Below are 56,102 nucleotides of genomic sequence, written 5' to 3'. Positions count from 1 at the left end.
CTGCCTTCCGGGCATGGGCGAACGGATCCTCGCGCAACTGGCCGCCTGCGGCCTGGTCCCGGACGCGCCGCCGGCCTGGCAGACCCGGCGCACCCCGCTCTACGCGAGCGCCCTCGACGACCTCAAGGCGGCGGGCTGGGCCTACCCCTGCAGTTGCACCCGCAAGGACATCGAACGGGCGCTGGCGGCGCGCGGCATGGCGCATGCGCGCCACGGCGAGCGCGTCTACCCCGGCACCTGCCGCGAGGGCCTGCACGGCAAGCCGGCGCGCGCCTGGCGCTTCGCCGCTGTGAAGTTCGAGGCCGCCCAGAGGTCCGGACAGCTGCAGTGGGACGACCGCCGGCTCGGCCGTCAACAGCAGGCCGTCGGCCGCGAGGTCGGCGACTTCGTGCTCCGGCGCGCCGACGGCCCGTGGGCCTACCAACTGGCGGTGGTGGTCGACGACGCCGACCAGGGCGTGACCGACGTGGTGCGCGGAGAGGACCTGGCGGACAACACGGCACGCCAGATCCTGCTGCAGCGGGCGCTCGGACTGCCGACGCCGAGCTACCTGCACACGCCGCTGGTGCTGGGCGCCGACGGCGACAAGCTGTCCAAGCAGAACGGTGCGGCAGCGCTCGCGCTGGCCACCCCCGTCGACGCGCTGGCCGCGCTGCAGGCCGCGGCGCAGGTGCTTGGTCTCGGGCCGACCGGCGCTGCCACCGCGGGCGAAGCGCTCGCGCAATGGGTGGCCCATTGGCGCGATCTCTACAATCCGCCGCCGTGACCCCAAGCTCTACCACCGACCTCCCCCACGACCCGCCGGCCGATCCGCCCGCGGGCGACAAACCCACCGGCGAGGCGCATCCGCTGCATCGCCGCCTGAAGAGCTTCGTCAAGCGCGGCGGTCGCACCACCGACGGCCAGGCGCGCGCCTACGAGCAGTTCGGACCGCAGTTCCTGCTGCCCTACCGCGCCGAGCCGCTCGATTTCGACGCCGCCTTCGGCCGCCAGGCGCCGACCGTGCTCGAGATCGGCTTCGGCATGGGCGAGGCGACCGCGCACATCGCGGCGCTGATGCCCGAGAAGAACTTCCTGTGCTGCGAAGTGCACGAGCCCGGCGTCGGCGCGCTGCTCAAGCGCATCGGCGAACAGCAGCTGCAGAACATCCGCATCTGCGCCCACGATGCGGTCGACGTCCTCGATCACATGCTGCCGCCGGGTTCGCTGGCGGGCGTGCACGTGTTCTTTCCGGACCCGTGGCACAAGACCCGGCACAACAAGCGCCGCCTGATCCAGCCGCCCTTCGTGCGCAAGCTGGCCGACCGGCTGGCGCCCGGCGGCTACCTGCACTGCGCCACCGACTGGCAGCCCTACGCCGAGCAGATGCTCGAGGTGCTGTCGGCCGAGCCGATGTTGCGCAACAGCGCCGCGGGCTATGCGCCCAAGCCGGACTACCGGCCGCTGACCAAGTTCGAGAACCGCGGCCTCAAGCTGGGCCACGGGGTGTGGGACGTGGTGTTCCTACGCACCTGACTGGCCCCCACGCTCCCCCACTTCGTGTGGGTCGCTGCCCCCCGAGGGGGCCGCAGGCCGCCTTGGGGCGGCCCGGCGCCGGCCTGGATGGCCCCCACGCTCCCCCACTTCGTGTGGGTCGCTGCCCCCCGAGGGGGAGTCAGCAGGCCGCCCGTCAGCGCGAAGCGCGGACTTCGCCGCGCTGGCGGCCCGGCGTCGGCCTGGCGCTCAATGCGCCAGCGTGGGCAGGTCGTCGGCTTGTCCCGGCGCGCGCCTCTGCGCCTGCGGCAGGTTCTGCTGGGCCGCCATGACGAGCGCCGCCCGCAAGGCCGTGCGGCTGGCGATCTTGGTATGCGTGATCAGTGCCTGCCACTCGCGCTCGAGTTCGTGATCGATCCGGTCGCCGCAGCGGTTCAGCAGCGCCTGGCTGACGTCGACCAGAGCCGCGGCCGAGCTCAGGCAGATGTTGGCCGCGGTCTGGGCGGCGCTGGCGCTGAATCGCTGCGCCTCGGTCTGCGCAGCGGTCCGCAGAGCCTCCAGCGGCAGGTTGGCGGTCGGGCCCAGGTAGACGGGGCCTTCGAGTTCGCTGTCGGCGTGGGCGAGCACCTTCTCGATGGCGACCAGCGCGCTTTCCAACAAGGCGATTTCGGTTGACGTGTGCTTCATTTCATCCAGCAGGGACTATTCCGGGTCAGCCAGGATTTGACAGCGGAAGCCGCTTTTACGCTGTGCAAAATGCCACAACCCATATACAAAAGTTAACAAATCTGGTCGCAGCCCAGCGACGTCGGGCCCCTCATTGCCACGACCTCGGCGCGTAACGTGACTTAGTACCTTCGTCTGAGGCATCGAAATCGCTACATTTTTTGTTAGTTGTAGCGAAAGGCTTCCGATGACTCTCACTCGCAGGACCTGGATGGCGAAGACCGGCGCAGCGCTGCTGCTGGGCGGCAGCGGACTGGCCGCCACCCGGCCCGGCCACGCCCAAGGGGTGGCACGCGCCCCCGCGGCGCGCACCGTGATCCTCGGTCAATCGGTGCCCCTGACCGGCGCGGCCAGCGAGATCGGGCTGGCTTTCGCGGCCGGCTGCCGGCTTTACGCGACCGAGTTCAACGAGAGCAGCGCCGCCAGCGGTCTCCAGCTGAAGCTGGTGCAGTTGGACGACGGCTACGACGCCGGCCGCGCCGCCGCCAATGCGCGCACCCTCCTGGGCACGAACAAGGCAGACATGCTGTTCGGCTTCGTCGGCACCGCCAGCAGCGAAGCCGGGGCGGCGGTCGCGGCGCAACAGGGCAGCGTGCTGTTCGCCCCCTTCGCCGCGGCGGACAACCTGCGCGGCGCCGCCTACCCCAACGTGTTCCACGTCCGGCCCAGCATGGCGGACGAGGCCTTCAAGATCGTGCGCCAGTGCGCCACGGTCGGGCAAAACCGCATCGCACTGATCGGCGACGACGATGCGATGGGCCGCGCCGGCCTGGCGTCGGTGCAGCAGGCGATGTCCGAACTCAAGCTGGCGCCGCTGGTGGCGACCGCGCTGGTGCCGCCGGCGAGCGACAAGGTGGATGCGGCGCTCGCGGCGGTGCAGAAGCAGTCGCCGCAGGCCATCGTGCTGGTGTCGCTGTCGGCCACGACGGCCGACGTGATCCGCCGGCTGCGCAAGAGCGGCTATGCCGGCAGCTTCACCGCATTCTCGATCGTCGGCATCGATCCGCTCTACGCGGAGCTCGGCAAGGACATCGGCGGCATCGTGATCTCGCAGGTCGTGCCCTCGCCGCGCCCGTCGGCGATCCCGATCGTCAAGGAGTATCTCGCCGCGGTCGAGAACTCGGACCAGACCCCCTCGTACGAAGGCCTCGAGGGCTTCATCGCCACCAAGGCCGCCGCCGAGGCGGTGCGCCGGGCCGGCAAGGGCTTCACGCCCGCCGCGCTGCAGCGCGTGATGACCGGCATGTCGGACTACGACGTCGGCGGTTTCCGCATCAACCTGCGCCCGGGCCTGCGAGACCCGGGGCGCGCCATCGACCTGATCAGCATCACGAAGGAAGGGCGGGTGCTGCGCTGAGCGGGGTTGCCCCTAGCTCGTGCTTCCCAAGCGCCATCGCGCCGCGGCGCAGGTGGATCAACTCAGCCGCCGTGAGCAGGCTGGGGCATTCGGCGCGGATTCGGGTTCGGGTTCGGGGGTTTACCAGAGCGCCCCATTGTCTTGTTTTTGACAGTTGAGCGCCCACGCGAGGTCTACAGTGGGCCGCCAATCCCACGGAGACCACCGATGAATGCAAGAGCGACCTTCGTCCGCATGCAGGACAGCACCCAGCAGGACTGGCAACTGATCGGCAGCGAATTCATGCAGTTCGCACAGGGCCTGCCCGAGCGCGTGATCAAGCACCTGCAGATCCTCGAAGGCGACTACGGCGGTTTTCCGATCGACCGCTACAGCCATTCGCTGCAGACCGCGACGCGCGCGCTGCGCGACGGCCGCGACGAGGAGTACGTGATGTGCGCATTGCTGCACGACATCGGCGACACGCTCGGCACGATGAACCATCCGGACATCGCGGCGGCGATCCTCAAGCCCTTCGTGAGCGACGAGAACCACTGGATGGTGGCGCACCACGGCATCTTCCAGGGGCACTATTTCTTCCATCACATCGGGCTGGACCGCGACCTGCGCGAGAACTTCCGCAGCCATCCGTGCTTCGATCGCACGGCCGAGTTCTGCGAGCTCTACGACAACCCGGCCTTCGACCCGAAGGCCGAGACCTTGCCGATCGGCGAATTCGAGCCGATGCTCAGGCGCCTGATGGCGCAGCCGCGGCAGAGCATCTACAAGGCCGCGAAGCAGCCCGCGCCGACCACCGCCTGAATCCCTTTTTCCAGGAGAACCCCATGAACGCCACCGCGCCCAGCGACATCCAGAAACTCGTCAGCCCCGAAGAATGGCAGTTGCGCGTCGACCTCGCGGCCTGCTACCGCCTGGTCGCACTCTACGGCTGGAGCGACCTCGTCTTCACGCACATCAGCGCCCGCGTGCCCGGCCCGGAACACCATTTCCTGATCAACCCGTACGGCCTGATGTTCGACGAGATCACGGCCTCGAGCCTGATCAAGGTCGACCAGGACTGCAACAAGGTGATCGACTCGCCCTACCCGGTGAACCCGGCCGGCTTCGTGATCCACAGCGCGGTCCATGCGGCGCGCGAAGACGTGCAGTGCGTGCTGCACACCCACACGCGCGCCGGCATCGCGGTCAGCGCGCAAAAGAACGGCGTGCTGCCGATCAGCCAGCAGTCGACCTTCGTGCTGGCCTCGCTGGCCTATCACGACTACGAAGGCGTGGCCTTCCGCGACGACGAGAAGCCGCGGCTGCAGGCCGACATGGGTCGCGCCAACTTCCTGATGCTGCGCAACCACGGCCTGCTGACCGTCGGCAAGACCGTGGCCGACGCCTTCCTCAGCATGTACACCTTCGAAAACACCTGCCAGATCCAGATCGCGGCGCAGTCCGGCGGCGGCGAGCTCACGCAGGTCGATCCGCGCATCGTCGACGGCGTGGGCCAGGCGATGAAGGTGCAGACCGGCGGCCTCGGCGGGGCCTTCGTCTGGCCCTCGCTGATCCGCAAGCTAGACCGCGTCGACGGCAGCTACAGGGACTGAGCCCATTAGCCTGCGCTCGCGCCACCACAGCACAAAGCCGCAGGCGAACACCACCAGCTGGGTCCCGATCAAGAGCGCGAAGCCGGCGAAGAAACCATGCGCCGCGCCGCCCGAAGCGCCGGGGCCGGCCGACACCGCGCTGATCACGCCGCCCATCAGCGCCGGCATGAAGCCCGCGACCAGGCTGCCGGTGCCGTTGACGACGCCGAAGGCGCTGGCCACATGCTCGGGCCGGGCGCAGTACTGCACGGTGCTCGGAATCGCCGGGCTCTGCAGGCCCCAGCAGAAATTGGCCGCAATCAGGCAGTAGGCCGCCGCGTAGGGGTCGTGCACGTTGATCGCCATCAGCACCGACAGCGCCACGCCCGCGCTCGCGGCCATGAAGATGAAGGGCACGCGCTGGCGCTCGATCCTGTCGATGAGGATGCCGCCCAGCAGCACCGCGAGCACCGTGGCGTACTGCGGCAGCGAGGCGAGCCAGCCCATCTCCTTGAGCGAGAAGCCGCGCACCTCCTTGAGGTAGGCCGGCAGCCAGTTGCTGCTGCCCCAGAGGTAGGCCAGCGTGGCCGAGGTCAGCACCGTGATCAGCACCAGGTAGCGCGTGTGCAATGCGCCCTTGACGATCTCGCCGACCCGGCCCATGGCGTCGCCGAAGGACTTGGGCTTCGCCAGACCGGCATAGGCCGCGGGCATCTTCACGAAGGCGAGCACCAGCGGGATGCCCAGCACGATGTTCAGCACCCCGAGCGCATGGAAGGACATCTGCCAGTCGAAGCTGACCAGCAGAAAGCCGATCAACGGATAGCCGAGCGCCAGTCCGAGGCCGGTGCCCATGTTGACGAAGGAGTTCGGCTTGCCGTTCTCGTGGCTCTCGAAATGCGCCTTGATGTAGGACGAAGCCAGCGAGAACAGCGGCCCTTCGGACACGCCGAGCAGAATCCGCGACGCCAGCAGCATGCCGTAGCCGTTGAACCACGGCGTGATGAAGGTGACCACGCCCCACAGCACCAGCCCGAGGATCAGGCTCCTGCGGACCCCGAACAGCGCCGCGCAGAACGGCGTCAGCACGAAAGCCGAGACGCCGTAGCCGACCATGAAGGCCGTGGCCAGCAGGCCCTGGCTGACGCGGTCGCCTGGTGCGATGCCGATGTGGTGCAGGAACGAGGCATCGGTGATCAGCACCGCGATGTTGATCCGGTCGACATAGGAGATGGCGACGATCACGAACAGCGTGATGACGCCGTACCAACGGAATGCTCTGGGGTGCATGGCTCTGTGTTCCTGTGGGGGGTAAAGGGGGGCACGGCCCCCGCCGCCGGGGCTAGACGACGTCGAACATGGTCACGCTCGATGGCGCGCGGGCCCAGGATGTGGCTGCGTATGCGGCCATGGCCCCAAGAGCTCTCTTCATGTCTTCCGCTCCCCGTCGATGAGTCTTCCTGACCTCAGATGTCGAGCACCAGCGGGCCGCGCTTGCAGCCCGAGACGCAGATCATCATGGTCTTGTTCGATGCCCGTTCCAGCTTGGTCAGGATGCCGTCGTGGTGGTCGATCTCGCCGTCGAGCACCTTGGTTTCGCAGGCGCCGCAGACGCCTTCCTTGCAGCTGTGGTCAGGGTTCAGGCCGGCGTCGATCAGGCTGTCCAGGATCGACTTGCCGGGCGGCACCTCGACCGTCTTGCCGCTCTTCGCGCACTCGACCATGTAGCTCTGGGTCGTGCTCGGCGCTTCGACGTGCAAGGCCGCGAAGCGTTCGATGTGGGCGTTCGGGTAGCCCAGCTGCTCGCAGGTCTTCTCGAAGCCGTCGAGCATCGGCGTCGGGCCGCAGCAGTAGTAGTGGCTGTCGTTTCCCTTGCCGCCGAGCAGCGCCGCGAGATCGGGCGGGCCGCCCTGCTCTTCGTCGAAATGCCAGGTCAGCGGGATCGACTTCTCGGCCGCCAGGGCCGCAATGGCCTCGCAGAAGGCGGACTCCTTGCGCGAGCGCGCGCAATAGATCAGCTCGACCGGCTGGCCGATGGCCGCGAGCCGCTGGAGCATGCACCAGATCGGCGTCACGCCGATGCCGCCCGCCACCAGTACCGAGCGGCCGGCGCTCTCTTCGAGCTTGAAGTTGTTGCGTGGGTGCGAGATCGGCAGCGTCATGCCGACGCGCAGCTGCTGGTGCACGTAGCGCGACCCGCCGCGGCTCTTGCGGTCGTTCAGCACGCCGACGACGTAGCGCTGGCGGTCGCTGGCCGGGTTGCACAGCGAGTAGCTGCGCACCAGCCCGTTGGGCAGGTGCAGGTCGATGTGGGAGCCGGCCTCGAAGGCGGGGAAGTCCACCGCCGGCGTGGCCGGGCGGAACTCGACGCTCACGATGCCGTCCGCTTCGTAGCGCATCGTGTGCACCAGGGCGTTCAGCGTGGGGGAAGACATGGCGGAACCTCGAAGAAAGGTTGTCAGTAGGCGGTGCGCAGGTCGACGTCGAGCCGCGCGAAGGCGATGCGCCGCAGCGCCGTGGCGGCCGGCGCGGTCATCAGGCGGACGTGCCTTCGAGCTGCTGCTGTGCCAGCCCGCGCATGTGGCGGCGCAGGCGCACGATGCCGAGGTCGTGCTGATAGAGCTGCTCGTGCTGGTTGGCGTCGGGCTCCATGTTCTCGATCAGCACGCGATCCTGTTCGAGCACGTGCCAGTGGCGCGCCTCGAGCCGGTTCTTGTAGAGGAAGCGCCAGGTGTCGCGCTCCCAGCCCACCGGCAGCTTGCGCACGCGCCAATGGAAGGCGCACGACAGCGTCGGCGAGATCGGCGTGTAGCTGCCGATGATGATGAAGTTGCCGCCCGGCCCGCCGGTCTTGGGGTACGGGATCTCGAGGCGCATCCAGTGCAGGCCGGTGTCGGCCCACTCGGTCCAGTCGAAGTTGACGTTGCGCTGGCCTTCCTTCTCGAACACGAAGCCGGTGTCGGTCGCGCGGATGCCGAACTTGGCGGTCGAGTCGCCTTCGGCCATCGAGTGCGACTGCTTGTGGAGGTAGGTGCCGTGCATCGGGTCCATCACGTTGTCCAGCACGTAGCGGTAGTCGCCCTTCCACTCGGCGTAGCAGAGGAAGCTGGAGTACTGCGCGTCGTCGGTCAGCTGTTCGGGCAGCACCAGCGGCGGCGGCGTCTCGACCGACTCCTTCGAGTTGTAGAGCCAGACGGCGCCGGCACGCTCCTCGACGTGGAAGAAGCGCGTGGACTGCGATCCCTCGAGCTTGCAGCCGGGGCTGCCCGGCACGCGAACGGCGACGCCGTCGCAGCGCACCTCGACCCCGTGGTAAGGGCAGGAAAGCCGGTCGCCCAGGATCACGCCCTGCGACAGCGGCGCGCCGCGGTGCGGGCAGCGGTCTTCCAGCGCGTGCAGCTTGCCGCCATGGTCGCGCCAGAACGCGAACTTGCGGCCCAGGCGGCGCAGCGAGACGGGCGATTCCTTGATGAAGCCCGAGGGGCAGATCGGATACCAGAGATCCTTCAGGCCGATCTCGAGCAGTTGATCGACCGGTTCAGCGTGGGGGGTGGTCATGATGGGTCCTTTCGAATGGGTGCTCAGGCGCCGAGCGTCGCCATCTCTTCGCGGTAGATGGCCTCGGTCCAGGCCTTGCCGCTGGGGCTGGCCAGGCCGCTGTCGTTGAGCCGCTCGACCAGGCCGGCGAGGTCATGGACGCCGGCCGCGAAGGCGCGCTCGATCGCATCGCCGAGCAGGTCCTCGTAGGTGGTGGGGGTGCGCTCGCGCGCCTGGTGGGGATCGAGATAACGGTCGGTCATGGTTCGCTCCATCGGTAGAAGAATGTGGTTCAAAAGTGGGCGCCGGAAGTCGATGCGGTGGTGGCCATGGGATCCCTCTCAGGCTTACTCGGCCACGATGTTCCGGGCCTTGATGATCTTTGCCCAGACCGCGGTCTCGTCGCGGATCGCGGCGGCGAATTCGGCCGGCTTCATCGATGCGTCGGTCATGCCCTGGGCCTTGAGGCGCTCGCGCACATCGGGTGCGGCGAGGATCTCGGCGGCGTCCCTGGCGAGCTGGTCGGCGACCGCGGGCGGCGTTCCGGCCGGTGCCAGCAGGCCGTACCAGGAGGTCACGTTCACGCCCTGGATGCCCTGCTCGGCGAGCGTCGGGATCTCGGGCGCGACCGGGCTGCGCTTGGCCTCGGTCACGCCGAGCGCGACCAGCTTGCCGCTCTTGATGAAGGGCAGCGTGGCCGGCAGGTTGCTGAACATCAGCGGCACCACGCCGCCGAGGACGTCGTTGAGCGCCGGCGCGGTGCCCTTGTAGGGGACGTGCAGCAGGTCGACACCGGCCTGCTGCTTGAACAGCTCGCCCGCCAGGTGCAGGCCGCTGCCCACGCCGGGCGACGCGTACGACAAGGTGCCGGGCCTGGCCTTGGCCTGGGCGACCACCTGCTTCGCGTCCTTGAAGCCGGATGCGGGGGCGGCCACCAGCACGTTGGGTGCGGTCGCGAGCATCGTCACCGGCACGAAGTCGCGCTCGATGCTGAACGGGAAGTTCGGCATCAGGGTCGGGTTGATCGTGAGGTTGCCGGCCGGCACCACCAGCAGCGTGTGGCCGTCGCCCTTGGCGCGCTTCACCTTGTCGATGCCGATGTTGCCGGCTGCGCCCGCGAGGTTCTCGACCACGGCCGGCTGGCCGTAGCGCTTCGCGAGTCCTTCGGAGAGCACCCGCGCCAGCGTGTCGACCGGGCCGCCCGGCGGGAACGGCGAGACGATCGTGAAGCGCTCGGCGGCCAGCTGCTTCTGGGCCTCGCTCTGCGCCTGCGCGGACGTGAGGGCCGCGAACGCCAGCAAGGCGGTGCCGAAAAGAAGGCGCGGAATGGAAGTGCGTCGTGTCATCGGGATTGCGCTCACTTCTTTTCGGTCAGGAAGGCCCCCTTGGGACCTTCGGCGTTCTTCTGCCGGCGCGTATGGCCGTCGAGGCCGCCATCGACCGCCCATTCGGCGAACACGGTCGGGCCCGGCTCGAACTCGCGCGGCTGCCATGCGGCCGTCAGCTGGTCCTCGTCGGCGTAGTACTCGATCAGGCCGCCGGCCGGGTTCTTGAAGTACCAGAAGTAGGCGGAGGAGACCGGATGGCGGCCCGGGCCGAGCTGCGTTTCCCAGCCGCGGCGCGAGAAATGCAGGCCGCCGCCGAACACCTCGTGGATGTCGCGCACGGTGAAGGCCACATGGTTGAGCCCGCGCTTGCCCGAGGGCAGCTGCAGCAGGAACAGGTCGTGGTGCCCGCCTTCCGCTGCGCAGCGCATGAAGGCGCCGCGGTTCGGGTAGCTGTCGGAAGAGACGAAGCCGAAACGGTCCGCATAGAAGGCACCGGTGGTCTTGACGTCGCCGACGAAGAACACCACGTGGCCGACCTCGATCGGCGTCGCGCGCTCGTACACCGGCGCCGGCCGGTCCACGCGCGGCTTGTCGTTCCAGGTGTTCATCGCGCCGCAGTCGATCTCGACCGCGTGCTTGCGGCTGACCTGCAGCCGCACGGCCAGGCCGTTCGGGTCGATGCAGCCGATGCGGCGCGCGCCGTCGACCGTCGCATCGACGAAGCCGGGGTCCTTGGCGATGGCCGCCGCGTAACGCTCGAGGTCGGCGTCGTTCTCGACGCCCCACACCACTTCGCGCAGGGTCGGGCCCTCTTCCATCGCCGGCGGCAGGCCCGGCTTGTCCAGGGCCGCGACGACCACCTTGCAGCCGTTGAGGCATTCGAAGACCAGTTCGTCGGCGGCCTCGGACTTCAGCGTGAGGCCCCAGTCCTGGAAGAACGTGCGGCAAGTGGCGAGGTCGTCCGCCGCATAGGTGATCTGGTCGATGCCCAATACGCTCATATCAAAATCTCCATCGCTGTCATAGGCCTGCCCAGGGCAGCGGTTGATCGTTGGTGCCCCAGTACATGCTCTTCTGCTCCATGTACTGGAAGATGCCCTCGCGGCCCTTCTCGCGGCCCAGGCCGCTGTCGCGCCAGCCGCCGAACGGGGTCGAGACCGAGAACTGCTTGTAGGTGTTGACCCAGACCGTGCCCGCCTGCACCGCGCGGCCGAGCCGCCAGGCGCGCTTGAAGTCGCGGCTCCAGACGCCCGCGGCCAGCGCGTAGACGCTGTCGTTGGCTTGCTTGATCAGTTCCTCTTCGTTGTCGAAGGGCATCGCGACCAGCACCGGGCCGAAGATCTCTTCCTGGCTGATGCGCGCGCTGTTGGTGAGGCCTTCGAGGATCGTCGGGGTGTAGAAGTAGCCGCGCTCCAGGCCGTCGCCGTGCGGCCGCACGCCGCCGGTGCGGATGCGCCCGCCCTCGGACACGCCGAGCTCCACGTAGCGCTCGATGCCCTCGCGGTGCTTGGCGGTGATCAGCGGCCCCATCTGCGTGCTCTCGGCGGCCGGGTCACCCACGCGCAGCGCGTTGGCGCCCTCGGCCAGGCGGGTCAGGAACTCGTCGTAGATCGACCGCGCGACGAACAGGCGCGAGCCCGCGATGCAGGATTCGCCCGAAGAGCTGAAGATGCCGTAGAGCACGCCATTGACCGCGTGGTCGAGGTCGGCGTCGTCGAGCACCATGGTCGGCGACTTGCCGCCGAGCTCGAGCGAGACCGGCATCATCTTGTCGGCCGCGATGTGCGCAATGTGCCGGCCCGTGGTGGTGCCGCCGGTGAAGGACACGCGCTTGACCAGCGGATGCTTGGTGATGGCGTCGCCGATCACCGAGCCCTTGCCCGGCAGCACGCTGACGATGCCCTTGGGCACGCCGGCCTCCTCGCAGATGCGGGCCAGCTCGAGCGCCATCAGGGGCGTCACCTCGGCCGGCTTGACCACCACCGCGTTGCCCGCGGCCAGCGCCGGCGCCAGCTTCTGCGCCTCGCTCGCGATCGGCGAATTCCACGGCGTGATCGCCGCCACCACGCCCATCGGCTCGTGCACGCTCATCGTGACGAAGGGGCCGCGCGACGGCGTGATGGTGTCTTCGAGCGTCTCGAGCGCAGCGGCGAAGAACTGGAAGGTGCCGGCGGCGCTGGCCACCAGGTTGCGGGTCTCGCTGATCGGCTTGCCGTTGTCCAGGCGCTGCTTCTGGGCCAGCACCTCGCCCTGCTCGCGGATCAGCTGCGCCACCCGGTGCAGCACCGTCGCGCGCTGGTGCGGCAGCATCTGCGCCCAGCCGCTGGTCAGGAAGGCGTGGTGCGCGCGCGTGATGGCTTCGTCGACGTCGGCCAGGCTCGCGGCCCTGAGGCGCGCGATCGGTTCGCCGGTGGCCGGATAGAGGCTCTCGTAGACGTCGCCGCCGCCCAGGCGCCAAACGCCTGCGATGTTGAGGGGAAGGAGTTCGGAAGAAATCATCGGGGTTCCCTGGTTTCAGATCGCCATGGCCGCGACACGGTTGCGCAGTGCACGCACGGCGCTGTAGACCGTCAACGCGGAGGTCTTGGGATTCGCTGCGAGCGGCTTGTTGCGCATCGTGAGTTCGAAGCTGCCGAAGGCGCCTTGGGCCTCGACCACGTGGACGTTGTCGGCCACCGCCGGATCGGCGATCAGGCGCACCAGGGTGCGGTCCAGCCCGAGGCCGGCGAGCGACACGGTGGCGGCCACGTTGGCGTTTTTCGGGTAGAGCGTTGCGGCTTCGCGCGCGCTGCCTTCGAAGATCACGATCTCGCTCGTCAGCGCATCGAGATCGCGGCCCTGCTCGGCCGGCGTGCCCTTCCAGGCGCGCGGCGGTTTGCGGCCGGTGTAGCGCACCTCGTCGAGGCCGCCGATGCGGGCCGCGGCCAGCGCGTCGATGGCGCCGATCGCACCGGCGATCAATTGGACCTGCGTGCCGCCCGCGAGCGCCGCGGATTCGAGCTTTTCAGCGAGGCCCGCGGCCGAGAGCGCGCCCACCGAGGCCACGATGCAAGGGGTGCCGCGCTGCAGGGCCGGCAGCACATGCGCCTCGATCGCCGCATGGCCCGCCGCTTCGACGACCAGGTCGATGCCTTCGAGCGGAACCGACGACACGAGCTGCGCGCCCGGTGCGAGCCGCTGGGCCGTGGCCTGCGCCGCAGCGAAGGCGTCGGCCGGCACGACGATGGCCTTGACCTCCAGCGCCGTGTCGGCCTGGAGCAGTTCGAGCATCGAGGCACCGATGGCGCCGCAGCCGACGAGTGCAATGCGCGTGATGGCGGACATGCGAAGGCCTCCGCTCACTTGGCCGTGCCGAGCGCAGGAATCTGCGTGATCGTGTTGGTCGGCGGACCCGCGAAGGTGCTCTTGAAGCCGCCGATGGACAGCATGTCGATCTCGAGCAGGAAGGGACCGTCGGTCGCCAGCGCCTCGTCCAGGCGGGCCGGCAGGTCGGCCAGCTTCTGCACGCGCGCATGCGGCAGGGCGATCGACCGACACAGCAGGTCGTAGTCGGGCGTATGCAGCTCGGCGTAGCACTGGCGGCCGCCGTACTGCGCGTCCTGGATGTTCTTGATGACGCCGTAGCTCTTGTCGTTCATCAGCACGATCACCATGGGGGCCTTCTCCTGCACCATGCAGGCCAGCTCGCCCAGGTTCAGGATGAAGCCGCCGTCGCCGGCCAGGCAGAAGGTCTTGCGGCCCGAACCGGTCACCACCGCGCCGATCGCCGCGCCAATGGCCATGGGCATGCCCTGGCCGATGCCGCCGCCCGTGGCGTGCACGCCGGCGCTGGGTTCGAAGATGCGCAGCTCGCGGTTGCCCCAGGTGCTGTTGGAGACAGTCACGTCGCGCACCCAGTTGAAACTGCGGCCGGCCACCGACTGGATCTGGCGAACCAGTTCGGCGTACGGGCCGAGGCCGTCGCGCAGCGTCGCGACGGCCTGGTCGTGCGCGGCGCGCAGGTCGACCAGCAGCTGGGGGTCGGCCTGGTACTTCGCGGCTTCGAGGCGATCGGCGAGGCCTTCGAGCGCCAGCGCGGAATCGCCGCAGACGAAGGCTTCGGAGGCGTAGCAGCGGCCTTCGGCGGCGGCATCGGCGTCGATGCGGTACAGCGGGCGCGGCAGCTTCAGCTCGTACTTGAGCGTCTCGTTGCCGCGCAGGCGCGAACCGACCACGAGCATTGCGTCGCAGGTCTGGTAGAGGGCCTCGACCGGCTTCTGGATGTTGTAGGCGCCGAGCGAGCCGGCATCGTCCTCGGGCACCGTGCCGCGGCCCTGGGTGGTGGTGACCACGCCGAAGCCGAGCTTCTGCAGGCGCTGGATGGCCGCACGGGCGTGGCGCGCACCGCCGCCGACCCACAGCAAGGGGCGCCTGGCCTTGGCAAGGCTCGCGGCCAGGGCGTCGAGACCGGCTTCCGACGGCACAGGGGCCTCGATCGGCAGCGGCGACAGGTCGGCCGGCATCGTGGTGAGCGCCGACTGGATGTCGATCGGAATCTCGACGCTGACGGGGCCGGTGGGCGCGGTCATCGCGACCTGCACCGCGCGCTTCAGGGTACCGAGCACGGTCTCGACGCTGCGCACGCGGAAGGCGGCCTTGGAGATGGCCTTGAGCATCGTGAGCTGGTCCGGTGCCTCGTGGATGTACGACATGCCGCGGTCGATGTAGGGCGTCTCGATCTGGCCCGTGAGGTGCAGCAGCGGCGCGCCGGCGGTCAGCGCCTCGACCATGCTGCCGGCGATGTTGCCGGCGGCGGGACCGGTGCTGGTGATGCACACGCCAAGGCTCGCGGTGGAGCGCGCATAGGCGTCGGCCATGTTGCCGGCACCCGCTTCGCCCCGCGACGAGATGAAGCGGATCGCGCCGCGCTGCGCGAAGGCATCGAGGATCGGCATGTTGTGGATCGAGATGACGCCGAACGCCGCCTTGACGCCGCATTGCTCGAGGAAGGCGGCGACGACGGCGCCGACCGTGACGGTGTTGTGTGGGTTATGCATGGCGGGAATGGCCTCCGGAAATGTCGATGTGGCTGCCCGTCGTATAGGACGCGAGCGGTGAAGCGAGGAAAAGAATCGCGCGCGCGGCTTCGATCGGAAGCCCCAGGCGACCCAGCGGGATGTGTTTGTCGTGCGCGAGCTGGCCGCTCCAGGCGGCCCAGTCGAGCTCGGTCTGCGCACGGGCCTCGAAGCGGCGGCGCCACTGGCCCGACTCGACCAGGCCGATCAGGATGCCGTTGACCCGCACGCCCTGCGGCGCGAACTCGGTGGCCATCGAGCGCACCAGGCTCAGCAGGCCGGCGCGGGCCGCCGAGGTGGCGACCATGTGCGGCTCGGGCTGGCGCGCGAGCAGCGAATTGGCGCAGACGATCGCCGCATCGCCGAGCACCGCGCGCTGCGCCGTGAGCTGCGGCAGGAAGGCGCGCGTCGGGTGGATCACCGAGAAGAACTTCAGGTGCAGCTCGTCGCTCCAGGCCTGGTCGTCGGTATCGGCGAAGGTGGACACGCGCCCCTGCCCCGCGTTGTTGATCAGCATCGAGGCCGGGCCGAGCGCGGCTTCGCTCTCGGCGGCGAAACGCTTCACCGACACCGCATCGAGCACGTCGCAGGTGCGGGCGAAGAGGCGGGCCTCGGGACGCGTGGCGCGCAGGCCGGCCACCGCGCGGTCGAGCCGCTCGACGTTGCGGCCGCACAGCGCCACCGCGGCGCCGCAGTCCAGCAGCAGCTCGACGGTCGCCAGGCCGATGCCGGAGGAGCCGCCGGTGACCACGGCCACGCGGCCGGCCAGCGCATCGGCGGCGAAGAAGTTCGAGGACAGGTGAGGCATCGTCATTTTCTTTGGTCGGCTGCGCTCAGGCGCGGTCGCTGCCGCGAAGAGGGATCACCCGGCCCGCGGGGGCCGGCGAATAGTTCAGCAGGCCGGAGATCTCGTCGGCGCTCTGGCGCACGCGCTGCACCATCTCGTCCATCCGGCTTTCTTCGATGTGGCCCGAGGTGATGGTCGCGCCCAGCGCCGCCACGATGTGGCCGCTGTGGTCGCGCACCGGCGCGGCGATGGTGGAAATGTTGGATTCGAAGAAACCTTCGCCCAGCACGTAGCCGCGCTGGCGGTCGGCCTGGACCATGTCGAACAACTGGTCGACCGAGACCGGCGTGCTCGGCGAGAAGGACTCGAGCCGGCCTTCGGGATAGAGCGCGCGCAGTTGCACCAGCGTCAGGTCTTCGAGCAGGACGCGACCGAGCACCGTGGCATGCGCGGGCAGCCGCGTGCCGACGGTCACCGAACTCGCGAACGGCGTGGGCGGAGCGACCTTCGCCACGTAGACGATCGATCGGCCGTCGCGCACCACCAGGTTGCACGGCGTGCGCAGGTCGTCGCACAGGCGCTGCAGGAGCGGCGTCCCGAGCTGCGTGAGCTCCAGCGAGGCCAGGTATTCGAAGCCCAGGCGCAGCACCGACAGCCCGAGGCGGTAGTCGCGCCCGCCTTCGGCGCGCTCGAGGAAGCCCATGTTCTCGAGCGTGGTCAGGAGCCGGAACACGGTCGAGCGCGGCAGGTCGAAGCGGCGCGCCAGCTCGGGCGCCGAGAGTGAGCGGTTCTCGCGGCTGAACTCGCACAGCAGGCGCAGCCCGCGCTCGAGCGCGGGAACGTTGTAGCGGTCCGCGCCTTCGTCGATGGGATCGATGTCGTTGGTAGCCATGGTGCCTCTGGGTTGTTGTCTGGGTCGTTTTCAGGATGCCAGAACGTCGCGCAGCAGCGCCGCGACGGCTTCCGGCCTCTCGACGTAGCTCGCATGGCCCGTATCGGCGATCAGCTCGAGCGCCACGCCGCACTTCTGCGCCACCTCGGCGCAGCCGGCGGGCGGCGTGACGATGTCGAGCGCGCCGCAGGCCACGCGCACCGGCATCGCCGGCGGCAGGTCGGCCAGCAGCTCGCCGCCGCACAGCAGCTCGACCGCCTGGCGGTAGCCGCCTTCGTTCAGGCGCGCCATGTTCCAGCGCACCCACTGGCGTGCCTGCTCGCTCGCGTTGGCGGACAGCAGCCGGGCGTCGGCTTGCGCGGCCATGCCTGCAACGCCGGCGCGCACCAGGGTGTCGAGCCGCAGGGTGCGCACGCGCTGGCGGGTTTCGGCGCGCTCGGGGGCGCCGTAGCCAGCCGCCGGGCTGATCAGCACCAGCCGCTCGATGCGCGCCGCCAGCGCCGAACCGGGCCGGGTGGCCGCGGCGGCAGTCAACGCGCCGAGCGAATGGCCGACCAGGGTGCAGCGGGCGACGCCGAGGGCATCGAGCATCGCGCCGAGCCGCTCGGCGTAGTCGGCGGCCTTCGGCGCCGAGGGTGCCAGCGGCGTCGATGCGCCGTAGCCGGGCGCGTCCCAGGCGATCACGCGCGCCTGTGGTGAGAGCAGCAGCGCGGTGTCGAGCCAGGAAGCGGCGCCCGAGCCGATGCCGTGCAGGCAGACCAGCACCGGCCCCGCGCCGCACTCGCGCACCGACATCACGCTGCCGTCACGCAGCGCGACGGGGCGCGCCGGGAAGCGCGCCTCGAGGCGCGTCAGTTCGGACGGCGGCAGGCTGGCAACGGGGTTCATCGCGGCGGTGCTCATCGGGATCGGCTCGGCGCAGCGGGGCTCAGCGCTTGATTTGGGCCAGCGGGTGATCGGCCGGATAGGTTGGCGTCACCGGCTTCTTGGCGCCCAGCATCACGCACATCAGCGCATCCTCGTCGCCGATGTTGATCTCCTCACGGTAGACGCCGGGAGGCACCGAGATCAGGTCGCGGTCGGTCATGATGGTCTCGAAGCGCTCGCCGTCCTTCTCGATGATCACCTTGAGCTTGCCGCGGATCAGGAAGAACACTTCCTCCACGTCGGTGTGCAGGTGCGGCGGGCCTTCGTGGCCGGCCGGGATCACCATGGTCGAGAAGGTGAAGTTCTCGGCCGGCACGGTGTTCACGTCCTTGGCGACGCCGGTGCCGCCGGTGCCCACGTAGCGCATCTGGGCGCGGCGGAACTTGGGATCGAAGTCGGCCTGGAACTTGAGCGCGTCCCAGTCGTACTTGCGGGTCGAATAGCGCGCGATGCGCGTTTCCATCCATTGCTGCAGGCTGCTGCCTTCAGGCTGCGCCAGGGTATTGGCGGCGGCGTCGATCTTCTGTTGTTCGGACAAATCGCTCATCGGAAAACTCCTTGGTCGGAAAAAATCAATGCATCACGAAGCCGCCGTTGACGGCGAGCAGCTGGCCGGTCACGAAGCGCGACAGGCCCGAAAGGGAAAAGAGCATCGCGCCGCAGACGTCGGCCGCCTGCTGCTCGCGCGGGATCGCGCGGCCTTCGAGGTATTTCTGGTGGCGGGCCAGCGGCACGTATTCGGTCGCCTCGACCAGCGTGAGGCCGGGCGCCACGGCGTTGACCGTGATGCCCTCGCCGCCCCACTCGCGCGCCAGCGAGCGCGTCATCGAGATCACGGCGCCCTTGCTCGAGGCGTAGGCCAGCAAGTTCGGCGCGCCCCACAGCGCGGTGTCCGACGCCAGGTTGACGATCGCGCCGCGGCCGCCAGCGGCGAGCGCGCCGCGGCAGGCCCGGCTCATGAGCCAGGTGCCGCGCACGTTGACCTGCATCACGCGGTCCCAGGTGTCGATGTCGAGCGCCAGGGCATCGCGGCCGCCCGAATTGGTGATGGCGGCGTTGTTGACCAGGCCGTCGAGACCGCCGAGCGCCGCGGTTGCCGCGGCGGCGCAGGCGTCGATCGATGCCGGGTCCGACAAGTCGACCGCCAGCGCATGGGCCGTGAAGCCGGCCTCGCGCAGCGCTGCGGCTTCGGTCTGCGCCAGGTCCGAGAGAATGTCGGCCATCACCACGCCGGCGCCGGCGGCCGCGATGCACTTGGAAAACGCGAGCCCGAGGCCGCGCGCGGCCCCCGTCACCAGGACCTTGCGGCCGGCGAGCAGGTTGGCGGGCAGTTCCGCAAGCAGGGCTTGCAGGCTCTGGTGGTCGGGGGTGACGCTGGGTTCGCTCATGGGTTCTTCTCAGTCGGCTTGGATGCCGAGGTCTTTGATGACGCGGCCGAAGCGTTCGAAATCGGCGGCGTTGGTCTTCGCAAGCGTCTCGGGCGTGCCGCCCAGGGGCAGCGCGCCCAGCGTGGCCATCTTGGAGGCGACGTCAGGCATCTTGAGGATCTCGTTGAAGTGGGCGTTGAGCGTCTTCACGATCTCGGGCGGCAGGCCCTTGGGACCGAAGATCCCGTTCCAGGCGACCACCTCGACATCCTTGTAGCCCAGCTCCTGCAGCGTCGGCACATTGGGCGCGAGCGGCGAGCGGACGCGATCGGCGACCGCCAGCGGCACCAGCTTGCCGCTCGACAGGTAGGGCGCGATCGGGCCGTACGTGACCACGGTCAGCGGCACGTGGCCGCCAAGCACATCGTTGATCGCCGGCGCCACGCCCTTGTACGGCACGTGCTTGATGTTCACGCCGGCCGTCTTGTTGAACATCTCGCCCAGGATGTGCATCGGCGAACCGCTGCCCGGGCTGGCATAGGACAGCGCCTGGCTGCTCTTCGCCGTGGCCACCACGTCCTTCAGGCTCTTCGCCCCGCTGCCCGGCCCCGAGACCAGGAACAGCGGCATCAGCGCGGTCTGGATGATGGGCGTGAAGCCGTTCACCACGTCGTAGCCGGCGCCCGCACCGGTCTTGAGCACGATCTGCGCGATCGAGAAGGTGCTCGGCGCCACCAGCAGCGTGTAGCCGTCGGCCGGCGCCTTGGCCACATAGCTGCTGCCGATCACGCCGCTGGCGCCGGGCCGGTTGTCGACCACCACCGGCTGGCCGAGTCGGGTCGAGAGCTTCTCCGCGAACAGCCGGGCCAGGGCGTCGGTATCGCCGCCGGCGGGATAGGCGACCACGAGGGTGATCGGCTTGGTCGGCCAGGTCTGGGCCCAGGTCGGGCCGGCCACGCAGGCGGCTGCGGTGCAGAGTGCGAAGGCCAGGGCGTGGCGGCGTGTCTTCTTCATCATGGGAGGCGCTTCCTTGAAGGGAGGGAGAACTCGCTCTGTTTCGCTAATAAAACACTGATTTATTAATGAAACGATGGAAGGAAGAATAGTAGGTGAAGCGCCTGCAAAATATTGGTGGTAACCCTTAGTTTGACGGCGGAGCCGGCGGTCCATACACCTGCTGCGCTGAGCAAGACCTGACGTCCAGGGGCGGGACATACCCCGAGCGCGCCGACGGCTGATCGACAGCTTGCCTTCCTACGATGGACGGACCGTGCGGCCGCGGGCCGCACATTCGCAGGAGACACCCATGAGCACAGCCACCCTCGCCAGCGGCCACCCGGCGCCCTCGACCAGCACTTCCAAACTCGGCGCCGTGCTGCGCGTCACGAGCGGCAACTTTCTCGAGCAGTTCGACTTCTTCCTGTTCGGCTTCTACGCCACCGCCATCTCCAAGGTCTTCTTCCCCGCCAGCAGCGACTTCGCCTCGCTGATGCTGACCTTCGCGGTCTTCGGCGCCGGCTTCCTGATGCGGCCCCTGGGCGCCATCGTCCTGGGCGCCTATATCGACGAGGTGGGCCGGCGCAAGGGGCTGATCGTCACGCTGGCCATCATGGCCAGCGGTACGGTGCTGATCGCCTTCGTGCCCGGCCACGCCACGATCGGCGTCGTCGCGCCGGTGCTGGTCCTGCTGGGCCGGCTGCTGCAGGGCTTCTCGGCAGGCGCCGAGCTCGGCGGCGTCTCGGTCTATCTCTCGGAGATGGCGACACCGGGCCACAAGGGCTTCTACACGGCATGGCAATCGGCCAGCCAGCAGGTCGCGATCGTGCTGGCCGCCGCGCTGGGCTTCGCGCTCAACGAGCTGATGGCGCCGGCCGCGCTGTCCGACTGGGGCTGGCGGATTCCATTCTTCGTCGGCTGCATGATCATTCCGTGCATCTTCGTGCTGCGCCGCTCGCTGCAGGAGACCGAGGCCTTCCAGGCCCGCAAGCACCATCCGACGACGCGCGAGGTGTTCCGATCGATGGCGCGCAACTGGCGCGTGGTGCTGTGCGGAATGCTGCTGGTCGCGATGACCACCACCACCTTCTACCTGATCACGGTCTACACGCCGACCTTCGGGCGCACCGTGCTGCACCTGAGCGCACGCGACAGCCTGATCGTGACCCTGCTGGTGGCGGTCACGAACTTCATCTGGCTGCCGATCGGCGGCGCGCTGTCGGACCGCATCGGCCGCAAGCCGCTGCTGCTGGCCGTCACGCTGCTGGCCATCTTCACGGCCTATCCGGCAATGCACTGGCTGGCGGCGGCGCCCAGCTTCGGCCGCATGCTCGACGTGCTGCTGTGGTTCTCGTTCCTGTTCGGCATGTACAACGGCGCCATGGTCGTGGCGCTGACCGAGGTGATGCCGGTGGAAGTCCGGGTGGTCGGCTTCTCGCTCGCCTACAGCCTGGCGACCGCGGTGTTCGGCGGCTTCACGCCGGCCATCTCGACCTGGCTGATCGAGGCGACCGGCGACAAGGCGGCGCCGGCCTTGTGGCTCAGCGTCGCCGCGGCCTGCGGGCTGGTGGCGACGCTGATTCTCTACCGCAAGGGACGCAAGGCTTCGGTCGCCTGACGCATCGAAGCGCGGACCCCGCTGCGGCAGAATCCGGTGCCATGAGCACCACCCTCCCCCCGGCCGTGGTTTCGGCCTTCACGCCCACCGGCGCGCTGCGCGCCTCCATCAATCTCGGCAACCCGATCCTCGCGAACAGGGACGCCGCCAGTGGCGAGCCGGTCGGCGTCTCGATCGATCTGGCGCGCGCCTTTGCCGATCGACTGGGCGTCAGCGTCGAGCTGGTCGTGTTCGAGAAGGCGGCCGCCTCCGTCGACGCGGTGCGCAACGACAAGGCCGACATCGGCTTCTTTGCCATCGACCCGGCACGCAGCGAAGGCCTGCGCTTCACCGCGCCCTATGTGCTGATCGAAGGCAGCTACCTGGTGCCGGCGGGCTCGGCGATCCGGGACAACGACGCGGTGGACCGGGAGGGGCAGCGCATCGCGGTCGGCAGCGGCAGCGCCTACGACCTCTTCCTCACACGCGAAATCGGGCAGGCGCAAATCGTGCGCGTGCAAGGCGCCCAGGGCGTGATGGAGTGCCTGCGTGCCGGCCAGGCCGAGGTGGCGGCGGGCATTCGCCAGGTGCTCGAAGCCGAGGCCGCCCGCGACGGCGGCCTGCGCCTGCTGCCGGGTCGCTTCATGGTGATCCAGCAGGCCATGGGCACACCCGCCTCGCGCGGTCCCGACGCCGCCGCCGCCCTGGCCGCTTTCGTCGAGGAGATGAAGGCCAGCGGCTTCGTGGCGGAGGCACTGGCCCGGCACCGGGTCCAGGGCGCCAGCGTGGCGCCGGCGGGCTAAGGCCGGCGCCGGGCCGCCCCAAGCCGGCCTGCGGCCCCCTTGGTGTTGGGAGTCACGGTTGTTGAGCCTTGGTCAAAGTTGTTGACCTGGCCCGCTCACAGTTCGTGAGCCATTCCTCTAATGGGAGGCATGTGGCATCCTAGAGTCAGGCCGCTGTCGGCCAACCCGACATTCGATCGTGCCGCTCGATCGCTCAGGCTCGGCGGACAATGAAACATGACCGCCGACCAAGAGAACCCGACAATTTGGCCCGAATTCATGAGTGCTTTGGAGCCGGAAGCATCGGAGAGCACAGTTATTGCTACCGCGCCAACAGACCTCGCCGTACTGAAACCGTCGAGCGATCTGCCGGCTTCGGTCTCAGCTTGGTCCGGGCAGTGGTCGGGATGGGCCGGCCAGGGCCGGAGTTACGACGTCAAGCTGATAGTCGAGAAACTCTCCCTGCACGATGCCACGATCGTTTGTGTGCGCGCGTCCGATGGGCAGAGTGTCTTTAGCGAACGTGTGCTCGCTCAGATTCACGGAAGCGAACTGCGAGGTCGGCTGACGAACGGCGCAAGCCTCCAGTTTCGGATGAGAAATCCGGATGTTGTTGAACTTCTTTGGTGCGAGCTCGACGGTCGCTGGATAGCTGGGGTCCTATCACAGCTGAGTGCTGAAGGACAACGCACGAGCGAACGCGTGCCCACCGGGGCATTCGAACATGGAGAGCGGATCACGCTCGAGATGGTGACGTTCAAACCGGCCGGGCTGGGTCCTTTCCCGAAGCTTGTGTTCAATCATGGTTCGACGGGTACTGGAAATGATCCGTCGCTGTTTACCAGCACGGTGACCAGCCCAGCATTGGCGAAGCACTTCAATGATCGCGGCTGGATGGTCATGTTCCCACAGCGACGCGGACGCGGAAAGTCGGGCGGTCTTTACGACGAGGGCTTCGAACCAGATCGGTCGCAGTACTCTGACGATCCCCGATACGCTCTTCCGGGCTTCGAGCACGCGCTGGTAGACGTGGCGTGTGTTGTCGAGCACTTGCTTGCGAGGGCTGACGTGGACCGTGAACACCTGCTGATCGGCGGGCATTCTCGGGGGGGCTTCCTTGCGTTGGCATTTGCCGGGGTACGACCGGATCTCTTTCGCGGTGTCCTCAATTTCGTGGGCGGCTGGGTTGATGAACATGGGCCTGCATCCGAGATGATCAATCCCGTGATCGCCAGGAGGGGAGCAAAATTTCCCGGGTCTAGCGTATGGCTGTATGCGAAAAACGATCCCTTCTATAGCGTTGCTCACAGCCGCAAGAACTTTCACGCCTTCGAAGTCGCTGGCGGTCAGGGGCATTTTCATGTGCTCGAAACATTACCGGGACAAGACGGCCATCACATCCTTTCCCTGACAGGCCTGTGGGGACCGGTCGTAGATGGCTTCCTGGAACGCGTTGACAAGCGGAATAGCAGCCGTTCCACGTCGAACTGACTGGTGAGCGCGATCACATTGGATGGCCGCTTTCGAGCAAATGGAAAGTCGGCTCGCCCATACCAATGGGATGGACGCCTTCGCTCCGAAGCTGCCGCTCACGAACCTTGACCAGCTGATGGGAATCAGCTCAGCAACTCTGAACCTTGCCGCCTACCACACGAAATGAGGGAGCGTGGGGGCTAAATCCCCAGCTGGGTCAGCAATTGCCGCGCCGGCCAGCGCTCGCGGCGTGCCGGCCAGGCCTGGACCAGTTCGACCATCCGCGCATTCAGCGGCGCCTGCATGCCGTGGCTTTGCGCCAGCCGCACCACCTCGCCGCTGAGGACATCGATCTCGGTGCGCCGGCCCCGCGCCAGGTCGTCCGCCATGCTCGATCGCGCCTTGGCGTCGATGCGCAGCATGCGCGCCGCAACCAGCCGGAACAATGGCGTCGGCAGCCGCAGGATCGGCGGGATCCGCGCCGGCGGCACCGCGCCGAGCTGGGCCGGCGCGATGCCGGCCCGCCCGAGCACGGCCAGCGCCTCGTCGATCAGCGCCGCGAAGCAGCGCCGGTAGCCGCGCTGGAGCAATTCGTCGCGCAGCGGCAGCCCCGACAGCGCATTGACCGGATTGTTGAGATTGAACAGCAGCTTGCCCCACTGCACCGGCAGCAGATCGGCATGGAGATCGATCGGGATGCCGGCACGCTCGAACACCGCCACCCAGGGCCGCAGCGCCGGGTCGTCCTGCGCCGCCAACCGGCCCTCCGTTCCCCGATGGAAGGCGCCCGGGCCGATCTCGGCGACGTTGTAGGGCACCATGGCCGGCAGCACGTGCAGGCCCGGCCCGGCCTCGGCGGCGACCCGCGCATTGGAGATGCCGTTCTGCAGCGACAGAACGGTGGTGCCGGCCGGCAGGACGGCGGCGAGCTCGGCCGCGGCTTCGGCGGTCGCGCCGCTCTTGACGGTCAGCAGCACCAGTGCGGGCCGGATGCCCGCGGGCACGACGTCGGACAGATGCAACTCGGCGGGTGGCACGCGGCCCTGAAGCCCGTCGAGATCGGTGAGCGTGAGGCCGTGCTGTGCGAGTTCGCCCAGCACGCGCGGCCGGCCCACGAAGGTCACGCGGACCTTCGCCGCCGCCAGCCGGCCGCCGATGAACGAGCCGATGGTGCCGGCGCCCATCACGAGGATGTCGACCGCCACGTCGTCCGCCACGGCTAGACGCGTTCCGCGACCCAGCCCTGCACCGACTTCAGCGCCGCCGGCACGCCGGCCGCATCGGTGCCGCCGGCCATGGCCATGTCGGCCTTGCCGCCGCCCTTGCCGCCGACCTGCTGGGCGACGAAGTTGACCAGCTCGCCGGCCTTCACGCGGCCCAGGGTGTCGGCCGTGACGCCGGCCGCGATCTGGACCTTGCCGCCCTCGATCGTCGCCAGCACGATGGCCGCGGTCTTGAGCTTGTCCTTGAGCTTGTCCATGGTGTCGCGCAGCGTCTTGGCGTCAGCGCCGTCGAGCCTGGCCGCCAGCACCTTGACGCCCTTGACGTCGACCGCCTGCGCCAGCAGTTCGTCGCCCTTGGACGAGGCCAGCTTGCCCTTGAGCGAGCCGACTTCGCGCTCCAGCGCCCTCACCTGCTCCAGCACCTGCGTGAGCCGGCCCTGCAGCTCGGAGGCGGGCGTCTTGAGCGTCGCGGCCACCGTCTGGACCGTGGATTCGAGCTGCTGCAGATAGGCCAGCGCGTTGGCGCCGGTCACGGCCTCGATGCGGCGCACGCCGGCGGCCACGCCGCCTTCGCTGGTGATCTTGAAGAGTCCGATGTCGCCGGTGCGCGCAACGTGCGTGCCGCCGCAGAGCTCGCGGCTGCTGCCGATGTCGAGCACGCGCACCGTGTCGCCGTATTTCTCGCCGAACAGCATCATCGCGCCGGTCTTCTGCGCCGACTCCATGTCCATCAGGCGCGCCTGGGTCGCCTGATTGGCCAGGATCTCGGCGTTCACGCGGCGCTCGATCTCGAGGATCTGCCCGGGCGTGACGGCCGCGTTGTGCGCGAAGTCGAAGCGCGTCTTGTCGGCATCGACCAGCGAGCCCTTCTGCTGCACGTGCTCGCCCAGCACTTCGCGCAAGGCCTTGTGCATCAGGTGGGTGACGCTGTGGTTGCGCATGGTGGCGGCGCGGCGTTCGGTGTCGACGCGGGCGGCGACGCTGTCACCGACCTTCAGCGTGCCCTGCGTCTGCGTGCCGTGGTGGCCATAAACGTCGGCCTTGATCTTCTGCGTGTCCTCGACGCCGAACTGCACGCCTTCGGCGGCAAGCACGCCCTGGTCGCCGACCTGGCCGCCGCTCTCGGCATAGAAGGGGGTGGTGTCGAGCACCACGATGCCGGGCTGGCCCTCGGCCAGCTGCTGCACCGGCGCGCCTTCGAAGTAGAGTGCGACCACCGTCGCCTTTTCCTCGAGATGCTCGTAGCCGGTGAAGGCATTGCCCGCGCCCGTGTATTCGACGGCGCGCTCCATCTTGAACTTGCCCGCGGCGCGGCCCGCGGCCTTCTGCTTCTCCATCGCGGCATGGAAGCCCGCCTCGTCGACCGCCACGCTGCGCTCGCGGCAGACGTCGGCCGACAGGTCGAGCGGGAAGCCGTAGGTGTCGTGCAGCTTGAAGGCGACCTCGCCCGACAGCACCTTGGCGTCGCCGGCCAGTGCGGCGTCGAGGATTTCCATGCCGTTGGCCAGGGTCTCGAAGAAGCGCTCTTCCTCGGCCTTCAGCGTGTCGGTGATGCGCTTCTCGTCGGCCCGCAGCTTGGGGTAGGCGTCGCCCATCAGCGCCACCAGGTCGGGCACCAGCTTGTGGAAGAACGGCTTCTTCTGGCCCAGCTTGTAGCCGTGGCGGATCGCGCGGCGCACGATGCGGCGCTGCACGTAGCCGCGCCCTTCGTTCGACGGGATCACGCCGTCGGCCACCAGGAAGGCGGTGGCGCGGATGTGATCGGCGATCACGCGCAGGCTCTTGTTGCCCAGATCCGGTTCGCCGGTCTCGCGCGATGCGGCCTTGACCAGGGCCGCGAACAGGTCGATCTCGTAGTTGCTGTGCACGTGCTGCAGGATCGCGGCCAGCCGCTCCAGGCCCATGCCGGTGTCGACGCAGGGCGCGGGCAGCGGCTTCACGCTGCCGTCGGGCTGCATGTCGAACTGCATGAACACGTTGTTCCAGATCTCGATGTAGCGGTCGCCGTCCTCGTCCGGGCTGCCGGGCGGGCCGCCCGCGATGCCGGGGCCGTGGTCGTAGAAGATCTCGCTGCACGGGCCGCAGGGACCGGTGTCCGCCATCATCCAGAAGTTGTCGGACATGTAGCGGCCGCCCTTGTTGTCGCCGATGCGCACCACGCGCTCGGGCGGCAGGCCGATGTCCTTGGTCCAGATGTCGTAGGCCTCGTTGTCCTCGATGTAGACCGTGGCCCAGAGCTTCTCGGCCGGCAGCTTGTAGACCTCGGTCAGCAGCTCGAAGGCCCACTTGAGCGACTCGCGCTTGAAGTAGTCGCCGAAGCTCCAGTTGCCCAGCATCTCGAAGAAGGTGTGGTGGCGCGCCGTGTAGCCGACGTTCTCGAGGTCGTTGTGCTTGCCGCCGGCCCTGAGGCAGGCCTGCACCGAGGCCGCGCGCACGTAGGGGCGGCGGTCGGTGCCGAGGAACACGTCCTTGAACTGCACCATCCCGGAGTTGGTGAACATCAGGGTCGGATCGTTGGCCGGCACCAGCGAGCTGGAGGGCACGACGGTGTGGCCCTTGGTCGCAAAGAAATCGAGGAACGACTTGCGGATGTCGGCGACGCTGAAGGTGGGCTGGCTCATCTTGGGTTCTTGGCTTGTGCGAAGGCGGCCGGTTGGGGGCAGCCCCTGCATCGAACCCACCGACTGCTTGATCTGCTGGAGCCTTCGATTATAGGTTTGGGGGCTGGCGGGCCGCTTCGGCACCCTCCAGTATCTCGACCGCGCGCTGGAATTGAAGCTGCTGCATCGCGCGTTCCAGCGCCGCGAAGCGCTCTGCCCCGAGGTGGGTTCGCAAGGACGGGGCGAGCGCGTCGAAGCGGGACATGGCACCCACGCTCTGCCGGCGCAGCTCGCCGATCCAGGCCGCGAGCGCTTCAGGGCCGGGCGGCGCGGTGCCGTGGGCCTGCGTCCCACCGGCGGCGGTCTCGAGGAACGGCTGCACTGCAAGCTGCAGCCGGCGCAGCGCCCCGGCCAGCGCGCTCAATGCCACCCGCACTTGCTGCGCCTGCGGGTCGCCAGCCTGCAGCCCTGCTTCGGCCTCGGCCGCGTGGCGCCCCACCGCGTCGATGCCGAGGGTGCGGGCGCTGCCTTGCAGCTTGTGCAGCCGCGCGGCCAGCGCCGCGGCCGGGTCCGCGCGGCCGGCGGCGCCCTCCTCCTGCGCCAGGTCGGCGAATTCGGCGAGCAGCCGGCGCAGCGCGCTGGCCAGCAGCCCGCGATCGCCCTGCAACCGCCGGAACGAATCCACGGTGTCGATGCCTTCGATGACCGGCCAGTCCGCGGGCATCCGCACATCGGCTGCCGGCGACACGGGCCTTTCGAGCGTCCCGCCGCCGCGCGCCCGCTCCACCCAGCGCCGTACGGTACGCAGCAGCGCCTCGGCATCGAAGGGCTTGCTCACGAAGTCGTTCATGCCGGCCTCGAAAGCCCGCTCGCGCTCGGCCACCAGGGCACTCGCGGTCAACGCGATCACCGGCAAGGCCGCGAGGCCGAGCTCGCGGCGAATCAGCCGCGTCGCTTCGTTGCCGTCGAGGACCGGCATGTGAACGTCCATCAGCACCAGGTCGAACGACCCGGGCCCTGCCCGCAGCAGGTCCACCGCCTCGCGGCCGTCGTTCGCGAGGCCGACTTGCGCGCCCGCGCGCGCAAGGATGCTCTGGCAGACCAGCAGGTTGACCGGGCTGTCGTCCACCACCAGCACCCGGATCCGCGACAAGTCCTGATCGGTGGAGGCGCCTCCCTCCGGCGGCAGCGTGTCGCCGGCGGGCACCGCCACGGCGTCGGCGGCGATCTCCAGCGGCAGCACCACCCAGAATTCGCTGCCGCTGCCCGGCGTGCTGGCGACGCCGAGTTCACCGCCCATCAGCTCGGTGAGCTGCTTGACGATCGTGAGCCCCAGCCCGGTGCCGCCGAAGCGCCGCGTGGTCGACGAATCGGCCTGGATGAAGGGCGCAAAGACGCGGCCCAGCAGCTCGGACTCGATGCCGATGCCGGTGTCGAGCACGGTGAAGCGCAGCTGCGCGTGCTGGCCTTGCCGCTTCTCGACCTTCACGCCGAGACAGACCGACCCCGCGGCCGTGAACTTGACCGCGTTGCTCATCAGGTTGACGAGGATCTGGCGCAGCCGCGCCTGGTCGCCGCGCAGCTGCCTCGGCAGCCCGTCCTCGGTTTCCTGTCGCAACGCGATCGCCTTGTCGCGGGCGTTCACGGAGGCCATGGCCATGACGCCCTCGAGCAACTCGCGCAAGTCGAATCCGGATTCGTCGAGCGCCATCTCGCCGGCTTCGATCTTCGAGATGTCGAGGATGTCGTTGATGACGCCCAGCAGCGCGTTGCTGGAGGCATCGATCTTTTGCAGGAAGTCTCGCTGCGTCTCGTCCAGCGAGGTCTGGCGCAACAGGTAGGCCAGGCCGATCACCGCATTCAGCGGCGAGCGGATCTCGTGGCTCATGTTGGCCAGGAATTCGCTTTTGGCCCGGCTCGCCGACTCCGCCTGCGCGCTGCGTTCCTTGAGCGCCAGATTCAGGGCCTCGAGCTGATCCTGCGCGCGTCGCATGTCGGTCACGTCCACGGCCACCGAGATGTAGCCCTGCACGACGCCCTGCTCGTCGCGATCGGGAATGTAGTGCAGCCAGTAGTGCGCCGTCGATCCGTCGGCCAGCACGCGGGTGCGCATCACACGCTGGCCCTTGCCGGCGAGGGCCGCGCGGATGTAGGGCTCGTTGATGCGGAACTGCTCGGGGCCCAGCAGTTCCCGCTGCGTGGTGCCGATCATCTGTTCGGGCGCAAGCCCCCGCCAGCGCCGGTAGGCACTGTTGGCGAAGGTGCAGCGCATGTCGAGCGTCCAGTAGGCGACGATCCCCGGGATGTTGTCGGTGACGATGCGCATGAAGCGCTCGTTGCTGCGCAGCTTTTCTTCGGCCAGTTTGCGCTCCGACAGGTCGGAGCCGATCGCGATGAAGCCGATCACCGCGTTCCCGGCGTCGCGCAGCGGGCTCACGCTCAGGTGCACCGCGACGCGGCTGCCGTCCTTGCGCACGTAGGTCCACTCGCCGGGATGCCCGCGGGCAGCGTCCGGCGCGCGGGCGAAGACCTCGCCGACCTCGAGCGGGCGGCCCAGCTCGGCGCCGAGCGCCTCGGCGCGGGCATGGACTTCGGCCGCGTCGTGAAAACGGATCATCTCCGCCCGGTCCACGACCTCGGCCGCCGCGTAGCCCAGCAAGGCCTCGGCGGCGGGATTGAACAGCCTGACCACGCCGTCGACATCGGTCGCGATGATGGCGCTCGCCGCATGGGCCAGGATCGCCCGCTCGCGCGTCGACAGGGCCACCAGTTGCGCCGTGCGCTCGCTCACCTGCTGCTCGAGCGTGGCGTTCAGTTCGAGGATGTGCGCCTTGGTCGCCTTCTCGTGCGTGATGTCGCGCACGGTCTGCGCCACGCCCACCACCCGGCCGTCGGCCGACCGGATCGGGGCGGCCGCCACCGAAACTGCCACCGGCGAGCCGTCGCGGTGCCGCCGGAAGGTTTCGAAGGCGGCGACCGATCGGCCTTCGGCGACGTGCCGCAGCAGCGACTCTTCCTCTTCCCGGTACTCCGGCGGCATCAGCAGGGCCTGGGTGGGGTGCGCAAGCGCCTGGTCGGCGGAGTAGCCGAAGATCTTGCCCGCCGCGTCATTCCATTCGGTGATCTTGCCGTCCAGCGCGCAGCCGATGATGGCGTCGTTGGAACTGGCCACGATCGCGGCCAGCCGCGAGCGTTGCTCGCTCTCGCGCCGCTTGCGGCGCTGGGTCATCTGCTCGATGAAGGACAGCAGCGCCAAGAGCGTCGCCAGCGTCGCGCCGATCAGGAACACCGCCCAGGGACTGCGAAGGTTGAGCTGCTTCAGGAACAGCGGCTTGGCGACGATCTCCACCTGCCAGGTGCGCCCGTAGAGCGCCAGCGGCAGCACGTTGCGCAGCCCACCGGCGCCGGCGGCCGGGACCTGCGGCGACACGAAGAAACGATCGGGCCTGCCGTCGTCCCCCGCATCGGCCAGCGCCATGGCGAACTGGCCGTCCTGGAAGTCGAACCCCTTCAGCACCTCGTCGAGGACCAGCGGCGTGTAGATCCAGCCGATCGTCTCGGCGCGCGTCCCGCGCGTGGGCGCCGACCGGCGGTGGCGCTGCTTCAGCGCCGCGAGTTGCGATTCGACCTGGTAGACCGGCAGCAGCAGCAGCACGGACTTTGGCGCATCGCCGCGCCGCAGCAGCGTGATCGGCGCCGACATCACGATCTCGCCGGTCGTCATGGCGCGCTCGGCCGCGGCGCGCCGGCGCGGGTCGGAGGCCATGTCGAGTCCGATCGCGGGAATGCTGGAATCGGAGGGCTCGAAGTACTGGATGACGTAACGCTCGCCGTCATTGGGCCCGAGCTGGTGGACCCGGAAATCGGGCTTGCCGTCGAGCCGGGCGGCGGCGACGAATGCGGCCTCCTGGTCGACCGGCACGCGGCGAATGAAGCCGAAGCCGTTCGAGCCGGGGAACTCGCGCTCGATGTCCTGCGACGCGCTGTATTGCGCGAAGCGCAGCCGCGTGATGCCGGCATCCCCGCCGGCGGCGATCACCGCACCGCGCGCACCGCGCAGTCCGGATTCGAACGCGTGCATGCGCGCGGCCACCTGATCGACGGCCCGCCGCGACAAGGCGTCGAAGCGCGAGCGTGCCAGCGACTCGTTGTAGCCGACTTGCAGGAATGCGGCGCCGGCGGCCGCGCCGAGGCCGAGGGCCAGCCACACCAGCGAACGCGCGGACGCCCGCAGCGACGTGGAAATGCTCAATCGGCCTCGCCGACCGCGTCCGTCCCCGCCTGGGCAAACGCGGGGATCGCCAGGCCCGCCTGGGCCCGACCGGCCTGCAGCGCCTGGGCCAGGCCCGCTTCGGCGGCACGTTCGAGCGCCGCGCGCCGATCGTCCGCGGCCGGTGCGTCGGGCTCGCCAGGCACGGCAGCATCGAGGCAGGCGACGCCGGCGCTGCAGGTCACATGGCGCGAAACGGCGGATCCCTGGTGAGCGATGTCCAGCGCCTCCACGGCCCGCAGCGCCCGATTGGCGACATGGAGCGCATCGTCGGCCGCCGTGTCCGCGAGGATCAGCGCGAAGCGGTCGCGCCCGAGGCGCGCCGCGAAATCGCCGGGCCGGCGGATGCTGCGCCGCAGGGCGTCGGCGACCGCGGCGAGACAGGCCTCCGCAGCCTTGCGGTCGTAGAGCGCTTCATAGGAACCGAAGAAATCCAGCTCGAGCAGCACCAGCGCGACGGGCCCGGCGGCCTCGGCCGCGCGCAGGATCTCGCGCTGCAGTTGCTCCGCATGCGCGCTGTCGTTGCCGAGCCCGGTTGCCGCATCGATCCTGGAGAGCCGGCGCAGATCGTCGGCCAGGCGCTTGAGCTTCAGCTGGGTGCCGACGCGCGCCAGCACCTGCGGCGCGTCGAAAGGCTTGCGGATGAAATCGACCGCGCCCATCTCGAGCACCGCCACCTCGAGCGCGGACTCCTGGTGACTGCTCACGAAGATGACCGGCACATCGGCCAGCGCAACGTCGGCCTTGAGGGCCTCGCAAACCTGCAGGCCGCTCATGTCGCCCATCTGCGCATCGAGCAGGATCAGGTCGGGCGTCGCCTCTTTGCAAAGCCGCAGCGCATCGACACCGCTGGTCGCGAAGCGGATGGTCGGGTAGTTCGAAAGCATCCGGCTCAACAGCTGGATGATGGTGGGGTCGTCGTCGACGAGAAGAAGGCTCCCCTCGACCGCTGATTTTTTCATCGCGGCATTCTGCCGGAAGCCAAGCCGTCGGCACGGCGATGCGGCGGATACGGGACGGGCTTGGGTGCGGATGGAGCGGGTGAAGGGAATCGAACCCTCGTATGAAGCTTGGGAAGCTGCCGTTCTGCCATTGAACTACACCCGCATCTGGCAACCCGTTGATGTACAACGAGTTTTTTGGCGGTTCTGGCGCAGGATTCTTGGAAACCACGCCGGCCCCACCCATCGAGCGCATTCGCGTGCTCCCGACGACAGCCCGCAGTATAGGTCCATGTTCATCGACGTCCGCGCCGCCAGCCCCCTGAACTGGCGGCCGTCGATCCATGAAGGGACGCCTGCGCCTTCGTCGCGGACGCGATCCGCTGTTGGACGCGCGCGGCACATGGGTCGCACGTGCCCGACTGCACGACCTCTCCGGTGGCCGCAACCGAGAGGCGTGCGCTGGATAAAGACAACTTTCTCTTTACTTGCCGCATCACCAAGATACAGAATGAAAAGGCAACAAGTAGCCAACCGAGGAGAGTCAGGCGTGCGCCCTGATTCAATGAAGCGCGAGGCCTCACCGGGTCTTCTTGCACCGCGGCCGCCAGGGACCGTCGTCACGGCGCTTCTCGATGCAGCAAGCTGCCTCGTCCCAGTGATGGACGGCCCCGACGGTGCAAGAATCCTGCACCTCGCACAAGGTATGAAAAGTCGCCCGAATCGGCACATACATACGGAAATGGATCGGAATTAGCGCATGGAAATTCTTGTCGTTGTCGGCACCCTGTCCGGCCGAGGGGGCATCGAAACCTGCGTGCGAACGCTGGCCGAGGAAGCCCGGGCCAATGGGGATCACGTCCGGGTTCTTGCCCTGTGCGCCAGCACGGTCGACGGCAGTTGGCACCAGGATCTGGCCTACAGCGAAATCGAGAACGGGTCGACCTCGCTCAAGCGACAGATGTTCCGGGGCCTGCCCGCGGTGATCCGCGCCTGCCGACAGCATCCGCCCGACGCGGTGGTCGTGATCTATGGCTCGACCATTGCGCTGGTCAGAGTGGCGCTCGCGCTGGCCGGTCTGAAGCGGCCCGTCATGGCCTGGGTGCATTTCTCGAACGTGCTCAAGCAGCAGACGCGCCTGTTTCGGCACGCGCACGGCCATATCTGCATCAGCCGCCAGATCGCGGAGTCGATCTCTGCGCTCGACGGCGTCCGGCCCGACAGCGTCCATCTGGTCAACAACGGCACGCGGATGGAATCGGTCGCAGGGGTCGCGCGCTCGAAGCGAGGTCCGCTGCGGATCACCCACATCGGCCGTCTCATGGTGGGCGAACAGAAGCGCACCGACGACCTGCTGCGCGCGCTCGCCGAGGTTCGGGGAGACTGGCGGCTGCAACTGGTCGGGGCCGGCTTCCACGACAGCGACGGCCCCCAGTTGAAAGCGCTCGCGGTCGAACTGGGCATCGCCGAACGCATCGAATGGTCGGGCTGGCAACCGGATCCCTGGGCTGCGCTCGACGAGGCCGATCTCCTCGTCCTGTGCTCCGCCTTCGAAGGCTTTCCGATGGTGCTGATCGAAGCGATGGCGCGCGGCATCCCCTGCATCAGCAGCGACTGTTCGTCCGGCCCCTCGGACATCATCCGGACGGGACACAACGGCTGGCTCTACCCGGTGGGCAACAACGCCGCGCTGACCGCCCGCATCCAGGCTTTGGTCGACGATCGCTCGCTGCTGCCGCCCGCCGACGCCGTTCGCGCCTCGGTGGAGGCATTCAGCAACCCGAAGGTTTTCCAGCGGATCCGGAAGGCCATCGAACACACGATCGAGCACCAGCGCGGCGCCACGCTGAGTGCCGGTTCGTGAACGACTGCGCGCATCCACGCGACCACCGCTGCGAGTTCCCGCGCCCCAACCGCCCGTCGCCGCCTACAATCCTCCCCATGGTCTTCCCGGTCCCCCATCCCGCCGACTGCCGCGCCGCAGCGCCTTCCGCTTTTGCGGCAGGCCTTCGCACGCCCGCATTCGGCAACGGGGCGACGCTGCTGGAACCGCGCGAGCCGGCCGCAGACTCCTCAGCCCGGCGATCCCCTCTTTCTCCCTTCTAGCGCAAACCATCGATCGCCGGGCCTCTGCCCCGCGCTGTCGCGGCCGCCCCACTCATCGGGGCCGGTCGCATTCGACTGGAGTGCTTCATGCCTGCAAAAATTCACGGTGAGCGCATGCTCACCGAACTCGATCACGTGCGCCTGGCCAAACTGATCGACGGGAAGTCCCTTCCCGAACTCGAGGACCTGCTGGACGCGACCGACGTGGTGCGCTCGTGCGACGTCGCGCCAGACGTCATCACGATGTATTCGCAGTTCTCGATCGTCGACGCCCATTCGGGGCAGCGCCAGGAGCTGACGCTCTGCTATCCGCGCGACGCCGCACCCGCCGCCGGCTTCGTCTCGGTACTGTCGCCGGTCGGCACCGGCCTGATCGGCCTGCGAGCCGGCGCCACCGCGAAATGGCAGATGCCCGGCGGTGACGAAGGCGGCGCCCGGGTGGCCGAGATCCTCTTCCAGCCAGAGGCTCATGGCGACTACACGACCTGACTGGGCGGATCCTCCGGCAGCGAGCGCGCCGCGCGCCCTCGATGAAGACGAACTGGCGCGCTACCCCCTGCGCCAGTCGCTGGCCGCGGCCCCCGAGACACTGGCGGCGCTGAGGCGAAGCGGCCTGCTCGAATGGCTCGCCAAGCCGGAGTGCTGCCTGCTGGTGGACGACGAGGACCGCATCACGATCTGCGCCGCGCACGAAGACGCGCTGGACCAGACGGTGGCGTTCATCGTGCAGGCGCACGGCGCGTCGGTGAAGCTCGACGCGCCCCAGGTGCACGGCGTGCCCGACCGCCAAGGCGGCAGGCCACTGCAGCCCCTCATGTTCGTGCGCGCCCAGGTGCCGCGGGCGCAGGCGGTGCGCGCGCTGGAAGAACTGGTGCGCCGGCACGCGAACATCCTGGAAAACGACCTGCAAACCGACTGCGTGGTGCTGCGCGCGGAAGTGCGCCTGGCCGACTTGCTGGGCTACCCGGCGTTCCTGCGCGAACTCACGAGCGGCACCGCGGCGCTGTGGATCTGGCTGCTGCGCTACGCGCCCGAGCGCGCCTGAGCCCGGGCCGGCCGAGCGCTCGGCGCCGGGCGGATGGCGGCTCACTCATCGAAGCCGGTCAGCAGGTCCTGCAGGTCGTCGTCGAAGCCCGTCACGGGTTGCGCCTTGGCCAGCGCCATCCAGACCGGGAACGGCATCCGCGGCAAGGCACGGTGCACGGCCGAACGCGCCACCACCAGCCGCCCCTGCTGCGCGACCAGCACGCCGCACTCCGAGGGGATCTCGTCCGGCTCGCCGATCGGGCGCCCCTTGGCGTCGCAGCCCAGCACGTACCAGCACTCGCCGCCGAGGTCGAGATAGGCGGCCCGCTTGTCGGGCTTGCGCAGATCGCTCAACAGGTCGGCGCGGTTGACCTTGACCTCGTGCACGATCGGCTGCGCGTAGGCCTCGACGCTGGTGTTGCGAATCGAGAAGACATCGGGCCGGGCCACGCACCAGCGCGGCTTGTCGCCCTCGGCCGCACCGGGCAGCCGGGCCCGCAGGCTCAGGCCGCGCCAGGCCAGGCGACCGGCGCGCGTCATCTCGCGCGCGACCTGTTCGACCAGCGCTTCGTGCCGCGACATCGCGGCCCGGTTGACGACCAGCGTGCGCGCGAGCTGCGCGATGCCCGCATCGGTCAGGCGCAGGGTCTCATGGCCCTGCGCCGACCGCACGCGCGCGAGCAGCCCCGCGGCCAGCAGGTCGACCTCGATGGCGTCGCCGCACGGCCAGCCCGCCGAGCGATGGATCTCCCGCAGCCGCCGCGCATGCAGCCGGCCGGGCGCCAAGGCGCCGGGCGGCGGATCGGCGACCGGCGCCGGTGCGCCGGGTTCGACCCGCGGCGGATCCGTGGGCGGGGGGTCCACCGCGGGCGCCGGTGGTGGTGTCGGAGGTGGCGGTGTCGGCAGATCGGGCGCGGGCGGCGGCGGTCCGATGGGCGCGCCGGCACCGGCGCCCTGCAAGGCGAAGGAGGTCATCGCGCTAGGTTAGCGAAAAGCCGGCACAGGACGAAGCCCGCGCTGCGTCCAGGCGTTTTGTCTCACTGCGCTGCGCCGCACGCCCCTCCCCGCACCGCCCCATGACCTCCTCCCCTCGCTGGGCACGCACCCTAGAACAACCCCAGGCCGGCCGCCATCATCAGCGCGATACCGGCCGAGACGCTCGCCCAATGAGCGGCATTGGCGAACAGGTCCCAGCCGCAATACCTGTCCTCGGCGCCGCGCGCGAAGAACTCGGCGATCGGATCGACGCCCTCGCCGTCGCCTTCGAAGCTCGTACCTTGAAAGTCCGGGATCATGACTGCCACCTCGTGCATGAATGCTAGGGCGATGCCGCTCTTGCTTCGATGAAAACGAGGTGTTGCATTGATGCGGTGAAAACATCAATGAATGGAAGCGCCTCGAAACGCATCCGTGCGGGACAGCCCTGCCCATCCGGGCAGTAGCGCCGGCCCTTGTGGCTTCCCACAATGAAGCCATCTAAGGAGTCCCCATGGCCGACACGATCTCGTCATCTCTCGAACACCTGTCCACGGCAATGGCCGAGGCGGTGGCCGCTGCATCCGCCAGCGTGGTTGCCGTGCACGCCGGGCGTTCGCGCTCGAGCGGGTTTGCCTGGCGCGACGGGCTGATCGCCACCTGCGAGGAGTCGCTGCCTGACGACGCCGCCGACGTGACGGTGGTCCTGCCGGGCGGCGCCAGCGCGCGGGCCACGCTGGTCGGGCGGGATGCCGGCACCGACATCGCCCTGCTGCGCATGGACGGCACCGCGCCCCCGCCGATCGCCTTCGACGCGGCCCCGGTGCGCGCCGGGTCCATCGCGCTGGCGGTCGGATCCTTCGCCGGAACACCGGTCGCGGCGGCGGGGGTGGTCTCGCTGTCGGCCCCCGCGTGGCGCAGCCTGCGCGGCGGCGAGATCGACGCGCGGATCGAACTCGGGCTGACGATCCGGCGCATCGCCGAAGGCGGCCTGGCGCTGGATGCGCGGGGCCGGGCCATCGGCATGAGCGTCTTCGGTCCGCGGCGGCGCGTGCTCGTGATCCCGGGCGCGACGATCGATCGCGTGGCCGCGCAACTGGCCGCCCACGGCCGGGTGCCGCGAGGCTACTTGGGCCTGGGCCTCCAGCCGGTGAAAGTCGAGCCCGAGGGCATCGGCGCGATGGTCATGGGCCTCGACCGCGACGGACCGGCCGCGACGGCCGGACTGCGCCAGGGCGATGTGATCCTGGCCTGGGACGGCGAGCCGGTGCGCAGCGTGCAGATGCTGCTGCGCGCGCTGGGGCCGGCCAGCGTCGGTTCCGTCGTGACATTGTCGCTGAGGCGTGCCGGCGAACCGGTCGAGGCGCAGGTCACTGTCGGGGAAAGGCCCGCCGATTGAGCCGGACGAGCCTCACGGAGCCGATCGTGATCGCGGTCGATGTCGCCGACGCCGAGTTGTCGGAGCGGCTCGTCGCGTCGCTGGCGGACATGCCCGGGCTGCGCGTGGCACGGCGAGGCGAGCCGGCCGACGTCGTCGTGGTGCCTGCGGAGCCGATGGCCGCCGCCGACGCCGACATGGCGCTGACACGGCGGGAACTCGAAGTCCTGGCCCTGATGGCCGAAGGCGCATCGAACAAGGTCATCGCGCGGCGCTTGGGAATTTCGGTCCACACCGCCAAGTTTCACGTCGGCTCGCTGCTCGACAAGCTGGATGCCACCGGCCGCACGGATGCGGTGGCGCAGGCGGTCCGGCAGGGTGTCATCCATCTTTGAGGCCCACATGCTCGACCAGAACGCACCGACTTCCACCGACAGCAGCGACTGCGAGCCGACCCAGGAAGCGCTGATCGACGCCTATTCGCACGCGGTCGCGGCGGTGGCCGACAGCGTCGGCCCGGCCGTCGTGCGCGTGCAGGGCGGCACGGCCGGCCGGCGCGGCGGACTCGGCTCGGGCGTGGTGATCGCGGGCGACGGGCTGGTGCTGACCAACAGCCACGTCGTCGGCGGTGCGCGCCGGGTGCGCATCGGGCTGGCGGACGCCGGCGACAGCGAAGCCGAGGTGCTCGGCGACGATCCCGCCACCGATCTCGCGCTGCTGCGCGTGGCGCTTCCGCGCGGCGCCGCCACCGCGAAGCTGGGCGACTCGAAGCGGCTCAAGCGCGGCCATCTGGTCGTGGGCATCGGCAATCCGCTGGGCTTCGAATCGACCATCACGGCCGGCATCGTCTCGGCGCTGGGCCGTTCGCTGCGCTCGCAGAGCGGGCACCTGATCGACGACGTGATCCAGACCGATGCGGCGCTCAATCCGGGCAATTCCGGCGGCGCGCTCGTGGCCGCATCGGGACAGGTGGTGGGCATCAACACGGCCATGATCGCCGGCGCCCAGGGACTCGCGTTCGCGGTGTCCAGCAACACGGCGCGTTTCGTGATCGGCGAGTTCATCGCGCATGGCCGCGTGCGGCGCGCGCATCTGGGCATCGCGGCGCAGACGGTGCCGCTGTCGCGGCGCGTGGCACTGGCGATTCATTCGGGTGCCCATGCCGTGCGCATCGGCGAGGTGCAGGCCGGCGGCGCGGCGGACCTCGCGGGCCTGCGCGTAGGCGACATCCTCGTCGCGCTGGACGACGTGGCGGTGGCGGGCGCGGACGACCTGCTGCGGCTGCTGGGCGCGGACCGCATCGGGCGGCCCGTGGAGGCGTCGCTGCTGCGGGAAGGCCGGCTCATCACGCGGACGGTGACGGCGCAGGAGCGGCCGGGCCACGCGACTTCCGGACATCGCGCCCACAGGCCCTAATGGAAGTCCCGGCTCTTGTTGCTTTCCGCCAGCCGCCCGAGCAGCGGCGTGAGGTCCCTGAAGCCGGTCGCCACCAGGTGGCGCACCTCGCCGCCGCTGTCGACGTCGCGCTGCCAGGTGCCCTGCACCGCCAGCAGCTGCGCCTTGAGCAGCGGCTCGCGCCAGGCCTCGACCACGTGGTTCCAGACGATCACGTTGACGTTGCCGGTCTCGTCCTCGAGCGTGACGAAGATGGTGCCGTTGGCGGTCTGCGGCCGCTGGCGCCCCTTGACGATGCCGCAGGCCCGCACGGTCCGGCCGCTGGGCAGCGGGCGCAACTGCTCCGCGCTCATCAGGTTCATGCGGGCCAGCCGCGAGCGCAGCAGCGCGAGCGGATGGCGGCGCAGCGTGAGGCCGAGCGAGGCGTAGTCGCCGACGATCTCCTCGCCCTCGGGGGCGGCGGGCAATTGCAATGCGGGCTCGTCGATCGGCACGCCCTTGAGCAAGGCGGGCGCCCGGCGCTGCGCGGTCGCATCCCACACCTGCTGGCGGCGATGGCCCGAGAGCGACATCAATGCATCGGCCGCGGCCAGCGCGGCCATGTCCTTGCCGTCGAGTTCGGCGCGCAGCGCCAGGTCTTCGGTGCTGCTGAAAGGCGACTGGGCGCGCGCGGCGAGCAGCCGCTTGGCGCCGGCCTCGCCGAGGCTTGACACGCGGCGCAGGCCCAGGCGCACGGCGGGCGGGTTCGCGTTGCCCAGGCGTTCGGCATGGCGCGCCTCGGTGCCGGGCGGTGCCCGCGGCGCATCGGGCGCGCGCGCTTCGAGCGTGCTGTCGAGGTCGCTCGCCATGACATCGACCGGCCGCACCTCGACGCCATGGCGCCGCGCATCCTGAACGAGCTGCGAAGGGCTGTAGAAGCCCATCGGCTGGGCATCGAGCAGCGCGGCCAGGAAGCAGGCGGGCTCGTGGCGCTTGAGCCAGGCGCTGACGCAGACCAGCAGCGCAAAGCTGGCCGCATGGCTTTCGGGAAAGCCGTAGTCGCCGAAACCGAGGATCTGCTTGAAGATCGCTTCGGCAAAGGCGGCGGGATACCCCTTGCCGGTCATGCCCTTCACGAGCTTGTCGTGGAACTTCTCGAGGCCGCCCTTGCGCTTCCAGGCGGCCATGGCACGGCGCAGCTGGTCGGCCTCGTCGGCCGTGAAGTCGGCCGCGATCATGGCGATCTGCATCACCTGCTCCTGGAAGATCGGCACGCCCAGCGTGCGCTCCAGCGCAGGCCGCAGTTCCTCTTTCTCGTAGCGGATCTCAAGCCCCTGGTTCAAGCGCTCGCGCTGCTTCAGATAGGGATGCACCATGCCGCCCTGAATGGGCCCGGGGCGAACGATCGCGACCTCGATCACCAGGTCTGCGTAGGTGCGCGGCTTGAGCCGCGGCAGCATCGACATCTGAGCCCGGCTCTCGATCTGGAACACACCGACGGTGTCGGCGTCGCAGATCATGTCGAACACCTGCGAGTCGTTGTAGGGGATCTGGTGCATCTGCAGCGCGGTGCCGCGCCAGCAGTTCATGAGATCGAGGCTGCGGCGGATGGCGCTGAGCATGCCCAGCGCGAGCACGTCGACCTTGAGCATGCCCATGGCTTCGAGGTCGTCCTTTTCCCACTGGATGACGGAGCGGTCCTTCATCGACGCCTTCTCGACCGGCACCAGCCGCGTGAGCCGGGTGTGGGTGAGCACGAAGCCGCCGACGTGCTGGCTCAGGTGGCGTGGAAAACCCTTGAGGGCGCGCGTGAGATCGATCCACTGGCGCAGCTTGAGTTCGTCCTCCTGCACGCCCACGCGCTCGGACGCCGCCTGCAACTGCTCGCCCAGCACGGTCTCGTCGAACCAGTAATGGTCCTTGGCGAATTCGTCGACCAGCCGCGCATCGATGCCAAGCGCCTTGCCGACGTCGCGCAGTGCGCTGCGCGCGCGGTAGCAGATCACGACCGCGGCGATGGCGGCCCGCTCGCGGCCGTACTTCGTGTAGATGTACTGGATGACCTCCTCGCGCCGCTGGTGCTCGAAGTCGACGTCGATGTCGGGCGGCTCGTTGCGGTGGCGGCTCAGGAAGCGCTCGAACAGCAGGTTGCCCGTGTCGGGATCGATCGCGGTGATGCCGAGGCAGTAGCAGACCGCCGAATTGGCCGAGGAGCCGCGGCCCTGGCAAAGGATTTTTTCCTGCTTCGCGAAACGCACGATGTCTTCCACCGTCAGGAAGAACATCTCGTACCCGAGTTCATGAATCAGATCGAGTTCGCGCCGGACCTGCCGGCACACGCCCTCGGGAATGCCCGAGGCATACCTTTCGAGCGGGTATCGCTCGAGCGCGCCTTCCCAGGTCTTTCGTGCCAGCGTCTGCGCCGGTGTCTCGTTGCAACCCACGCTCTCGAGCGGGTACTTGTAGTTCTCGCGGATCACCTTGGGATCGAAGCGGCAGCGATCGGCCACTGCGAGGGTGTTCGCGATCATGTCGTTCGCATAGAGTCCGGCCAGCCGCACGCGCGGCCGCAAATAACGCTCGGCATTGGACTGCAATGCAAAGCCGCATTCGGCCACGGTTTTTCCCTCGCGCACCGCGGTCAGCACGTCATGCAGCGGCTTGCGCTTGCGCGAATGCATGTGGACGTCGCCGGCCGCCACGAGCGGCACGCCGGCACGCTGGCCCGCTTCGAACAGCGTGACGAACCAGAGGTCGTCGTCGAGTTCGTTGAGCATCTCCAGGGCCAGCCAGAGGCTGCCTTCGAACAGCGCCTTGGCGGCCATCAGGTCGTCGTGCAGCGCGTCGGCATCGACCGCCTCGCCGCGCTTTCGATCCGGCACGAAGAGAATCTGGCAGTGCTGCAGCGAGGCCACGTCGCTGTGCGCCCAGCTCACGCGGTACTCGCCCTTGGGCAACTCGGTGGTGCGCGCCGCAGTGATGAACTCGCAGAGGTTGCCCCAGCCTTCGAGGTCATTGGCGATGACCACCAGCCGGAAGCGCTCGAAGCGGAACTCGCTGCCGAACAGCAGCCGGAAATCCGGGTTGCGCAGGATCGTTGGCTCCTCGGGATGCTCGAGCTCATAGGCGTCGAGCTTGGCCGGGAGATCGCGCAACCCGACATAGGCGCGCACCACGCCGGCCACCGAGCACTCGTCGGTGATCGCGAGCGCCGCGTAGCCGAGCTGGTAGGCGCGCTCGACCATTTCTTCGGGCGTGGAGGCGCCGCGCTGGAAGCTGAAGTTCGTGACGCAATGCAGCTCGGCATAGTCCGGCAGGCCCGGCATCGGCGCATCGCGCCGCGGGAGCGGATGCACTTCGCCGAGCGTGAGCGAACGGATCTTCTTGTCGCTGAGTTCAGGCATAAAGGCCTTGCAGATACCAGCGCACCTCGCCCTCTGAGAAGCAGGTGCTCGGACGCTCGCGGAAGATCCACACCAGGCCGGCCTCGGGACTCTCCGCGACGTAGTAGTCCCGCACCGCGGGCCGGCCGCCATCCTGCACGCCGCCCCACCAGCCGGCCTCCACCCGCTGGGGGCCGATCAGTTTGCGCAGCGGCCCCCGGTAGCAGGGGCGCTCGCCATCCATCTCGAGGCGCAGGGGTACGGGCAGCAGCCATGCGGGGTAGAGCGCATCAGGCTGCTGCTGCGATGGCGATGGCGGCGTGGCCGTCTTCCTTTGCAAGGCCGGTTGCCACGCCTGCATGCGCTCCGCCCGGTGATCGGCCTGCGCCGCGGACACCAGCACCTGCTGCGCCCCGAGCCGGGCACTGAGCCGCTCGACCAGCTCGTGCAGCTTGTCGCCCTTGCGGTTGTCCTCGGGCAGGAAGCTCGTGCTCGCGCCGGCCCAGGGCGTGGTTTCGAGCGTGCGCAGGCGCAGCCAGCTCGCCGGCGCCGCCAGGGTCGTGAGCGCCAGCCGCTCGGCCATCAGGCGGCGCAGGTGCGCCATGTCCTGCGTCGGTTCGGCCGTGCGGACCGTGATCTGCTGGTGCGGCGGCAGGTCGACGCCATTGAAGCGCTTGAGGTCGAGCGTCCATTGCAGCTCGAGCGACACCGCGCCGCGCTGCCGCGCGCGCAGCCAGATCTGCAGCGCCGCGAGCAGGCGGTTGGCCGACCACATGAGTTCGCTGGCGCCCTCGGCCAGCGCCGGCAGCTCCAGCTTCTGCTCGAACACATCGGGCAGCGTGAGCCAGCGATGGCTTTCGGGACGCAAGCCCCACGCCTCATCGAGCGCCGCGCGCAGTTCCTTGCCGAAGCGGCGCGTGAGGCCGCCGCGCGGCAGCGCCGCCACCTCACCCCAGGTGCGGCAGCCGAGGTGCGCCAGCACGTCGAGGTGATCGCACGCGGCGCTCAGCGTGTCGAGCGGCAAGCCCCCGGGCAGCTCGGCCGGAGGCTGCCGGCCGCACGCGAACATCCGCAGCCGCGCGAGCGCCACCAGGCTGGTCGCGCCCTGGGCCTGCCGCACGCGCACCGGCGCCGCAGGATTGAGGTGCACGATCTGGCGCATCAGGCCGAGCCGCCCGCCCCACAAGCGCTCGCAAGCCGACACCTCGAGCAGCAGCGCTTCATCGACCCAGGCGACGCGCGGCGTGAACTGCAGGGCCCACCAGCCGAGCGCCTCGGCGGACGGCGGCTGCACCTCGGCCTCGGGGTCAGACCGGCGCCGGGCCGCCCCAAGGCGGTCTGCGGCCCCCTCGGGGGGCAGCGAACCATACGAAGTGGGGAGCGTGGGGGCCAGTTCAGGCTGCCATCGCAATGCGATCCAGTGCATGTCGTTGTTCCTGATGGAATTCGAGGCGCACCACCTTGGCACCTGCCGGCGCCTGCGCCGCGCTCTCCTGCTGACGACGCAGCTTGCGCCGCAACTGGCTTGCGGCGAGCAGCGCCGTCATGCGGTCGCTGCGTGCCGGCAGTTGGATCGGCGAAGCCAGCGGCGGGCCGCGGCGCTTGAGGATGTGGACGTCGATCTGCGCACGGTCGTCCTCGCAGGTGACCAGTTGCAGCCGCAGGCGTGCCGGCGAGGCCGACGCAGCCGCCGACGCGGGCCGGAACACGAACAGCAGCGACTCGTGCTGCGCCGCCGCCAATTGCAGCCGCCGCAACTCGCCCACCCGCGCCTGCGGCAGCCATGCCAGCACGGCAGCAACGTCGGCGCAGCGCAGCGCCTGTTCGCAGGCCCAGAGCCGCGCGGCCGACGCCTCGCTGCGGATCCACAACAGCGACTCGACCGGCAGGCCGCCCGCCGCCAGCGAGGGCCCGAAAGGCTCGTGGGGCGCACCGATCAGCACCACCGGGCCGGTGCCTCCCTGCACGGCTTGTGCGAGCGCAGGCAGCAGCAGCTGCCACGAATGCGCCTCGGGAGAAGACTGCAGCAGTTCGGTCATCGCCCCGACCGGCCAGCCGCCCCCGGGCAGTTGCGCATCGAGCGTGGCATGGCCGGTGCCGACGACCTGCGCGTCGGCCACGCCCAGCTCATCCCCGCGCCACATCTTGTGGCGCGCGGAAGAGGAAAAAGAGTCGAGGGAAGGAAGGCCCATGATGGATCGAATGACTGCCTTTTTATAAGGGGTATCCTCTTAGCTCCAGCAACTGCAAAAATACTGGATGGATGTACAGATATTAGCGCCGACAGCGGGTAAGGACTACCCCCAGACCTGGAATGAATTCCTCGACTGGTTTTCCACCGAGGACGACTGCCTCGCCTATCTGGAACGGCTGCGCTGGGGTGATGGGTTCGTCTGCCCGAAGTGCGGCAGCATTGGCGAGGCATACCGCGCCAGCCGCACCCGCCTGATGTGCCGTGCCTGCCAGCACCAGACGACGGTGACTGCCGGCACGATCTTCGACAAGACCCGCACGCCGCTGCGTGTATGGCTGGCTGCAGCCTGGTATCTGACCAACCAGAAGCAAGGCGTCAGCGCTTTGGGCCTACAGCGCGTGCTCGGCCTGGGCAGCTACCAAACGGCCTGGACGATGCTGCATCGGTTCCGGCGCGCGATGGTTCGCCCCGGTCGGGATCGGCTCAAGGGCGTGGTCGAGGTCGATGAGACCTATATGGCGCTGACCGACCGCGAAGATCCACCCATCAAGACTGGGCGCAAGCGCAGTACCTCGAAGTTGCTGGTCGCAGTGGCCGTCGAACTGCTGGAGCCCAAGGGGTTCGGCCGCATCCGGCTGCGGCGCATTCCCAAGGCGTCGGCGCAGTACCTGATCCCGTTCATTCAGGAGAGCATCGAGCCCGGCGCCCAGGTGCGCACCGATGGTGCGGGCGCCTACACGCCGTTGAAGGATTTGGGCTACGACCATCAGCGCACGGTAATGCTCGGCTCGGATGTGCCTGCACACGTCTCGATGGCTGGTGTCCACCGTGTGGCAGCCTTGGTCAAGCGCTGGATTCTGGGGACACACCACGGCTCGGTGCAGCCCGAACACTTGGACGCCTACCTCGATGAATTCGTCTTCCGCTTCAACCGCCAAACCTCGGGCTCACGCGGCATGCCGTTCTATCGGCTGTTGCAGCAGGCGGTAGTCACGGCCCCTGTGACCTATGCGGATGTGATCCAGTCGAACGACTCGTAAGACCCTAGCCAACCACGAACTTGCAGATCTCGCTCGAATACTCTTGGAGAAACGCGTGCTTGTTGAGCAGTGGCTCCGTTGCGTGCGGCGGGGGAATGTCCATAAACGAGAAATGGCCGGCTCCTTTTGTCACGCGGACATCCACAGTGTTCCAATCGCGCATGGCACGCGCCAGCCATTCGGTTTGCGCTGGAGGGGTAATGCTATCCACCGAACCCACCCACGCCAAAACTGGAATTCGCACCGCATCAAGCGCTGCCAGAGCCTGGAAGAATCCGGTTGGTGGCGCCAAGAGGGCTAGACGAACCAGGCGGCTGTCCGGTGCGACGCTGACGCGCCGACCCGGCCCTAACCACATTTGAGCTCCCGCCATGGCGAGGAGGGTGGCCGCACCAATCGAATGCCCCACGCCTATCGCTTTTGCGGAGGGCTCAACGAATGCGTCGAGTGCGAGGGAGAGGCGTCTTGCCCGGAGAGTTAGCTCTTCCTCTCTTGGGGTAGTCGAGGCAAGCCGCTCGAAATGTGGTGCAACGACCATGCAACCAGACTCAGCCAGTGCGTCCAGAAGCGTGGAGAGACGTTCTGGCTGACCACCCGATCCCACCGCGAAAAGAACCACCGGAGAACCTGAGGCGGCTTCGTGCACCGAGACCTCGAACGAATCATCCCCGTCTTGCAGCGTCTGCATCGGCATTAGAAATTGCTCCTTGTGGCAGTGATTTCGATGGGGAATTGTGCAATGGATTGGCCGTTGGTCCGGAGAGTAGCGCTACCCCATGAACGTCGCTGACATCTGTGCATTCATCCAGTGTTTTGCCGTTCTGGAGCTAAAAGGATACCCCTTCTTTTCATACAGTATTCTTGGCGATCCGTCAGCATTGTCTATTTCCATGCCGACTTGGGCGCAGGGGCATTGGCACGAGTCTCCAGTCAATCGATCACCATGTCTGCCCACGAATGTCAGCCTGGCCCGAACCCTCCCCATGCCCACCGCACCCGCCCTCACCCGCAGCCAGTTGCTGCGCCTGGGCGTCGCCCTATCGCTCTACGCCACGTTGCCGATGCGCGCGGCAGCGCAACCCCGGGAGGCCAAGCGCATGAACACCCGACCCATCCCCGCCACCCGCGAAGCCCTGTCCGTGGTCGGCTGCGGCACCTGGGTCGGCTTCGACGTCGCGGCCGGCAGCGCCGAATACCAGCGCCTTGCGGGTGTGCTCGATGCGCTGTTCGCCGCCGGCGGCACGGTGCTCGACAGCTCGCCGATGTACGGCCGCTCCGAAGCCGTGACCGGCGACTTGCTGGCGGCGTCGAACCAGCGCGCCAGGGCCTTCCTTGCCACCAAGGTCTGGACGACCGGCCGCGATGCCGGCATCGCGCAGATGGAGCAGTCCTTCGAGCGCCTGCGCACCGATCGCATCGACCTGATGCAGGTGCACAACCTGGTCGACTGGCGCACCCACCTCAAGACCCTGCGCGGCTGGAAGGACCAGGGTCGCGTGCGCTACATCGGCATCACGCACTACACCGCGTCGGCCCATGCCGAGGTCGAGACGGTGCTGCGCGCCGAGAAGCTCGACTTCCTGCAGATCAACTATTCGATCGACCAGCGCGAGGCGGCCCAGCGCCTGCTGCCGCTGGCGGCCGAGCGCGGCGTGGCCGTGATCGGCAACCTGCCCTTTGGCGGCGGCGGGCTGCTGCGCCAACTGCGCGACAAGCCCCTGCCCGGCTGGGCCGCCGAGATCGGCTGCACGAGCTGGCCACAGGTGCTGCTCAAGTTCGTGCTGAGCCACCCCGCCGTGACCTGCACGATTCCCGGCACCAGCCGGCCGGAGCATATGGCGGACAACGCGGCGGCCGGTGCGGGTTCATTTCCGGACGCGGCCTTCTGGCGGCGCCATGAAGCTTCGCTGCGGATCTAGGCCTGTGAACAGGTCCTAAGCCAGAAACCGCAGCAGCGCCGCGTTGACCTCGTCCGCCCGCTCGAACTGGGCCCAGTGCCCGGCTCCCTCGATCACCACGCCTTCGCGCCCCGGATGACCCGCGGCGAGCTGCGCCACCACCGACCGCGCCTGCGCTGTGACGTCGTGCTCGCCCCACAACAGCAACTGGCGCCCGCCGATCGCATCCAGCGCGGCCTGCAGCCCACCGGCCAGCGAGACCTCCTTGCTGCGAAAACGCGTGCCGTGGCAGGAGATATCGTGGATCGCGAAGGCCAGCGCATCGATCGCGGCCCGGTCGTGCAGCATCAGCGCGGCAAGGTTGTGCAGCAGAGCGGCGCGCTCCTGGTCGCGGTCCTCGGCGGCGCGCCAGTTGACCATCTCCACCGTCATGCGCCGCAGCGTGCCGTGACCGCCGCTGCCGATCAGCGCCAGGCGCCGGATGCGGCCGCGGCGCTGGCCGAACCTGGCGGCGATCAGGCCGCCGAACGAGAAGCCGCCAAGGTCGATCTCGGCCTGCGCACCGACCAGGCTGGCCAGCGTTCCGGACAGCGCGTCGAGCAATGGATCGACCGCCGCCTGGCCGGCCGGCGGCTCGGGCGGCGCGTCGGATTCATTGAAACCCGGCAGGTCGGGCAGCCACAGCGTGCGCGAGGCCGACAGCGCCTCGACGTTGCGCAGCCAGTGCATCCAGCTGCCATGGCCGCCATGCAGCAGCACCAGCGGCGGCTGCGTGGCATCGTCGCCGAAGCGTCGCCAGCGCACGCGCACGCCGTCATGCACGGCATCGTGATGGGTGGACAGCGCGTCGATGCGCGCGATCAGGCCGAGAGCGTCGGCTTCGGCCTGGGGATCGAAGGTCGAGAAATAAGGCACCCGCGGATTGTGCCGCGCAGTGGCCCGAGCTCAGGCCTGCGCCTTTCCGAAGCGGAAGCTCGACACCGAGATGCCCCCCATGAACGCATCCTCGTGATAGATGCGCTCGCCGGCCTCGCCTTCGGCGGCACCGACCGCGACCATCAGCGGGATCAGGTGCTCCTCGCGCGGATGCGCGATGCGCGCCGCGGGCGCAGCGGACCAGTGAAGCAGCTGCTCGATGCGATCGCCGGGCGCCGCGCCGACCACCGCCTCGTCGAGCCAGTCGTCGAAGGCCTTCGACACATCGCGCGCCTGCGGACCGAAGTTGCGCAGGTTGTGATAGCTCAGGCCGCTGCCGATGATCAGCACGTTCTCGTCGCGCAAGGGGGCAATGGCTCGCCCGAGCGCGATGTGCTCGGCCGGATCGAGCCCGCGCCGCAGCGACAGCTGCACCACCGGCAGCTCGGCCTTCGGATAGATCGCGGCCATCGGCGAGAAAGTGCCATGGTCGAAGCCGCGCTCGGCATCGAGCCCCGCGGGCAGGCCCGCCGCCTCGATCAGCGACTGCACGCGGCGTGCGAGCTCGGGCGAGCCGGGCGCGTCGTAGTGCACCTGGTAGGTGTGGGCCGGGAAGCCGCCGTAGTCGTAGATCATGGGCGGGCGCGGGTTGCCCATCACGGTGAACGCGGGCTCTTCCCAATGCGCCGACACCATCAGGATGGCGGCCGGCGTACGGCCGATCTGGCGCGGCATGTCGGCCAGTGCGGCTTCGAGCTGGTCGTAGGCGTGGCCCATCTCCTTCTTCATCCAGGGCCAGGGCCCGCCGCCGTGCGAGATGAAATAGGTGGGCAATGTGGACATGGTGCTCATGGAATGCTCCTTGAGCGCCAGTCTAAGGATTTCCCATCAAGAAATCGATAGGCTAGGATTCATCGATTCATTTCCCAGGAGGAAATCATCGATGGACCGCCTGACCAGTCTTCGCGTCTTCAGGGAGGTGGTGGAGTCGGGCAGCTTCGTCGCCGCCGCCGAGCGGCTCGCGATCTCGGCGCCGATGGCCAGCAAGCATGTGGCGCAGCTGGAAAAGTCATTGGGCGCACGCCTGCTGCATCGCTCGAGCCGGCACCTGAGCCTGACCGAGGCCGGCCGGGCCTGGTACGAGCAAAGCGGCCGCGCGCTGGATCTGCTCGATGCCGCGGAAAACGCCATCGGCCAGAAGAACGACGCGCCGCGCGGCCAGTTGAAGGTCAGCGCGCCGGTGTGGTGCGCCACGCCGCGCTTCGCCGATGTGCTGGCCGGCTACCGTGAACGCTGCCCCGAGGTGCTGGTCGACATGCACCTGGAGAACCGCAAGGTCGATCTCGCGGCCGACGGCTACGACCTCGCGCTGCGCGCCACGCAGGAGCCCTCCCCGGCGCTGATCGCACGGCCGTTGTGCCGGCTGCAGTTCCATCTGGTCGCTTCGCCGGAGTGCATCGCGCGGGCCGGCACGCCCGCGGTGCCCGCCGACCTCGCGAAGCTCGACGCCATCGTGCCGAGCTACGTGAACATCGAGGGCCTGGCACTCAAGGACAGCCGTGGCCGCCAGGCGCCGCTGCGCTTGCAGCCGGTGATGAGGTCCGACGACACCACGCTGACCCTGCATGCCGTGCGGGCCGGCATCGGCATGTCCTTCCTGCCCGAATGGCTGGTCGACGAGGACCTGGCCCAGGGCCGGCTGGTGCGGCTGGTGCCGGACTACGTGGCCCCGGCGGTGACGCTGTTCGCGGTCTATACCAGCCGGCAGTACATGGCGCCCAAGCTGCGCAGCTTCATCGACTTCGTCGGCGAGCGGCTGGGCGCCTCCTAGCCCGCGCGAAGGGCGCGCCGCAAACCCTTGCCTGTGCGCAACGCCCTGCCCGCCGGTACAGTGACGCCTCACTGGAGACTCCCCGCTTGTTCCGTTACTTCGAAAAACTTCTTCCCGCCTATCCCGTCGCTGAACCCGCGCTGCCGCCGCGCGGCCTCTTCGCCTTTCTCTGGGCCTGCACCCAGGGCTTGCGCGGCAAGATCGCCGCCATGGCCGCGCTCACGGCCGCGATGTCGGCCTTCGAGGCGCTGCTGTTCGCGATGCTCGGGCGCATCGTCGACTGGCTCGGCGGCCAGGTGCCGGCCCGGCTCTGGGAGGAGCGCGGCACCACGCTGATGTGGCTGGGCATCGCGCTCGTCGCGAGCATCGGCGTGGTGGCGCTGCAGACCATCGTCAAGCACCAGACGCTGGCGGTGAACCTGCCGATGCGGCTGCGCTGGAACTTCCACCGCCTGATGCTCGGCCAGAGCATGGCCTTCTACCAGGACGAGTTCGCGGGCCGCATCACGGCCAAGGTCATGCAGACCGCGCTGGCGGTGCGCGAGACCATCTTCGTGCTGGCCGACGTGCTGGTCGCGATGGTCGTCTACGTCGCCACCATGATCGTGCTGGCGGCGGTGCTCGACCGCCAGCTGATGCTGCCCTTCCTGGTCTGGCTGGTGCTCTACATCGGCTCGCTGGTCTTCTTCGTGCCGCGCCTGGGCAAAGTGGGCAAGGCGCAGGCCGACGCACGCGCATCGATGACCGGGCGAGTCACCGACGCCTACACCAATATCGCCACCGTCAAGCTGTTCTCGCACACCCAGCGCGAGGCCGGCTTCGCGCGCTCGGCCATGAAGGAATTCATGGGCACCGGCTATGCCCAGATGCGGCTGGTGAGCGCCTTCGAGATCGTCAACCACACGCTGAGCATGGGCCTGACCGCCGGCATGGCGGGGATGGCGCTGTGGCTCTGGTCGCAGGGCGCCGTCGGTGTCGGCGCGGTGGCCGCCGCCACCGCGATGGCGCTGCGGCTGCAGGGCATGTCGCACTGGATCATGTGGGAGATGACCAGCCTGTTCGAGAACATCGGCACGGTGCAGGACGGCATGAACACGCTGTCGCGGCCGCGCACCGTGCTCGACGCGCCGGATGCGAAGACGCTCGTGGTGCCGCGCGGCGAGGTGCGCTTCGACCATGCGAGCTTTCGCTACGGCGACGCCGGCCGCCGCGTGATCGACGGCCTGAGCCTCACCGTCAGGCCCGGCGAGAAGATCGGCCTGGTCGGCCGCTCGGGTGCCGGCAAGTCGACGCTGGTCAACCTGCTGCTGCGCTTCCACGACCTGGAGAGCGGCCGCATCCTGATCGACGGCCAGGACATTGCCCACGTGACGCAGGACAGCCTGCGCGCGCACATCGGCATGGTGACGCAGGACACCTCGCTGATGCATCGCTCGGTGGCCGACAACATCGCCTACGGCCGGCCCGATGCCGGCGAGGCCGCGATCCGCGCCGCCGCCGAGCGCGCCGAGGCGCACGACTTCATCCAGACGCTGGGCGACGCCAATGGCCGGCGCGGCTACCAGGCGCACGTGGGCGAGCGCGGCGTGAAGCTCTCCGGCGGCCAGCGCCAGCGCATCGCGATCGCGCGCGTGATGCTGAAGGACGCGCCGATCCTGCTGCTGGACGAAGCCACCAGCGCGCTCGACTCCGAAGTCGAGGCCGCGATCCAGGCCAGCCTCTACCGGCTGATGGAGGGCAAGACGGTGATCGCGATCGCGCACCGGCTGTCGACCATCGCGGCGATGGACCGGCTGATCGTGCTCGACAACGGCCGGGTGGTCGAGGAAGGCGATCACAGGACGCTGCTGGCCAAGGGCGGGCTCTACGCACGGCTCTGGGCGCACCAGAGCGGGGGCTTCCTGGGCGACGGCGACGATGACGAGGAAAGCGATGCGATGGCGGCGGAGCCGTCGACGGTCTGACTCGGGAGTCCTACAGCCGGCCGTGACGGCCGCCGACATCGCCATCGCGGCGAACCGGCACAGTGGAGGGGTCTTCAACCCAGAGGAGTTTCCACCGTGAATTCCATCATCTACATCGTCGGTCTGGTCGTCGTCGTGGTTGCCGTGCTCTCGTTCTTCGGTCTGCGCTGAAAACGCCGCTTCCTCTCTTCCGCTCTCCTGTGGCGGTTCACGGGGTCGCTTGCGACCCCGTTCTTCATGGGGCGAGGGTTGGACATCGCCGGGCATAATTTCGCGCTCCCCCCGGTGCGCCGGACCTGTTCCCCGATATGAAGGAAGTCGTTGAATCCTGTTGCGCCCCACCCTACGCTGCAGGATGCGGCGATCACCGAGGCGGTGAAGCTGATCGAGGAGTCCGGCCCGCTCGACGACGCGCAAGCCGTGCGCGAGGCGATGAGCCTGCGACCCGACACCGCGGGCCGCATCGCCGAGCGCGCGCGCATCCTGGGCCGGCGCGTCGGGCTGCAGGGCGAGCTGTCGCGCGCACGCGCCTGGGCGCCCTGGGTGCTGCTGGGCCTGGTGGCGCTGGTCGTCGTCGCCGGCCTCAGCCTCGCGGGCAACGTGCTGGGCGGCGGCGAGCGGCGGATCAACGTCGTGGTGGCGCTGGCCAGCCTGCTGGGCCTGCACCTGCTCACCTTGCTGCTGTGGCTCGTCGGGCTCGTCGTGCCGCTCGGCGCCTTCCGGGCCTCCTTCGGCTGGTTCTGGCTCACGCTCACGACCCGGGTGGCCGGAGGCCAGCACGGCCAGGCTCCGGTGCTGCTGCGCGCCGTGACACGGCTGCTGGCCCGCGCCCGGCTGCTGCCCTGGGCCCTGGGCTTCGTGAGCCATGCGGTCTGGACGCTCTCGTTCGCCGTGGTGCTCGCGGCGCTGCTGTTCGCGCTCGCATTCCGCAACTACACGCTGAACTGGGAGACCACCATCCTCGATCCGGGCTTCTTCGTGCACAGCGTGCAGTGGCTGGGGCGGGCGCCGGCATGGCTGGGCTTCCCGGTGCCTGATGCGCAAGCCGTGCTGTCGCCGCTCGCCGCCGCGTCGGGCCAGCGCGCCTGGGCGCTCTGGCTCACGGGCTGCATCGTGGTCTATGGACTGCTGCCGCGGCTGGCCTTCGCGCTGCTCAGCGCGGCCGTCTGGCTGGCGCGCCGGAAGGCGTTGCGCCCCGATCTGTCGGAGCCCTACTTCCATCGGCTGCTGGCGCGCTTCGAGGCCCTCGAGCCGCGGCAGATCGTCGATGCCGACCCCGGCAGCATCCCTCACGGCGCGCCGGCGCACCTGTCGGCCGGCGACACCCTCGACACCCTGGTCGCGATCGGGTTCGAACTGACCCCGGAACAGCATTGGCCGCCCGCCGGACTCGACATCCCCGGCATGTGCGCGCTGCGGATCGACGGCAGTGCGGCCCAGCGGCGCGAACTGCTCGACACACTGGCCGGCCTGCGGCCACGCCGGGTCCTCATCGGCTGCCGCGCGGCGTCCAGCCCGGACCGCGGCACCGAGCGCTTCGTGCGCGAGGTGATGGCCCTGTGCGGCGAATGCCGGCTGTGGTTGCTCGGCGCCGCGGCGGACGATGCGGCCCGCCTGCGCTGGCAGGCCTGGCTGGCCGATGTCGGCCTGGACGGCCTGTGCGCCGACGCCGCACCGGAGGCCGTGCTGCACGGCTGGGCATGACGACACCGATCCGAATCGCCGTGGTCGGGCATGCCAACGCCGGCAAGACCTCGCTGCTGCGCACGCTGACGCGCCGGGTGAATTTCGGCGAGGTCTCGGAGCACCCCGGCACCACGCGGCATGTCGAAGCCGTCGACCTGCAAGTCGACGGCGCGGCGGCCGTTCGCTTCTTCGACACGCCGGGCCTGGAGGACGCCGTCGCGCTGCGCGAGCACATCGATGCGCTCGACAAGGCCGCGACGCCGCCCGAGCGCATCCGCCTGTTCCTGCAGGGCCCCGAAGCGCATGGCGTGTTCGAGCAGGAGGCGAAGGTGCTGCGCGCCCTGCTCGAGGTCGACGCCGCCTTCCTGGTGATCGATGCGCGCGAGCCGGTGCTGCCCAAGTTCCGCGCCGAGATCGAACTGCTGAACGCCTGTGCGCGGCCGGTGCTGCCGGTGCTGAACTTCGTGCGCCATACAGACAGCCGCGAGGCGGCGTGGAAGGAACTGCTGTCGGCCTACGGGCTGCATGTGGTGGTGCGCTTCGATGCGGCGGCGCCCTTCGTCGGCGCCGAGCACGAGCTTTACCGCGACCTCGCGACCCTGCTGCGCGACCGGCGGGCTGCACTCGATCGCGTGGCGGCCTTCCTCGACGCCGAGTTCGCGCAGCGCCGCGACGCCGCGGGCCGGCGCATCGCCGAGTTGCTGGTCGACGCCGCATCGATGCGGCGCACCGTGTCGGCCGGCGAGTTCGCCGACCCGCCGACCCGTCAGCGGCTCATCGCCGCACTGCAGAAGACCGTCTTCGACAAGGCGCAGCGCTGCGCCGACGACCTGCTGGCGCTCTATGGCTTTCGCGAAGGCGACGCCGACGAGTCGCCGCTGCCGCTGGTCGAAGGACGGTGGGCGATGGACTTCTTCCATCCCGAGGCGATGAAGGATGCCGGGATCCTGCTCGGCAAGGGCGTGGCGGTGGGCGCCGCGGCCGGGGTGGTGGCGGACCTCGCGCTGGCCGGCCTCTCGCTCGGCGCCGGCGCGGCGCTGGGCGGCGCCATCGGCGGCGCGGTCTCCCAGGGCCTGGGGCCGTTGGGCCGCAAGCTGGCCAACAAGCTGCGCGACCTCCACGAGCTGACGGTCGAGGACCGCGTGCTGTTCGTGCTCGCGGCCTGGCAGCTGCAACTGCTGCGCGCGCTCGAGCAGCGCGGCCATGCCGCGGTCGACCGCATCGCCGCCGGCGCCAGGGAGCCGGCGGCGGCAGGCCAGCGCGCGCTCGCGGACCTGGTGCGCGCCGCGCAGCCGGCACGCAGCCACCCGGAATGGGAAACCGGCACGCGCCTGCGCTGGCGCGAGGCCCCGCAGCGGCAGGACCTGGTGGCGGCGGTCGCGCGGCGCGTTCCGCCCGCCATCGAGGCACTGGAAAACAACTGAGGCCGCT

The 56,102-nt window shown here is 69.1% G+C and carries 49 protein-coding genes and 1 tRNA gene (1 of these 50 running past the window's edge); 21 read left to right on the top strand and 29 right to left on the bottom strand.

Features of this window, described 5'->3' with window-relative positions; all coding sequences use genetic code 11:
- On the top strand, window positions 1-766 hold the 3' portion of the coding sequence (gluQRS, locus tag AC1D2O_RS07820) for a tRNA glutamyl-Q(34) synthetase GluQRS (RefSeq protein ID WP_478090583.1). The gene continues 149 nt to the left of window position 1, outside the view; 766 of the gene's 915 nt are visible here — the last part of the coding sequence; the start codon falls outside the window, past its left edge; its stop codon occupies window positions 764-766.
- The gene (gene trmB, locus AC1D2O_RS07815) at window positions 724-1,515 is read left to right on the top strand and encodes a tRNA (guanosine(46)-N7)-methyltransferase TrmB (RefSeq protein WP_478090582.1); all 792 of its coding nucleotides are present in this window, start codon (window positions 724-726) and stop codon (window positions 1,513-1,515) included. The genes gluQRS and trmB overlap by 43 nt, the downstream gene beginning before the upstream one ends.
- 207 nt (window positions 1,516-1,722) lie before the next feature.
- Here the strand turns inward: trmB and AC1D2O_RS07810 are convergent, their stop codons facing one another.
- Window positions 1,723-2,160 carry a hypothetical protein gene (locus AC1D2O_RS07810; RefSeq protein ID WP_478090581.1) on the bottom strand — a complete coding sequence of 146 codons (438 nt, stop codon included), beginning with the start codon at window positions 2,158-2,160 and terminating at the stop codon, window positions 1,723-1,725.
- A gap of 226 nt (window positions 2,161-2,386) precedes the next feature.
- Here AC1D2O_RS07810 and AC1D2O_RS07805 point away from each other — a divergent pair, with 226 nt between their 5' ends.
- The 3 genes from AC1D2O_RS07805 to AC1D2O_RS07795 all read left to right on the top strand — a co-directional run bounded on the left by AC1D2O_RS07805 (window position 2,387) and on the right by AC1D2O_RS07795 (window position 5,148).
- Entirely contained in the window at window positions 2,387-3,556 is a 1,170-nt protein-coding gene (locus tag AC1D2O_RS07805) for an ABC transporter substrate-binding protein (protein ID WP_478090580.1), read from the top strand.
- A 207-nt stretch (window positions 3,557-3,763) separates the two neighbouring features.
- Window positions 3,764-4,357: an HD domain-containing protein gene (locus tag AC1D2O_RS07800; RefSeq protein ID WP_478090579.1), complete on the top strand. Its 594-nt coding sequence runs from the start codon at window positions 3,764-3,766 to the stop codon at window positions 4,355-4,357.
- 23 nt (window positions 4,358-4,380) lie between these two features.
- Window positions 4,381-5,148 (top strand): class II aldolase/adducin family protein, encoded by a 768-nt coding sequence (locus tag AC1D2O_RS07795; protein WP_478090578.1) that lies wholly within the window; start codon window positions 4,381-4,383, stop codon window positions 5,146-5,148.
- Here the strand turns inward: AC1D2O_RS07795 and AC1D2O_RS07790 are convergent.
- From AC1D2O_RS07790 to AC1D2O_RS07720, 15 genes are all read right to left on the bottom strand, one after another.
- Window positions 5,116-6,417, bottom strand: coding sequence for an MFS transporter (locus tag AC1D2O_RS07790; protein ID WP_478090577.1), 1,302 nt, complete (start codon window positions 6,415-6,417; stop codon window positions 5,116-5,118). The genes AC1D2O_RS07795 and AC1D2O_RS07790 overlap by 33 nt on opposite strands.
- A 176-nt stretch (window positions 6,418-6,593) precedes the next feature.
- Window positions 6,594-7,562, bottom strand: a complete 969-nt coding sequence (locus tag AC1D2O_RS07785; protein ID WP_478090576.1) for a PDR/VanB family oxidoreductase — start codon at window positions 7,560-7,562, stop codon at window positions 6,594-6,596.
- 100 nt (window positions 7,563-7,662) lie between these two features.
- Entirely contained in the window at window positions 7,663-8,685 is a 1,023-nt protein-coding gene (locus AC1D2O_RS07780) for a Rieske 2Fe-2S domain-containing protein (protein ID WP_478090575.1), read from the bottom strand.
- Window positions 8,686-8,708: 23 nt separating this feature from the next.
- Entirely contained in the window at window positions 8,709-8,927 is a 219-nt protein-coding gene (locus AC1D2O_RS07775; protein ID WP_478090574.1) for a recombinase-like helix-turn-helix domain-containing protein, read from the bottom strand.
- 84 nt (window positions 8,928-9,011) lie between these two features.
- A complete protein-coding gene (locus AC1D2O_RS07770) occupies window positions 9,012-10,010 on the bottom strand; it encodes a Bug family tripartite tricarboxylate transporter substrate binding protein (protein WP_478156652.1) in 999 nt (332 codons plus the stop codon).
- Window positions 10,011-10,021: 11 nt separating this feature from the next.
- Entirely contained in the window at window positions 10,022-10,993 is a 972-nt protein-coding gene (locus AC1D2O_RS07765; RefSeq protein WP_478091658.1) for a VOC family protein, read from the bottom strand.
- Window positions 10,994-11,012: 19 nt separating this feature from the next.
- Window positions 11,013-12,491, bottom strand: coding sequence for an aldehyde dehydrogenase (locus AC1D2O_RS07760; RefSeq protein ID WP_478091657.1), 1,479 nt, complete (start codon window positions 12,489-12,491; stop codon window positions 11,013-11,015).
- A gap of 15 nt (window positions 12,492-12,506) precedes the next feature.
- The gene (locus AC1D2O_RS07755; protein WP_478091655.1) at window positions 12,507-13,316 is read right to left on the bottom strand and encodes an aspartate dehydrogenase; all 810 of its coding nucleotides are present in this window, start codon (window positions 13,314-13,316) and stop codon (window positions 12,507-12,509) included.
- Window positions 13,317-13,330: 14 nt separating this feature from the next.
- Window positions 13,331-15,028: a thiamine pyrophosphate-binding protein gene (locus tag AC1D2O_RS07750; protein ID WP_478091654.1), complete on the bottom strand. Its 1,698-nt coding sequence runs from the start codon at window positions 15,026-15,028 to the stop codon at window positions 13,331-13,333.
- Window positions 15,021-15,860, bottom strand: a complete 840-nt coding sequence (locus AC1D2O_RS07745; RefSeq protein WP_478091653.1) for an SDR family oxidoreductase — start codon at window positions 15,858-15,860, stop codon at window positions 15,021-15,023. Before AC1D2O_RS07745 ends, AC1D2O_RS07750 begins: the two co-directional genes overlap by 8 nt.
- Window positions 15,861-15,879: 19 nt before the next feature.
- Entirely contained in the window at window positions 15,880-16,725 is an 846-nt protein-coding gene (locus tag AC1D2O_RS07740) for an IclR family transcriptional regulator (protein WP_478091651.1), read from the bottom strand.
- A 30-nt stretch (window positions 16,726-16,755) separates the two neighbouring features.
- Window positions 16,756-17,628 (bottom strand): alpha/beta fold hydrolase, encoded by an 873-nt coding sequence (locus AC1D2O_RS07735; protein WP_478156650.1) that lies wholly within the window; start codon window positions 17,626-17,628, stop codon window positions 16,756-16,758.
- Between the two features lie 25 nt (window positions 17,629-17,653).
- Window positions 17,654-18,199 (bottom strand): cupin domain-containing protein, encoded by a 546-nt coding sequence (locus AC1D2O_RS07730; RefSeq protein ID WP_478093472.1) that lies wholly within the window; start codon window positions 18,197-18,199, stop codon window positions 17,654-17,656.
- A gap of 25 nt (window positions 18,200-18,224) precedes the next feature.
- Window positions 18,225-19,040, bottom strand: a complete 816-nt coding sequence (locus AC1D2O_RS07725; protein WP_478093470.1) for an SDR family oxidoreductase — start codon at window positions 19,038-19,040, stop codon at window positions 18,225-18,227.
- Window positions 19,041-19,049: 9 nt separating this feature from the next.
- Window positions 19,050-20,033, bottom strand: coding sequence for a Bug family tripartite tricarboxylate transporter substrate binding protein (locus AC1D2O_RS07720; protein WP_478093474.1), 984 nt, complete (start codon window positions 20,031-20,033; stop codon window positions 19,050-19,052).
- 292 nt (window positions 20,034-20,325) lie between these two features.
- Here AC1D2O_RS07720 and tcuC point away from each other — a divergent pair, with 292 nt between their 5' ends.
- The 4 genes from tcuC to AC1D2O_RS07700 all read left to right on the top strand — a co-directional run bounded on the left by tcuC (window position 20,326) and on the right by AC1D2O_RS07700 (window position 24,054).
- On the top strand, window positions 20,326-21,633 hold the full coding sequence (gene tcuC, locus AC1D2O_RS07715) for a tricarballylate/proton symporter TcuC (RefSeq protein WP_478093468.1): 1,308 nt from the start codon (window positions 20,326-20,328) through the stop codon (window positions 21,631-21,633).
- A gap of 41 nt (window positions 21,634-21,674) precedes the next feature.
- Window positions 21,675-22,415, top strand: coding sequence for a transporter substrate-binding domain-containing protein (locus AC1D2O_RS07710; protein WP_478093466.1), 741 nt, complete (start codon window positions 21,675-21,677; stop codon window positions 22,413-22,415).
- Window positions 22,416-22,631: 216 nt separating this feature from the next.
- On the top strand, window positions 22,632-23,885 hold the full coding sequence (locus AC1D2O_RS07705) for an alpha/beta hydrolase family protein (protein ID WP_478092122.1): 1,254 nt from the start codon (window positions 22,632-22,634) through the stop codon (window positions 23,883-23,885).
- 22 nt (window positions 23,886-23,907) lie between these two features.
- On the top strand, window positions 23,908-24,054 hold the full coding sequence (locus AC1D2O_RS07700) for a hypothetical protein (protein ID WP_478156648.1): 147 nt from the start codon (window positions 23,908-23,910) through the stop codon (window positions 24,052-24,054).
- A gap of 13 nt (window positions 24,055-24,067) precedes the next feature.
- Here the strand turns inward: AC1D2O_RS07700 and AC1D2O_RS07695 are convergent, their stop codons facing one another.
- From AC1D2O_RS07695 to AC1D2O_RS07675, 5 genes are all read right to left on the bottom strand, one after another.
- Window positions 24,068-25,051 carry a 2-dehydropantoate 2-reductase gene (locus AC1D2O_RS07695; RefSeq protein ID WP_478092123.1) on the bottom strand — a complete coding sequence of 328 codons (984 nt, stop codon included), beginning with the start codon at window positions 25,049-25,051 and terminating at the stop codon, window positions 24,068-24,070.
- A gap of 35 nt (window positions 25,052-25,086) precedes the next feature.
- Window positions 25,087-27,711, bottom strand: a complete 2,625-nt coding sequence (gene alaS, locus AC1D2O_RS07690; protein ID WP_478092120.1) for an alanine--tRNA ligase — start codon at window positions 27,709-27,711, stop codon at window positions 25,087-25,089.
- Between the two features lie 88 nt (window positions 27,712-27,799).
- Window positions 27,800-31,942: a CHASE domain-containing hybrid sensor histidine kinase/response regulator gene (locus AC1D2O_RS07685; RefSeq protein ID WP_478156646.1), complete on the bottom strand. Its 4,143-nt coding sequence runs from the start codon at window positions 31,940-31,942 to the stop codon at window positions 27,800-27,802.
- Window positions 31,939-32,922 (bottom strand): response regulator, encoded by a 984-nt coding sequence (locus AC1D2O_RS07680; RefSeq protein ID WP_478089110.1) that lies wholly within the window; start codon window positions 32,920-32,922, stop codon window positions 31,939-31,941. The genes AC1D2O_RS07685 and AC1D2O_RS07680 overlap by 4 nt, the downstream gene beginning before the upstream one ends.
- A gap of 71 nt (window positions 32,923-32,993) precedes the next feature.
- Window positions 32,994-33,067: transfer RNA gene (locus tag AC1D2O_RS07675), tRNA-Gly, on the bottom strand.
- A gap of 594 nt (window positions 33,068-33,661) precedes the next feature.
- Here AC1D2O_RS07675 and AC1D2O_RS07670 point away from each other — a divergent pair.
- From AC1D2O_RS07670 to AC1D2O_RS07660, 3 genes are all read left to right on the top strand, one after another.
- A complete protein-coding gene (locus AC1D2O_RS07670; RefSeq protein ID WP_478089111.1) occupies window positions 33,662-34,765 on the top strand; it encodes a glycosyltransferase in 1,104 nt (367 codons plus the stop codon).
- Window positions 34,766-35,094: 329 nt separating this feature from the next.
- Complete coding sequence (locus AC1D2O_RS07665) at window positions 35,095-35,496, top strand: GreA/GreB family elongation factor (RefSeq protein ID WP_478089112.1); 402 nt, start codon at window positions 35,095-35,097, stop codon at window positions 35,494-35,496.
- Window positions 35,477-36,052, top strand: a complete 576-nt coding sequence (locus tag AC1D2O_RS07660) for a hypothetical protein (RefSeq protein WP_478089113.1) — start codon at window positions 35,477-35,479, stop codon at window positions 36,050-36,052. Before AC1D2O_RS07665 ends, AC1D2O_RS07660 begins: the two co-directional genes overlap by 20 nt.
- Before the next feature lie 41 nt (window positions 36,053-36,093).
- On the opposite strand, the gene AC1D2O_RS07655 is transcribed toward AC1D2O_RS07660, so the two are convergent.
- Both AC1D2O_RS07655 and AC1D2O_RS07650 read right to left on the bottom strand, forming a co-directional pair.
- Window positions 36,094-37,008, bottom strand: coding sequence for a hypothetical protein (locus AC1D2O_RS07655; RefSeq protein WP_478089114.1), 915 nt, complete (start codon window positions 37,006-37,008; stop codon window positions 36,094-36,096).
- 131 nt (window positions 37,009-37,139) lie between these two features.
- Entirely contained in the window at window positions 37,140-37,328 is a 189-nt protein-coding gene (locus AC1D2O_RS07650; RefSeq protein WP_478089115.1) for a hypothetical protein, read from the bottom strand.
- 194 nt (window positions 37,329-37,522) lie between these two features.
- Between AC1D2O_RS07650 and AC1D2O_RS07645 the strand changes: the two genes are divergently transcribed.
- From AC1D2O_RS07645 to AC1D2O_RS07635, 3 genes are read left to right on the top strand one after another with little or no spacing between them, the layout of a single operon-like run.
- Complete coding sequence (locus AC1D2O_RS07645; protein WP_478089116.1) at window positions 37,523-38,407, top strand: S1C family serine protease; 885 nt, start codon at window positions 37,523-37,525, stop codon at window positions 38,405-38,407.
- Complete coding sequence (locus tag AC1D2O_RS07640) at window positions 38,404-38,781, top strand: response regulator transcription factor (RefSeq protein ID WP_478156644.1); 378 nt, start codon at window positions 38,404-38,406, stop codon at window positions 38,779-38,781. Before AC1D2O_RS07645 ends, AC1D2O_RS07640 begins: the two co-directional genes overlap by 4 nt.
- A gap of 7 nt (window positions 38,782-38,788) precedes the next feature.
- Window positions 38,789-39,802, top strand: a complete 1,014-nt coding sequence (locus tag AC1D2O_RS07635) for a S1C family serine protease (RefSeq protein WP_478089118.1) — start codon at window positions 38,789-38,791, stop codon at window positions 39,800-39,802.
- Here AC1D2O_RS07635 and AC1D2O_RS07630 read toward each other — a convergent pair.
- The 3 genes from AC1D2O_RS07630 to imuA are packed head-to-tail and all read right to left on the bottom strand — an operon-like array spanning window position 39,799 to window position 45,335.
- Entirely contained in the window at window positions 39,799-43,164 is a 3,366-nt protein-coding gene (locus AC1D2O_RS07630; protein WP_478089119.1) for an error-prone DNA polymerase, read from the bottom strand. The two genes, AC1D2O_RS07635 and AC1D2O_RS07630, sit on opposite strands and share 4 nt — an antisense overlap.
- Window positions 43,157-44,569, bottom strand: a complete 1,413-nt coding sequence (locus tag AC1D2O_RS07625) for a Y-family DNA polymerase (RefSeq protein WP_478089120.1) — start codon at window positions 44,567-44,569, stop codon at window positions 43,157-43,159. Before AC1D2O_RS07625 ends, AC1D2O_RS07630 begins: the two co-directional genes overlap by 8 nt.
- Complete coding sequence (imuA, locus tag AC1D2O_RS07620; RefSeq protein WP_478089121.1) at window positions 44,538-45,335, bottom strand: translesion DNA synthesis-associated protein ImuA; 798 nt, start codon at window positions 45,333-45,335, stop codon at window positions 44,538-44,540. The genes AC1D2O_RS07625 and imuA overlap by 32 nt, the downstream gene beginning before the upstream one ends.
- 67 nt (window positions 45,336-45,402) lie before the next feature.
- Between imuA and AC1D2O_RS07615 the strand changes: the two genes are divergently transcribed.
- Complete coding sequence (locus tag AC1D2O_RS07615; protein WP_478089122.1) at window positions 45,403-46,377, top strand: IS1595 family transposase; 975 nt, start codon at window positions 45,403-45,405, stop codon at window positions 46,375-46,377.
- 4 nt (window positions 46,378-46,381) lie between these two features.
- Here AC1D2O_RS07615 and AC1D2O_RS07610 read toward each other — a convergent pair whose 3' ends face one another.
- Window positions 46,382-47,071, bottom strand: a complete 690-nt coding sequence (locus AC1D2O_RS07610; protein WP_478089123.1) for an alpha/beta hydrolase family protein — start codon at window positions 47,069-47,071, stop codon at window positions 46,382-46,384.
- A gap of 289 nt (window positions 47,072-47,360) precedes the next feature.
- On the opposite strand from AC1D2O_RS07610, the gene AC1D2O_RS07605 reads away from it, so the two are divergent.
- Entirely contained in the window at window positions 47,361-48,296 is a 936-nt protein-coding gene (locus AC1D2O_RS07605; RefSeq protein WP_478091264.1) for an aldo/keto reductase, read from the top strand.
- A 15-nt stretch (window positions 48,297-48,311) separates the two neighbouring features.
- Here the strand turns inward: AC1D2O_RS07605 and AC1D2O_RS07600 are convergent, their stop codons facing one another.
- Window positions 48,312-49,190, bottom strand: coding sequence for an alpha/beta fold hydrolase (locus AC1D2O_RS07600; RefSeq protein ID WP_478156642.1), 879 nt, complete (start codon window positions 49,188-49,190; stop codon window positions 48,312-48,314).
- Between the two features lie 30 nt (window positions 49,191-49,220).
- Window positions 49,221-50,042: a DODA-type extradiol aromatic ring-opening family dioxygenase gene (locus tag AC1D2O_RS07595; protein WP_478091261.1), complete on the bottom strand. Its 822-nt coding sequence runs from the start codon at window positions 50,040-50,042 to the stop codon at window positions 49,221-49,223.
- 91 nt (window positions 50,043-50,133) lie between these two features.
- On the opposite strand from AC1D2O_RS07595, the gene AC1D2O_RS07590 reads away from it, so the two are divergent.
- The 4 genes from AC1D2O_RS07590 (at window position 50,134) to AC1D2O_RS07575 (ending at window position 56,095) form a co-directional block, all read left to right on the top strand.
- Window positions 50,134-51,021 (top strand): LysR family transcriptional regulator, encoded by an 888-nt coding sequence (locus AC1D2O_RS07590; RefSeq protein ID WP_478091260.1) that lies wholly within the window; start codon window positions 50,134-50,136, stop codon window positions 51,019-51,021.
- Between the two features lie 86 nt (window positions 51,022-51,107).
- A complete protein-coding gene (locus AC1D2O_RS07585) occupies window positions 51,108-52,985 on the top strand; it encodes an ABC transporter ATP-binding protein (RefSeq protein ID WP_478091259.1) in 1,878 nt (625 codons plus the stop codon).
- Between the two features lie 321 nt (window positions 52,986-53,306).
- Window positions 53,307-54,689 carry a DUF2868 domain-containing protein gene (locus AC1D2O_RS07580; RefSeq protein WP_478091258.1) on the top strand — a complete coding sequence of 461 codons (1,383 nt, stop codon included), beginning with the start codon at window positions 53,307-53,309 and terminating at the stop codon, window positions 54,687-54,689.
- Window positions 54,686-56,095 (top strand): GTPase/DUF3482 domain-containing protein, encoded by a 1,410-nt coding sequence (locus tag AC1D2O_RS07575; protein ID WP_478156640.1) that lies wholly within the window; start codon window positions 54,686-54,688, stop codon window positions 56,093-56,095. The genes AC1D2O_RS07580 and AC1D2O_RS07575 overlap by 4 nt, the downstream gene beginning before the upstream one ends.
- Window positions 56,096-56,102: the final 7 nt, after the last annotated feature.

The sequence above is a fragment of the Variovorax sp. P1_G12 genome (genome assembly GCF_056405555.1).
This window is presented reverse-complemented; position numbering and strand designations above follow the sequence as displayed.

Coding starts and splice junctions, on each gene's coding strand:
- AC1D2O_RS07770 (WP_478156652.1), bottom strand. CDS start 10,010: ATGACACGACGCACTTCCATTCCGCGCCTTCTTTTCGGCACCGCCTTG.
- AC1D2O_RS07610 (WP_478089123.1), bottom strand. CDS start 47,071: ATGCCGATGCAGACGCTGCAAGACGGGGATGATTCGTTCGAGGTCTCG.
- AC1D2O_RS07655 (WP_478089114.1), bottom strand. CDS start 37,008: ATGACCTCCTTCGCCTTGCAGGGCGCCGGTGCCGGCGCGCCCATCGGA.
- trmB (WP_478090582.1), top strand. CDS start 724: ATGGGTGGCCCATTGGCGCGATCTCTACAATCCGCCGCCGTGACCCCA.
- AC1D2O_RS07590 (WP_478091260.1), top strand. CDS start 50,134: ATGGACCGCCTGACCAGTCTTCGCGTCTTCAGGGAGGTGGTGGAGTCG.
- AC1D2O_RS07615 (WP_478089122.1), top strand. CDS start 45,403: ATGGATGTACAGATATTAGCGCCGACAGCGGGTAAGGACTACCCCCAG.
- AC1D2O_RS07670 (WP_478089111.1), top strand. CDS start 33,662: ATGGAAATTCTTGTCGTTGTCGGCACCCTGTCCGGCCGAGGGGGCATC.
- tcuC (WP_478093468.1), top strand. CDS start 20,326: ATGAGCACAGCCACCCTCGCCAGCGGCCACCCGGCGCCCTCGACCAGC.
- AC1D2O_RS07775 (WP_478090574.1), bottom strand. CDS start 8,927: ATGACCGACCGTTATCTCGATCCCCACCAGGCGCGCGAGCGCACCCCC.
- AC1D2O_RS07740 (WP_478091651.1), bottom strand. CDS start 16,725: ATGGCTACCAACGACATCGATCCCATCGACGAAGGCGCGGACCGCTAC.
- AC1D2O_RS07695 (WP_478092123.1), bottom strand. CDS start 25,051: ATGGGCGCCGGCACCATCGGCTCGTTCATCGGCGGCCGGCTGGCGGCG.
- AC1D2O_RS07595 (WP_478091261.1), bottom strand. CDS start 50,042: ATGAGCACCATGTCCACATTGCCCACCTATTTCATCTCGCACGGCGGC.
- AC1D2O_RS07575 (WP_478156640.1), top strand. CDS start 54,686: ATGACGACACCGATCCGAATCGCCGTGGTCGGGCATGCCAACGCCGGC.
- AC1D2O_RS07790 (WP_478090577.1), bottom strand. CDS start 6,417: ATGCACCCCAGAGCATTCCGTTGGTACGGCGTCATCACGCTGTTCGTG.
- AC1D2O_RS07630 (WP_478089119.1), bottom strand. CDS start 43,164: ATGCCTGAACTCAGCGACAAGAAGATCCGTTCGCTCACGCTCGGCGAA.
- AC1D2O_RS07735 (WP_478156650.1), bottom strand. CDS start 17,628: ATGAGCACCGCCGCGATGAACCCCGTTGCCAGCCTGCCGCCGTCCGAA.
- AC1D2O_RS07800 (WP_478090579.1), top strand. CDS start 3,764: ATGAATGCAAGAGCGACCTTCGTCCGCATGCAGGACAGCACCCAGCAG.
- AC1D2O_RS07730 (WP_478093472.1), bottom strand. CDS start 18,199: ATGAGCGATTTGTCCGAACAACAGAAGATCGACGCCGCCGCCAATACC.
- AC1D2O_RS07700 (WP_478156648.1), top strand. CDS start 23,908: ATGGCCGCTTTCGAGCAAATGGAAAGTCGGCTCGCCCATACCAATGGG.
- AC1D2O_RS07755 (WP_478091655.1), bottom strand. CDS start 13,316: ATGTCCGCCATCACGCGCATTGCACTCGTCGGCTGCGGCGCCATCGGT.
- imuA (WP_478089121.1), bottom strand. CDS start 45,335: ATGGGCCTTCCTTCCCTCGACTCTTTTTCCTCTTCCGCGCGCCACAAG.
- AC1D2O_RS07745 (WP_478091653.1), bottom strand. CDS start 15,860: ATGACGATGCCTCACCTGTCCTCGAACTTCTTCGCCGCCGATGCGCTG.
- AC1D2O_RS07795 (WP_478090578.1), top strand. CDS start 4,381: ATGAACGCCACCGCGCCCAGCGACATCCAGAAACTCGTCAGCCCCGAA.
- AC1D2O_RS07635 (WP_478089118.1), top strand. CDS start 38,789: ATGCTCGACCAGAACGCACCGACTTCCACCGACAGCAGCGACTGCGAG.
- AC1D2O_RS07720 (WP_478093474.1), bottom strand. CDS start 20,033: ATGAAGAAGACACGCCGCCACGCCCTGGCCTTCGCACTCTGCACCGCA.
- AC1D2O_RS07780 (WP_478090575.1), bottom strand. CDS start 8,685: ATGACCACCCCCCACGCTGAACCGGTCGATCAACTGCTCGAGATCGGC.
- AC1D2O_RS07710 (WP_478093466.1), top strand. CDS start 21,675: ATGAGCACCACCCTCCCCCCGGCCGTGGTTTCGGCCTTCACGCCCACC.
- AC1D2O_RS07760 (WP_478091657.1), bottom strand. CDS start 12,491: ATGATTTCTTCCGAACTCCTTCCCCTCAACATCGCAGGCGTTTGGCGC.
- AC1D2O_RS07660 (WP_478089113.1), top strand. CDS start 35,477: ATGGCGACTACACGACCTGACTGGGCGGATCCTCCGGCAGCGAGCGCG.
- AC1D2O_RS07650 (WP_478089115.1), bottom strand. CDS start 37,328: ATGATCCCGGACTTTCAAGGTACGAGCTTCGAAGGCGACGGCGAGGGC.
- AC1D2O_RS07645 (WP_478089116.1), top strand. CDS start 37,523: ATGGCCGACACGATCTCGTCATCTCTCGAACACCTGTCCACGGCAATG.
- AC1D2O_RS07665 (WP_478089112.1), top strand. CDS start 35,095: ATGCCTGCAAAAATTCACGGTGAGCGCATGCTCACCGAACTCGATCAC.
- AC1D2O_RS07705 (WP_478092122.1), top strand. CDS start 22,632: ATGACCGCCGACCAAGAGAACCCGACAATTTGGCCCGAATTCATGAGT.
- AC1D2O_RS07785 (WP_478090576.1), bottom strand. CDS start 7,562: ATGTCTTCCCCCACGCTGAACGCCCTGGTGCACACGATGCGCTACGAA.
- AC1D2O_RS07810 (WP_478090581.1), bottom strand. CDS start 2,160: ATGAAGCACACGTCAACCGAAATCGCCTTGTTGGAAAGCGCGCTGGTC.
- alaS (WP_478092120.1), bottom strand. CDS start 27,711: ATGAGCCAGCCCACCTTCAGCGTCGCCGACATCCGCAAGTCGTTCCTC.
- AC1D2O_RS07765 (WP_478091658.1), bottom strand. CDS start 10,993: ATGAGCGTATTGGGCATCGACCAGATCACCTATGCGGCGGACGACCTC.
- AC1D2O_RS07725 (WP_478093470.1), bottom strand. CDS start 19,040: ATGAGCGAACCCAGCGTCACCCCCGACCACCAGAGCCTGCAAGCCCTG.
- AC1D2O_RS07805 (WP_478090580.1), top strand. CDS start 2,387: ATGACTCTCACTCGCAGGACCTGGATGGCGAAGACCGGCGCAGCGCTG.
- AC1D2O_RS07750 (WP_478091654.1), bottom strand. CDS start 15,028: ATGCATAACCCACACAACACCGTCACGGTCGGCGCCGTCGTCGCCGCC.
- AC1D2O_RS07605 (WP_478091264.1), top strand. CDS start 47,361: ATGCCCACCGCACCCGCCCTCACCCGCAGCCAGTTGCTGCGCCTGGGC.
- AC1D2O_RS07625 (WP_478089120.1), bottom strand. CDS start 44,569: ATGCACTGGATCGCATTGCGATGGCAGCCTGAACTGGCCCCCACGCTC.
- AC1D2O_RS07680 (WP_478089110.1), bottom strand. CDS start 32,922: ATGAAAAAATCAGCGGTCGAGGGGAGCCTTCTTCTCGTCGACGACGAC.